Here is a 57671-nt window from a genome sequence, read left to right on the forward strand (position 1 = left end):
GCAGTAGCACAAAACATAAAAAAGATCGCCCGACAGCTTGCGAAGTGCGCAAACAAAAGGGGGATCTTTTTTATTGCATGTAAATATGCGTGGAAAGCAAATTGGAGGGTATTGAAAGTTTCATGAAAGCGCTTTACTCGACAGCCTGACTTTTTCCATCTAGTCATCCAATTTCATGAAATACGTCTATTTCAGCTGTACTTTTTCCATTTAGTTGGCCATGCGGGCTTGCGCTCTTCGCTAAGTTGGGAAGAAGTTAGGTGGAGCAGAAGGCAGAATCATGTGCGTGATGAGAAATAAGCATCACGCTACTTCTCACGCCCCACATCAGCACGCAGCCCCCGTAGATACGTCTGCAACAACCGGCGCAAACTCTCATCCCGATCCAGCCCCATGCGGAAGCCATTCCGATGCTCGAGCGAGGCGAATCCATGCACCATGCTCCGGAAACCGCGCACCACATGCAGCGCATCTTCCTCACTGAGTCCATAGGGCGCAAGGATGCGCAACAAGAAGGTCACAACCCCAGCACCGACTTCTTTCAACTCGGGATCTTCATAATCAGGCAGCGCTGAGATCGCCTCGTACAAACCCGGCTGCTTTCGAGCGAACTCCACATAAGCCACACCCGCAGCCAGCAAGGCTTCATCCTCAGCTTTACCAATTACGGCTTCAACCATCGCCTCTTTCACGAGGACAAGGCCCCGCTTCGATAGCTGCATGCGCAGATCAGGCAAACCTTTAATGTGATTGTAAAGTGAAGGTGTTTTAATATGGAGTTGGCCCGCCAGCGCTGCCAGCGAAAGCTGCTCAACCCCTTGTTGATTAGCAAGTTCTATTGCCGCTTGCAAAACCGTTTCTGCATCTAATCCTTGTCGAATCGCCATCTAGTGCCCCTCTTTCTAAATTGACGCTGATACGCCTTGGAATTTTGCAGTCGCTTCGTCGAGTGCAGCATCCATCACCGCTACCGGTTGCTCAATCATCCGTCCATGTCCGACTGCCAATAAGCTAGGCTCTAGCTGTCTCAATCTACGCGTACTTGCCAAGGAAGCTTCCTTACTCCAAGTCGCCAGCGCTGGGAACGGGAACTTCCACTTCACAACACCTGATACCGCTACTCCGCCTCGCACTTGAAAAGCATCCCCAGCGATCAACGCCCGGCTCCGTACATCAAGGAAAGCCATGGAACCTGGTGTATGACCAGGAGCTGCATAAGCTTGCAAGGACCCGATCCGATCCCCATCAGCCAGTAACACATCGGGCTTCGTCTGAATCCCTTTTGGAATGCCGCCCTTAATCGGGGTTTGCGGCTCACCCGCTTCTAACGCCACATCCCCCGCCAACAGCTTCGCATCTCTTCTGGAGATGTAGACCTGAGCTTGTGGCAGCATTTTTTTCAAACCGTCTAATGCACCAATATGATCCCCATGCGCATGTGTTAGAACGATACGTGTAATCGGCTTCCCAATTTGCTGCGCCGCCTGTAGAATACCTTTCACACTGAATGGTAAGGCCGCATCAATCAGGGTTAATTCGGACTCTTCCTCTACCAAGTAACAATTCACTGGGAAAAACCTAGGCATAAAAGCCAGCTGATACAGATGTCCGATTCGCGTTATTTTCATGTTAAACGCCTCCTGTTAACTATTTATATTAGTATAATAACTAATATCATTAGTTTTGTAAATAGGCATTTTTCGGGTACCAAAAACTTAACCTTCCATATGTGGTAAAATAGTTCTCATATTGTCCTACAATCCACACGAAGTGAGTGAGGTTACCTAATGAATACTGAAACTTTAGCACTTTTTAAAACGTTAACCGAAATGCAAGCTGCACCTGGCTTTGAGCGAGAGATCCGTGCATTTGTACGCGGCGAGTTGGCTAAATATACGGATGAGTTCGTACAAGACGGGCTCGGCAGCCTATTCGGGGTTGTGCGCGGCGATGAGGCAGGACCGCGCATCATGGTGGCGGGCCACTTCGACGAGGTAGGCTTCATCGTCAACGGCATCACCGAGCACGGCACAGTCAAGTTCCAGCCGCTCGGCGGCTGGTTTAGTCAAGTGCTGCCCGCGCAGCGCGTGCAGATCATGACGGCAAACGGACCGATCATCGGTGTGATCGGCTCCGTTCCGGTGCACTTGCTGGACGAGGCTGCGCGCAGCAAGCCTGCAGACATCAAGACGATGTACATTGACATCGGCGCGGAAGACAAAGCCGATGCCATCGCCATCGGCATCAAGCTCGGGCAGCAGATCGTGCCGATCTGCCCGTTCACACCCCTGGCTAATCCGAAGCGGATTATGGCCAAAGCTTGGGACAATCGCTATGGCGTCGGCCTCGCGATTGAGCTCTTGAAGGAGCTTCACGGCGGGCCGAAGCTCCCGAACGTCCTGTACGCGGGAGCCACCGTACAGGAAGAAGTCGGCCTGCGCGGCGCAAGAACGGCCACGAATATGATTCAGCCGGACTTGTTCTACGGGTTGGATGCTAGTGCAGCCGGGGATATGACCGGCGACCGCCAAGCTTTCGGGCAGCTAGGGCGCGGAGCGCTGCTGCGGATCTTCGATCCCACGATGATTACCCACCGTGGGATGGTTGAATTCATCCTGGATATGGCGGAGACGCATAAGATCCCGTATCAGTACTTCATCTCGCAAGGCGGAACGGATGCGGGACAGGTGCACGTACAAGGCAGTGGGATTCCATCCGCTGTGATCGGGGTATGTGCGCGGTATATTCACACTTCTGCGTCGATTCTTCACGTCGATGATTACGCCGCTGCCAAGGAACTGCTGATCAAGTTAGTACAGGCCAGCGATCGCACAACGTTAAACACCATTCTTTCTCAAGCCTAAGTCCCGTTTATAACCAAAAAAAAGCGTATCAAGATGAATTCTTGCTGCGCTTTTTTGCATTTCATTAAACATTGTCCTTATACGTAAAAAATTGACATTTTTTTCATAAATATAGAACTAATGTTCCAATATATGGTACAATTAGCAATATAACTTGTTATTAGAAAGAAGGATACCCATGACTACATGCATTCGTGAAGCAACACCCCAGGATACATCAGCAATTAGTTCACTTGTTTCTCATCTTACTGGCAAACTGATTTCCCCTTTACATATTGAAAATAGGCTGCATAACATGCGCGACAACCCAGACGAATTGCTATATGTCTTTGAAGAAAAGAATCGGATTCTCGGTACATTAAGCTTTCGTATCCGCAGAGATCATGCCGCACACAATGTAACATTTAGTGAAATTTCGGTTATTTCCTTTAAGCAAGATCCCGATAGTAACCAAGCACCTTTGGCACAGTTGAGAAGCTATGCCGAACAGCTGGCAAGTGATCATAACTGCGCTGGCATGATGTGGTTGACGGATGTAGAATCCACTGACATTTCCCGAACCACCCAACCGCCCATCGGCTTTCATGAAACCGGCTATCGTTTCGTCAAACGGTTCCTCTAGCTAGGAGAAAGTCGTTTCACCTATTCTATCAAATCTGCGAAGGAGTGCTTACTTGTGCTAGCTGGGTTAAATGAAGGAGCTTTAAGTACGCTTGTCCTTATCCTCTTCATCCTCATCCTTATTCTCGTGGTTGGCATCTTTCTATCCATTATTATCAAATCTCTTTCGGTCTGGACATCCAATAACAATGCCCCCATTCAAGATCGATTCTGTAAGGTTGTTGCCAAACGGATTCAACTCTCCGGAAACACCAGTAATTTAAATTCGAACACCTCCTACTTTGTTACTTTTGAGTTTGAAGACCGGAGCAGAATGGAATTGTGGATAGGCCGGCAGCAGTTTGGCCATATGGCCGAGGGGGATATAGGGAATTTAACTTTTCAGGGCACTCGTTTCAAAGAATTCGAACGTAAGAAAGCAATGTGAGCAATTCCACGAATACGCAAGCATTTACAAGGAAAAACAAAAAAATAGGCATATTTGTGCCGATTTTTGAATAATCTGAATATTTACAATATTTTAATAATAGGCTATTATAAATCCAAGGCAGACAGAGAGGACAACCCGCACCACACGGTGCAGTAACAACGAAGAGCCTTACAGACTTTCTAAGAGAGGGGATAGTCCATTGGACCATGTTAGCGAAGCATGCTACTCACTTGCGTTCTAAACGACAGGAACCAAGTGCAGGAACGTCCCACTCGTTCATCCAGCATGCAGGAAATCAGATCAGGCAGGTCATCACATTAGGAAAGGAACAGTAGTGAGGGACTTGTCGTATGGTTGATTAAATGGGCAATTAACGAAGAGGAAAGGACACTTTAACTTTGAGGCGAACGTATCGATTGCAGCAACTGACTTGCGAATTTTCGGGGAATGGAGTGTGCGGAAGAACAATTGAATAGGCAAAATGACTCATAGAGACCTCCGGTTATCATGGATAAGCGGGGGCCTCTATTTGCGTTCATACGATTTTAAATGTTGGGTATCTGTGCCTTCTGAACAATCGGTAATCGGACAATGAAAGAAGTCAGTTCCTCCATTCCGCTTTCCACCGTGATCGACCCATGATGCATCTCCACGATTTTCTTCGCAATCGACAAGCCCAGCCCATTGCCTCCTGCCATGCGATTTCTAGATTTATCCGCTTTATAAAAACGTTCAAAAATATGCGTCTGATCCTCTTCTGGAATGTTAGGCCCATTATTCGATATCCGCGTTACAGCCTCTTCCCCATTACTAACCACTCGAACACGAATCGTTCCGCCAACTGGTACAAATTTCACTGCGTTGTGGATGAGGTTTGTCCATACCTGGCTGAGTAGATCCTCATCGGCCTGGGCGGTTACTGGATCCAGCTCGATGTCCATTTCAATATCTTTATCTACCCACTGCGGCTCACAAGCGAGGATATGATTGCGCAACTGTTTATCCAAACGATAGCTTTTCGGTTCAAAAGGATGATGCTGCGACTCCAAGGAAGTCAGTTTCAGCAAATTTTCGCTGAGCTTGGATAAGCGTACACTTTCCGTTTCAATGATAGTCAAATAATGCTTACGCTCCTCCGGCGACAGCTGATCATTCTGCAGTGCGCGGGAGAATCCGCTAATGGACGTTAAAGGCGACTGAATCTCGTGAGAGACGTTGGAAATAAACTCCTGCCTCATTTTCTCTAATTGCCCGAGATCGGTCGCCATTTGATTGATCGACTCCGCTAACTCCACGAAGGGTCCATTTCGAGGATTATCATCCACCAACACATTGAAGTCCCCTCTCGACATGCTTCGGATCGCTTGATTCAAACTTTGGAAGAAAATTAACTGATGCTTCCTCATAAATTGGCCAAGAATGGCCATAGTAATCCCCCAGAAGAACATGCCTCCGATGCAGTTGATCAATTGCACGATGACTTCCGCAGGGCGTTTCCCCAGATGTTCGTAGAGATACTCCGTGCCATAGAAGGCAGCTAACCAATACACGATAATAAGAATAAATATCCCTAAGCCGAAAAAGAAGCCGCCTATTCGTTGGAGAATGGACTGCTTATTATTCTGGCTCATTCTCCGCTTCTTCTGTCTTTCTCTCCGCTCTCTTCTCTCTGCTCTGTGCCGATGATTCATTTCAGCACCTCCAGCCGATAGCCCAAGCCTCGAATTGTAGCGATGCGAAAAGCGTGCCGCTCCTCAGGAAATCGCTCACGCAGCCGATTAATATGCACATCAACGGTTCGCTCGTTGCCTTCATAGTCAAAGCCCCAAATCTGCTCGATCAACTGATCGCGCGAGAAAGTTTTGCCCTGGTAGCTCGCGAGCTTGTAAAGCAGTTCGAACTCCTTGAGTGGCAGCGTGATGCTCTCTGCGCCAATGGTGACTTCATAGGTTTTGCGATTCATGCTTAAATCGCCAGCCTGAATCGTTTGCGAGGAAGCGATTTTATAGCGCTTCAGCAGCGCTCTCACTCGCATCGCCAACTCAAGCGGTTCGAAGGGCTTGGTGAGGTAGTCGTCTGCGCCGAGCTCGAAGCCCTTGACCTTCTGCGCCGTTTCTCCTTTGGCCGTTAGCATGAGTATCGGCACATCATAATGCTCTCTAAGCTCCTTGCACAGCTCCCATCCGTCCATGTTCGGCATCATCACATCAAGAATAACCATATCGACTTGGACGGTTTGCAGCTTCTTGAGCGCTTGGACGCCATCTTCGGCCTCGACGACATCGAAGCCCTCGTTCAGCATGAACACGCGGACAAGCTCACGAATATACGGATCATCATCTACGATCATAATAGGTGCCATTTATGTTCAGCCTCGATTCTTGATGTTATTGTCTGCATATAGAATGTGTTTATGATAGAAATTAGTATAAAGGAGCAATATAAACTCAATTTAAACCAGAAGCTTATTTTATGAAATGAAAGGGCTTTATTTGGAAAATGATTTATGATAAATTTGGGAAAAGGAACAGTTTGGGGGGTTGTGGCCTGTATGACAAATAACACATTGGCGGATTTCAACAAGCTGACTACCGCGGAAGCGGAAGCCCTATTTAGGCGCGAGGTACTCTCGGAAGGATTCGCAGGTTTCAGGCGGTTACTCGACAGTCTCACGGATGCGATCAAAGCCGCGGGGGACACAGAAATGGACATCGTCGAACAGTCCGTTGCGAAAGCAAAGCGACTTTTTCCTGAACCTGTTGATTTCAGTCCATCTTGGGAGAAGATTTGGCCAGAGCTCGAAAGTACCCTAGCTGCCAAGAAACACATTTTCGCAAACATCCCTCAAGCAGAGAGAGCCGGAGAATGGCAGGTTATCATGGATAATCCGCTCGTAGTACAAGAGGTCGTCTGCTACCCTGCATTGACGTTCGAGGATGCGGCCTATCTGTATGCTTATTTCCGACCGCAATTAGAGAAGTCCGAATACATTCGTCTGCAGAAAATCCAAACCGTCATACAGGAAATCGGCAGTTAGGATCACTTGAAAATACTTCAAATCACTTCAATTTCTCCTTCATCCACTCACACCAATATAAATCCGTATCTACTTTCATTGTGGCTTTATGTACCAATACATACATGCCGAATGCATCATCTTCAATCTCTAATTGATCGAGCGGTTTATCACTTCCTTGTTGGAGCTTATCCATCAGGAGGTTGAATCGCTCTTTTTTCTTCTTATAATATACTTCGCGTACCGCGAGCATCTTCCTCGCCTGTTCTTTATCCACTAATCCAATGCAGTACACCTTAAGGGCAAGCTCATCCCTTGTCACAGGTTCATCCGTTGGCTCAGCGATCCAACCCCGTAATGCCTGCTTCCCTTGCTCTGTGATGGAGTACACTTTCTTATCTGGCTTATCGGATTGAGGAACATGTACGAAAGCGACGTGCCCCTTTTGCTCTAATTGTGCTAATAAGGGGTAGATCTGGCTATGTTTGGCTGACCAAAAAGGCTGTATATGTTGCATAAGCTCATACCCCGAACGGGAGTTTTTGGTTAAAAGGCTTAGTAATCCATATGAAAGGGTATTCATTTCCGCTCCTCCTTTATGTCATTATTGACATATAAACATATCGGTAGTATGATGATTTTCATTCAAATTATAGAGAATACTATCGGTAAGATCAATGGATAGAGTGGAGGCATTATTTTGAGTAAGGATGAGTTACAGCAAGTGCGCTTCTGGCCAATAATGATCGCTATCTTCTTCGGATCGTTCGTTTCGATTCTAAGTATGAGTACGATTAATATCGCGATACCGATTCTTAGTGATCATTTCCATACAGATTTGAGCAAAATCCAATGGACAATTACTGGTTTCATGCTCGCAAGCGGTACGATCGCTCCGATTACAGGGTATTTCGGGGAGAAATTCAGCTACAAACGATTATACGCGATTGCGTTGATTGGTTTTACCGTATTTTCACTCCTATGTGCGTTAGCATGGGATGCTTCATCCCTGATTGCTTTCCGTATTATTCAAGGGGCTTTCAGCGGTCTAATTATGCCAGCTACCATGACGATTGTGTATCAAGTTATCCCGCGTGACAAGCAACCGATCGCGATTTCACTTTGGTCCTTGTCTGCTATGATGGCGCCAGCAATCGGGCCTACATTGAGCGGTTGGCTATTGCAAAATTGGAGCTGGCACTGGTTGTTCCTCATGAACGTACCTGTCGGCATTGTTGCTATTATTCTCGTTTTCAAATTAATCCCTTATTACCGTCTTTCTGTTCCAAAAAGGTTCGATTTAATCGGCTTACTCACTGTCGTTGTCAGCAGTCTTGCCTTGCTCGTCGGCTTCTCCCAAGGACATGCTTGGGGATGGTCATCAGGACGTGTTATTGGTCTATTTGCAACAGGTTTCCTAGTCCTTCTGCTATTCATTTGGAGAGAACTTAAGGCTGACTCCCCATTATTGAATATCCGTGTTTTGAAAAACTCGAGATATACGCTATCACTCATTATTTCCAGTATTGTTACGATAAGCTTGTACTCTGGTACCTTCCTGACACCAATTTTCTTGCAAAACATTCAGCATGTTACTCCCTTGGATACAGGATTAATTCTATTACCTGCCTCCCTCGTGATGGCACTTTGTATGCCAATCGTAGGCAAGCTGTATAGCAGTGTTGGGCCTCGTATTCTAATTTTTATCGGTATTTCCTTAATTGCGATTGGTACGCTCACACTCAGTTGGTTAAGTACAGACGTGTCACGCGGCTATATTGTGTTCTGGATGATCGTTCGGAACGTCGGGATTGCCTTCGCTACGATGCCTGCAAGTAATGCAGGGATGGAGCAAATTCCGAGAACTCTTTCTGGCCATGCAACATCGATTAATAACTGGGTTCGTAACGTATTCGGGTCCTTCGCGATTGCCCTATTCACTTCCGTTTTATCGTCCCAAACCGCAACACATAGCAAGGATCTTGCTACCGGCGGGATGACGGACAAAGTGCAAATTGGTACTCACGCCTTCACGATGAGTGTCAATGACGTATACTTGCTTGCCACATTTATTGTTCTGGTCGCTCTGCCGCTCAGCTTGTTCCTTAACAAGCGTTCCTTAGCACCCGACAATCCTTCTGCGTCGGCACCTGCTCCTATTGTAGCAACGCCGAGCCCGAAAGCCTAATGCATGAATAAAGAACCCCAGCCTGATGTCATTCACATTAGGCTGGGGTTTTCGTTTATACTTATGCGCGGTAGAAGTCGCGCAGCAATTCGTCCATCACACGATTCGTACGTGCAGCTGTTATACCCGTACTAGGACTTTGCCCGATGCCTCGGAGATCATCAACAATCTTCTGAATCAGCGGCTGTTGAACGTGTGGAGGGTTGGGAATCGTCAGTTCTTGAACATCCCCATCTGCGGTTTCAATGCGCAGATCACCACTAAACGTAGAGAACGATAGTTTACCAAGGCTACCCACAATCTCATTCAAATCTAGGCGTGTGAACGCATTGAAGCTCCATACCCCTGTACCCATCACACCGGATTCAAATGCGTAGCTCGTTGTTACGATATCTTCGACCTTTTGCTTGCCAGTTTGATTGCTTGCGAATCCTTTGACCTCTCCGATCGGCCCCAATATATAATCAAGGATATCCAGTGCATGGCTCGCCAAGTCCACGAATAGTCCGCCACCGGACAGTTCAGGCTGAATGCGCCACGGTTCTAGTCCTTCTTCATACTCTCTCATCGGTTGCAGGTAGGTGGATTGTACGAAACGGACCTCCCCGATCACCCCACTATCAATCAGACGCTTGATCTCCACGAATTTAGGGAGCCCTCTGCGATAATACGCCACAAATAAAGGCACGCCCGCTTCTTCACAAGCGGAGATCATTTCTTGACACTCTGCGTGATTTCTAGCCATCGGCTTCTCCACGTAGACAGGCTTTCCTGCTTTGGCAGCGAGTAACGTATACTCGTGATGGAATCCTGGCGGCGTTGCGACATAGACCGCATTTACATCTGGGTCGTTGACTAACGCCACGGCGTCATCGTACCATTTTGCCACACCATGCCGCTTCGCATAGTCCTCTGCTAGTGCCCCATTGCGGCGCATTACCGCGACTAGCTCCGAGCCTTCTGCCTTCTGCAGGGCTGGGCCGCTTTTGACCTCCGTCACATCACCGCAGCCAATAATTCCCCAACGAACTTTTTCCATTCTATTGCCTCCTCTTGAATTGCGTAGTTGGTTAGGTATTCGACATTAGGGTTGCGACCTCCTGTACACACTTCGTAAGCAACAATAGTGGTCTACTCAAAATCGAAGAAATTGGCACTTTTTATATACCATAATGGTTGCTATACTATTGCTAAAATGCTAAGACAAAGAAGGTGCAGCCATGTACACACCCTCCCATTTTAAAATAGAAGAGCTGTCGGAGATGTATGACCTCATCGAAGCGTATAGCTTCGCTACGGTCGTTTCGCAACATCAGGAGCGCCCCTTCGCGACTCATATCCCCCTAATGTTGAGTGCTGAGGAGCAGTGCCTATATGGGCACTTCGCTCGTTCTAATCCACAGTGGGTGGATATCGAGGGGCAGGAGGTTTTGGTCATTTTCCAAGGTCCCCACTGCTATATCTCGCCTTCCTGGTATGGAACGGCTGCCGCTGTCCCAACGTGGAATTATATGGCCGTTCATGTGTATGGCAAGGTCGAGCTCATTCACGACGATCAAGACGTGTTACGCGTCTTACGGCAGCTAACCAGCAAGTATGAGAGGGCCGACAGCCCGTATGATTTAGACAGCGTTGATCCTCACTTGATTGCTGGGCTGAGCAAAGGGATACAAGCCTTCCGGCTCTCGATTTCCAGCATCGAAGGCAAGGCCAAGCTCAGCCAGAATCAGCCCGTAGAGCGCCAAGAGCGCATTATTCGAGAATTGGAGCTTAAGGGAGATCAGGAGCAGCAGATTGCTGTGCTAATGAAGGGAAAACTGGGTGGCGTCTAATGCCGCGAACGAACAAAAAGCCTCTACCCCGTCATTTCATGGGTGTAGAGGCTTTTTGTCATTCAAGAATGGATTTGCTCAGTTGGCGCCAATTCAGTTGTCAGCAGTGAATGCTCTGCAATCAATTGCTCTTGTATCTGCAGCTGTTGGGTAGCAAACTCACGATACATCTCATGTGACTCGATAAGCTCTTGGTGCGTGCCGCGGCCTGTAACGACACCTTTGTCGAGAAACACGATCTGATCCGCGTCGACGACCGTAGATAAACGATGGGCAATGACTAAGGTTGTACGTCCTTGCATCAAATTCTGCAGCGCTTGCTGTACGACGACCTCTGATTTGCTATCCAAGCTTGATGTCGCTTCGTCCAGCATGAGAATCTTCGGATCGCGCAGCAGCGCCCGGGCAATAGCAATCCGTTGCCGCTGTCCGCCTGACAGCTTGATTCCGCGCTCTCCGACTTCCGTGTCATACTTCTGCGGAAGCTCTTCAATGAAACCATCCGCATAGGCCATCTCGGAAGCCCGCTTCAGTGCCTCTTCTGTCACTTCGTGCTGCAAGCCATAACAAATATTATCCCGAATTGTCCCCGCAATGAGCGGACTTTCCTGCGATACATAGCCGATCTGGCTGCGCCAGGAGACGAGCGAGTACTGACCAATCCTTGCTTCGCCTAGTGAGATGTTACCCTCTTGCTGCGAGTAAAAACGTTCCAGCAACGAGAACATCGTCGTCTTCCCGCTTCCGCTCGGCCCTACAATCGCGGTAACTTTACCCGATTCCATCGTGAAGCTAACATCTTTGAGAACCGATTCACCCTCTTTATAACCAAACGATACATGCTCGAAATGCAGGGATTGGGAAGCATCTTTAACGGGTAAACCTACGTGCGGATCCTCCTCTTCATGATCCAGCACCTGAAGAATGGTATCTGTTGCGCCCATCGCTTTCTGAGTTTGCGTGAAAAATTGAGTAATCTGCGTAATCGGCATCACAATTTGGAATAAATACAGCATGAAAGCGACCAACTGACCGGCAGATATCGCTCCTGACGCTACGCGTGTGCCACCATACCCGAAGAGGACGACGAACATCATCAACATGACAAACATAATCAGCGGCGACATCAAGGCTTGAATTTTGCCTTCTTTTAGTCCAAATTTGAACAACGTCTGGATCCCTGCGCTACCTTCCTTGTACTCCACAGGCTCTGCATTGGCAGCCTTCACCAAACGAATCTCAGATAATACCCGATTCAACACCGACGTGAAATTAGCCGTTTCGGCTTGCATGCCTTTAGAAATTTTGTACATTTGCATACCTAATGGAAAAAGGATAAGGAAAGCAATCGGGAATATGCTGAACATGATCAGTGTCATTTTCCAATCCATATACAAGAGCACGATAATAGACCCGATAATGGAAATGGTGCCCGTAATAAACCCAGCCATGTGCTCAGCAATAAGGCCTTTAATAATGGCCGTATCATTCGTCATCCGCGAGATCGTGTCCCCCGTTTGATGATTATCATAATACTTAACCGGAAGCACGAGCAGTTTCTTCCACAGGCGATCCCGAATACCCGCCACTACGCGCTGACCTGAAAAATTCAATAAATACGTGGCTACGCCAGAAGCAACAGCCGATGCGATGAAGGCAAGCCCCATCCCGCTAATTTGCCACCAATTCAGTGAGCTAATGGAGAAATTATCGACCACATTTTTCGTGAATAGCGGTATAACCAAGGAGACAAGCGTTGCGATCACACTTAACCCCAGCGCAATACTCAGCAAAAGTTTAGGCGGATTAGCGCTCTTCAGCAAGCGGAGGAAGCCCCGCCAGTCATTTTTTTGTTTCGGTAGATCTCTTTTCGTCTTTGCCATCTATCTCTACTCCTTTACCCGATCGGATGTAATTCCGTGTGAATGAATTTGTTATCTACCACTGGTTATGATCATACTCCCCTATTTTAAACAGAATATAAACGCGTTCGAATCGGTCCTGAGGCGGAATGGGAGATCTGGAGGCGAATTCGAACCCAATCCTCCCTATCGCTCCCGTCTAACGGACACGGATGACGTTATTCGGTCATTTGGCTGGATTCGCCTGTTCTATCGGACAACACGGCCGTTATTCTCCAGATTGAGATGCAATATTACTTCTAAAACCGTAAATAGCGGCTCTAGTGTCCGTTAAATGAGGAATCTGTCTGATTTCGTCGCAATAGCGACTGCTATGTCCATTAGAATTACACCGGTCGCGGGAGGAGCGATACAACGAGAGTTAGCGGAGAGAAGTATCGGAGAGGGCAAGGAAAAAGCTCCCTCACGATAGCCATACGGCTTCTCACAAGGGAGCTCTCTTCGTTCCATTTATAATTCAGTAGCCACCTGCCACATAACTCCGTAACGATCTTGCACACGCCCCAGCATCGTTCCCCAGAACATGCGTTCAAATGGCATGATGACATCGCCATCCATAGCTAAACCATCATAAATCTTGCGCGCCTCCTCCTCATCCTTGAAGGTGAGTGCCAAATCCATACCATTGCCTCGGTCACTGGCCTCTATACCTGCATCAGCCATGAAGAATTGTAGACCCAGCGCCTGCAGTTCCAAATGCATAACCAGGTGCTTCTTCGACTCTTCCATCCCAGGTAGATCGCCATACGACTGGACGTTAATAATTTCTCCGCCTAACACGCTCACATAGAAGTCAGCCTGCTTTCGCGCGTCAGCACTATAAATATAAGGGGATAAGGTTGCCATAGTTTCTACTCCATCCTTTCTGTACGAGCCCATAGCAATTGATTTTTGCCATGTGTTTTCGCTTCATAAAGTAATTCATCAGCCGCGGCGACCAGCTCCGACTTCCCTTGTCCCCGATCACGGAGTGCAGCTCCGAAACTCATCGTAACTTGAAATGCATCATTACCATGCTCAAATACTTTGGCCCGCAGCTTGTCCAGAAATAAGTTGAATAGCTCCGTCGCCTTATGCTGAGAATCTGTATAAAAAATAATCGCAAACTCCTCACCACCATAGCGAAAGGCACAGCCTTGCGTACTTGGGATGGACGCCTCTAATAGGCTGCCAATCTCTCTCAAAACCGTATCACCTGCTTGGTGACCGTAGCGATCATTGATTTGCTTAAAATAGTCAATATCCCCCATCATAAGTGTGAGTGGTCGTCTACTTGCAATAGCCTCTCTCAACTGTTCTTGAAAGCTTCGATGGTTATGGAGCCCTGTTAAATAATCCTGTTTTGCTAAATTTTCAAAAATCCCCTTTTCAATGAAATGCTTCCGCTCCCTTGCTACAATGATGCCACCAATGACGCCAATCATAAGTAGGAAGACAAAATTAAAAAAATGTCGGGGTATGTCGTCTATTAGAAACCCGCCATCCACTAGCTCAACTACGAAGCAATATCCGATGATGATCATCCCCGTCGCCACCATGGATCCTCGGAAGCTCCAATACATCGAAGCGTGAAGAATAACTAAGTAAGCAATTGGGAGAAGTGGGCTATGTGTCCCATCTGTCAATATGATAACAGCAATAAAGGATACATAATCCATGACTACACCTACTCGTGTCACTATGCGATAGAAACCAGAAGCTATAGGAGTAAAGTGCAGAGCCACCTCCGTAGTTGCCATATACAGAATAGCGATTACAAGCATACTCCAAAAAAGAGTTAGACTCTGCGAGGCGCTATAGTAATAGTTCAGATACAAATAGGATGCAGCAGCAAGAAGGAACCAACGTACACAACTGTATGCAATTTCTAAGATATGGTCAGACTTTCTTAATTTCACCATGCTGCAATCACATCCCTACCAGATGACATTCCCCTTATTCATTCTATACCTTGTCCCTATGTCCTTCTTATATGCTCTCGAACCACGAATCCGTCGCCAATTTTGTTTTTAGCAGATCGTTACTATACAATAGTAAGAGGGGCACCAACGCCCCCATATATGTTCAAGGAGGTAAGATCATGAATAATTTCACTTTCCATAATCCAACAACCCTACATTTCGGTCAAGGTCAATTAGACAAACTAACAACTGAAGTACCTAAGTATGGGAAAAATATCTTACTCGTCTATGGTGGTGGCAGCATCAAAGCCAATGGCATCTATGACAAGGTTGTTCATCTCTTACAAGGACTAGAAGCAACCATCGTAGAGCTTAGCGGCGTTGAGCCCAACCCGAGATTAACGACCGTCCACCGCGGTGTAGCCCTGTGCCGCAGCAACAACATCGACCTTATCCTTGCAGTAGGCGGCGGCAGTGTGATTGACTGTGCGAAAGCCATTGCCGTGGGCGCCAAGTTCGATGGCGACTTCTGGGATATCGCTACGCGCAAAGCAGCAGCAACAGGCGCACTCCCGTTAGCAACCGTTCTAACCATTGCTGCGACTGGTTCGGAAATGAACTCTGGTTCCGTCATTACCAATTGGGAAACGAACGATAAACTAGGCTGGGGAAGTCCTTATTCCTTCCCGAAATTTTCTATCCTCGACCCAGCTCATACAACATCATTACCTGAAAATCAAACCGTATACGGCATGGTCGATATTATGTCTCACGTGTTCGAGCAATACTTCCATCATGGGACGAATACGCCTATACAGGATGGGTTCTGCGAAACGATTCTGCGTACGGTTATCGACACGGCTCCTCTATTGCTAGAGGATCTGAACAATCTTGAACATCGCGCAACCATTCTGTACAGCGGTACGATGGCGCTTAACGGCACGTTAAGCATGGGTATCCGTGGGGATTGGGCGACGCACAACCTGGAGCATGCGGTTTCTGCTGTCCATGATATCCCGCACGGCGGCGGTCTAGCCATCCTCTTCCCGAACTGGATGACTCACAACCTCGACGCCAACGTGGGACGGTTCAAGCAGTTCGCGCAGCGCGTCTTTGGCATCGATGCCTCCGGCAAATCCGACAAGCAAGTGGCGGAAGAAGGTATCGCGGCACTGCGCGCGTTCTTCACAAGCATCGGCGCACCTAGCCGATTGGCTGATTACAACATCGACGAATCCACCATCGAGCTCATGGCCGATAAGGCTATGATTTACGGCGATTTCGGCAACTTCCAGAAGCTGACTCGCGCCGATGTCGTGAAAATTTATCAGATGTCGCTATAAATATCATAGCGAACATGAAGAAGCCGCACTCCAAGGTCAACCTTGGGGTGCGGCTTTTTACGTTGAGGTCTTAACGCTGCACAGGCAGCACCTTATAGTCGCGCCATTCCTCCGGCAGCAAGCGCTGATAACGCGGCTGCAGGTAGCGATCGTCGATCAGCAGCAGCACGCCGTGATCCGTTTCGGAGCGAATTAACCTTCCGCCAGCCTGCTGCACCTTGTTCATGCCGGGGTAGACATAGGCGTAATCGTAGCCGTTTTTGCCCGTGCGCTCCATGTAATCCTTGATCAGATTGCGCTCAGGTCCTAGCTGCGGCAATCCAACACCGACAACTACGACGCCCGTTAGACGGTCACCAACAAGATCAATGCCCTCGGAGAAGATACCGCCCATCACCGCAAACCCTACTAACGTCATCTCCGCTCCCGCCTGAAACGCCGATAGGAAGTGCTCTCGCTCCTCCTCCGTCATCTTGGTCTGCTGAACGAGTACATGGAGCTGCGACTCATCCGCCGCCTCACCTACAAGATCCGTAAATGCCTCATACACACTGCTCATATACGCGTACGAAGGGAAAAACACCAAATAATTACCAGCTCGTCCCGTGACCAGCTCATAGATCGAACGAGCAATCTGCGTACGACTGTTTTCCCGGTCCTGATAACGAGTCGAAAGCGGCTGCACGAAAACCTCCAGCTGCTCTTTCGCAAAAGGCGACGGCACCGTCACAGAGTAATCGTCCTCTCCTGCCCCTAACATGTCCATGAAATAGGACAAAGGTGACAACGTCGCCGAGAAAAACACATGCGCCCGATACCCCTTCCCCATTTGCCGCAACAAATGAGATGGATCCAAGCACACGAGCTTCACGCTGACCTCGTTCCGGTCATTCACAGCCAGCGTCACATACCGCTCGTCATACAACTTCGAGATGCGCACGAAATTTTGCGCGGCAAAATACGCATCCAAAAGTACCGCACTCACCGGGTTACCACCGGCCGATCTCGCTAATTCCTTTTCAGCAACCCCTATAAAAGCTTCCACATGCACCAACAACGATTCCGGCAGTCCCGACTCCACCATCATCTCACGATCTCCCACTTGCTTGCGGAGCGCTATGAAATACGCATTTATCGCCTTCGCCGCGTCATGGAGCTCTTTACTAGCACCTTTGAACTCCCGCTGCAGTGTAAGAAAAACCGATTTGTGCAGCTCACTGGCGTACATTTCCCGTGCTCGATCCACCAGATTATGCGACTCATCAATAAGCAGCGCTGTTTTGCGCTTCTGCTCCTCGAACAGCCTTTTCAAATTCACACGCGGGTCAAAGATATAATTGTAATCACAAATCACCGCATCCGCCGCATAAGCCACGTCCAACGAGAACTCAAACGGACACACACGGTGCTTCCGCGCATACGTCTCAATCACAGAACGGGTCATCACCGTTTCCTGCCTGAGCAGATCAAGCACCGCCTCATTCACCCGATCATAGTAGCCATCCGCGAACTCACAGTGTGCCGGCGTACACTTGACCTCGTCTTTCAAACACACTTTATCCTTCGCGGTTAGCGTCACCACCTGTAGCTGCAAGCCCTTGTCCTGCAACAGGTAAAAAGCTTCCTCAGCCGCCGTACGCGTTATCGTCTTTGCCGTCAAATAAAAAAACCGCTGCAGCACGCCCTCCCCCATCGCTTTCACCGACGGAAAAAGCGTAGACATCGTCTTGCCAATGCCTGTTGGTGCCTTAGCGAATAGCTTGTGCCCGTCCTGGATGGTTTTGTATACCGCTCCTACCAGCTTGCGCTGCCCTTCACGATACTGTGGAAAAGGGAACTGCAGCTCCTTGATGCTCTGATTTCTGCGCTGCTCATGGTCAAACTTCATTTGTGCGTATGGATAGTAGTTCTGAATCACCTCTTGCACAAACTGCTCAAGCTCATCGTAAGCTGCTTCCCTTACAAAATGCCGCGTCTCCTCCGTATCCACCTGTGTATACGTCATCTGAACTCGCATATGGCTACGCCCACGATCATGGGCCACCATGTACGCATAACACATCGCCTGTGCCCAGTGCACAGGGTACGAATTCTCTTCAATCAGCGCAATATCTCCGGAAGTCGATTTGATTTCATCTACCGTAAGCATATCTCCGTCATCAGTCCCATTTAGCAGCCCATCACAACGCCCATCTATGACAAATAAAAGCCCCTCATGCGCAATCTCCGCAGACACATACACTTCATGCTGATCGGACTCTCCGTATTGCTTTTGCAATCTCTGATGCGCCTTCGTGCCATCTCTCAATGCCTTGCTCGACCGAAATTCCGCATCAATACTACCACTGCTAAACACATATTCCACAAGCGAACGAACCGATATCTGAACAACAGCTAGCATGCCATGTCTCCATTTTTAGAACATTTGTTCCTTATTATACCATGCGTGTCAGTGAAACACTACTAGCCCCTGTCACTCTAACCTCCCCATGCAAAATAACTGGATTTTGTACAGCTAATTTCATCGCTTTACCCCGATTAGGCGAAATAACTGGAAAATATCCATCTAAAATCGAGCATATACAAGAAAATCATCAAAACCCGTCGAATTAACTACATATTTTCCATCTAAACGCGAATTTCCAAGGAATAGGGGGGAATTAGCTGTATTTTTTCCATTTATTTGAGTGTGGCGGGAGGGAGGTGATTGAGTGTGAGAAGGGTAGCGTGTTGCGGGTGAGGTAGATGAGGGGTAAGAGTGGCGTGTGGTTCGTGTGATAGATGAATGAGTAAAGAGTAGCGTGTGGTTCGTGTGATAGATGAATGAGTAAAGAGTAGCGTGTGGTGGGTGAGGTAGATGAGTGCGTATGTGGCGATGCACAAACCCCTCGCCAAAAACCCCCTCCACGTCGAGCCTAGCTCATACGCAGAAGGGGTGAACAGTCTTATGATTTCCACTTGTCGATCATTTCACATCACGATCATTTCACCCACTGAAACGGGGTTGTATTAAAAAATAAGTCCGGATTGGCCTGAATATTATGCGCCCAGAACGTAAAATGCAGATGCGGCCCGGTGGAAAAGCCCGTCGTGCCGACAAGCCCGATAATGTCGCCCTGCTTAACGCGGTCGCCAGGTTTGACACGCAGCTCGGAGAGATGCGCGTACTGAGAGAACAGCCCCATCCCATGGTCAATGTAGATGGAATTGCCGGTCAAATACAGGAGTTCCGCTAACGCGACAACTCCATCGTTCGTAGCCTTGATCGGCGTGCCTTCTTTGGCGGCCAGATCAAGGGCCATATGCGCGCTGTCGTATTTCCCGTTCACATAACGGGTGTACCCATACGGCGTGGTCAAAATCCCCTCGACCGGCTTCACGAATGGCCCGCTAAACAAGAAACTCGGCTCCGACTTGCTGCGCGCCAGATCGATCTTCTTCTGATCGGCGTTGATGCGCGTCGTATCCTGTTTCATGCTTTCCATTTGCTCAGTAACCTTCAAATACTGCGTCTCGAACTTCTTCGCCTTGATGGTCAGCGTCTGATCACCAATCGGATACGTGCCTGCCTTCACACTCATCGAGATTGGCAAATACGTGAAATATCCCGCTTCATAAGGTTGAAGTGTGTAGGTTTTGCCCTGCCAAGTGATACTGCCCGGCTCCTTATGGCGCACAAGTACAATATCTCCCGGCGATGCCTGCTCCGGTATGAGCTTCCAGTTAGCACCCATGGCTGCTTTGGCGCCAGCTTCATCTTTATAGAGCAACGCCTCTGCTTTGAGCTGAGTCAAATGGGCTTTCACCCCTTGAATGGCCGCCTTCGCGTCCTCCGTCATGCCATCTATCCAACTCTGCCCACCATCCACCGTGAGCACGAGTGGGCTTTTGCTATTCGTTGTGCTTGGTAATAGCGCCCAACCAATCTTCGGCGTCACGAACTGTGACTGCTTCACATCAAACATAGTCCCGTTCAGCGTAACAATATCCACGCTCGGGCTTCCTGAGGTTGCCGTAGCCGTAGCTGAAGCTCCTTCCGCCGCACTCCCAGTCCCGCTCTCCAAGCTCAGCAACTTTGTGATCGCTTCCAATCCATTCGTAGCCGCTTCGCCATCTGTCGGCAGAGCTTCCGTACTTGTGGCTTCCTGCCAATGGGCTCCCCCATCCGTAGTATGAGCCATCCCGTCCGCATACTTCACCCAGCCTCTATCCAGATCAAGCATGCGGAACTCCACAGCTACACGAGGTGTTGGGGTTGGTACTGGTGTTGCCGCTACGATATCAGGTACCTCCTTATTCGAAGAGGTCGATGTTTCAAATGGTGAGTCTCCAATGAAAATGACCGCACCAGCAGCTAGGATGCAAGCACCGACCAGCAGCGGCCATTGGCGCCGTTTTCTAGGTTTCACAGACATGCCTACCTCCTAAAGGTTGACGAGGGTTGTCCTCTTGCTAACACCGTCGTCTCTGATTTCACTCTTCTCATGGTAACACAAAAAACCCGAAGACAGCTATGTCTCCGGGTTCTATAACGCTATATTTGTACGCCCTTTTTGAGCGTTTTCTGATCACTATTCGTGTTATTAACTAATGGAAGTAACTTGACACTTCGAACCATTGTGGACTGACATAAATGACATGTCGGCACGTGATCGAATGCAAAATTATCTCGCATCCAGCCTTTACAGCCTTCATTTTCACAAGACCATACCGTCACATTTTCTAGAGGCATCTCTTCAAGCGACTTTTTTCTGGAATACATGGATAAACCTCCTTAGAGTGTACTAAGCGTCAGATAGCTTTAAATTGAAAAAGACTGCCATTACTTAAGTAAAGGCAGTCTTTTTAATTATATTACAGTTTTACAACGTTTTCTGCTTGTGGTCCGCGGTTACCTTGAACTACGCTGAATTCAACGGATTGACCTTCGTCCAAAGTTTTGAAACCGTCACCTTGGATTGCGGAGAAGTGAACGAATACATCGTTGCCGCCTTCAACTTCGATGAAACCGAAACCTTTTTCTGCGTTAAACCATTTTACTGTACCAGTAGCCATTGTGAAATACCTCCAAAAATTATTAACATGTTTTTTATTCTTCAAAGAGAAAAAATTCACACATTGTATAAGGTTCACTAACAAAAATGAAAACCCTTTACAATATGTGAATTCAGGTTCTATTTGTCGATTGGATTTATCATAACACACCACTTATGAAAACGCAAACTATTTCCAAACTTTTACTAGTGTATTTTTTGAAAAAGCAGCCCCAACTTTAGTCTAGGTTGCCCATTGGTCTCCAGACGGTTTGATGCGCAGGGCAGGGGGACTATACTTGACGTATCGAGTTTAGGAGGGTTTTCATCGTGTATAACGCAAGTATTCAAACTATATTAGCCGTAAGTGTTTTATTCGTCATTTTCACATGGATCGGAAGCGTCAAGGCTTCCCGATTATTGTACAGTGGAAGCTTAGAGAAACTGCACCGTAAGACGCGCAAGCTGCTTTTCTGGGCATGGTTTCCCATCATTCCTGCAGCAGCAATTGTAGCTGCCATTGTCTGGCTGCAGATGAATATGGACCCGATTTTCTGGAAGGACCGCATCTTCCTAGAAGCGCCGCTAGTCGTTATTCCTCTTTTGAGCATATGGTTCGTGGCCGTTCCTAAGTTGCTGAAGCTTCGCTCGCTAACCAAGATAAGCTTAGCCGAAAGTGGTACCACGATTGAGCCTGCTTTGTTCCATAGAGCCGCTAGCCCTGGCCTTATATTTCCTTATCAATTAACCGCGCTTAGCGCAGTAACGTCATTATATTTCACCTTTGTACCGCCAGTTCCTTTCCAATGGTTAGAAATCACCATTCCGCTCTCAGTCTTTATTATCTTAGCCGCTGGACTTTGGTTAAGGCATGATCTGCGTGCCAAGCAGGTACGTAAAGCACCTAACTATCAAGCACCTCGTCTATTGGCGCGCTTTGGTGCCATGACAGGCGTTCTCGTCGTGACTGCTGGTATCGGCTACTATTTCATTACATTCGCAATGGACAAAAGCGTACTGCCAGCCGAGATCGACATGGCCAGCGGAACGCATGATTACGGCGGCGGCGCAGTAAGCGAGCACACTGGTCATGACATGACCGCTATGTCCAATATGCCGGGCATGGTATCAGTGGCCGACCTAACGGGCCCGAAAGAGGGCACGCCAGATCGTCGTTTTACACTCGTAGCGCAGAAAAAAACGGTCACACTCAGCTCGGGCAAAACGGTGGATGCTTGGACCTACAATGGTCAAATCCCTGGACCTGAGCTTCGTATGAAAGAAGGCGAACTCGTTGAAGTCACGCTAACGAACGAAGATATTGATGTTGGCGTTACCGCCCATTGGCACGGTTTAGATGTACCAAACGCCGAAGATGGCGTTGCTGGAGCCACACAGAATGCGGTTATGCCAGGTGAAACCTATACGTACCGTTTTCGCGCTGAACAGGTGGGCAGCTTCTGGTACCATTCCCATCAGGATTCACAAGAAGCGGTAAGTAAAGGGCTTTTCGGAGCGTTAATTGTAGACCCTAAAGAGGTTGCAGATACAACAACATTTACAATTCCGTTCAAAGATATCACAGTTATGACCCATCGTTGGAAGAATACGTTCGCTATTGGCGCCAATGATGAATTGGACCGTCAAATAGTCGCTCCTGGGACGCCTGTCCGTATGCGACTCATTAACACAGATGATTGGGTCAATCAAACCTATACGCTCGTGGGTACTCCTTTTGAAGTGGCGGCTATCGATGGGACAGATCTGAATAAGCCGGATCTCATGACCAATACACGTGTCATTGTGCCAACTGGGGGACGATTTGATCTAACGTTTGTCATGCCGGATCATCCTGTTTATTTACATGTGGGAACGAATAAAAACGGAGGCATTCTTCTGTCAACTGATGGCCAAGGGAACGTTCCTGAGCTGCCGCAAACCGTAGCTTTCGATCCGCTTACCTATGGCAGTCCGAAGGCCACACCTTTTGATGCGAGCAGCAAATATGATCGAGATTTCACATTAATTTTAGATAATAAACTAGGCTTCTATAACAGAAATTTCGATTTCCTCTATACGTTGAATGGAAAAGTGTTCCCAGATGCGCCGATGTTCATGGTGAAGGAAGGGGATCTGGTTAAAACGACGTTCGTCAATCGTGGAAATGTCGAACATCCGATGCATTTGCATGGTCACCATGTGCTCGTCCTTTCCCGCAATGGCAAGCCTTCTACAGGCAGTCCATGGTGGTCGGATACACTAGATGTTCAGCCTGGTGAAACGTATGAGGTCGCTTTCGTTGCTAATAATCCCGGACTATGGATGGATCACTGCCATAACCTTGTGCACGCTGCCGCGGGGATGTCGATGCATTTGATGTATGAGGGGATCACAACGCCATTTTCAGTAGGAAGTGCAACGTTGAACCATCCAGAGTGACGGCATTCACCATTTCGACAAGATTGGAAGCCGTTTTTTCAAAAAAGAGGGAGGGCATGTCACATTAACTCACACATAGTTGACAAAACATACCCTGACAGTTTACTCTAAAAGAGGATGGCACGACAAATTGCATATAACCTCTTTCGTATAACCTTAATAATTGGATTAAGGGTCTCTACTTAGAAACCGTAAATTTCTAGCTACGAAAAATGTGCACTGAGCAACAGGCATATTTTTCATGGCTAGTTTTTTGTGCCTATATGTTCATATATTAGGGGAGTAGGAGGTTTTGATCGATGACAACGATTTTAATTAAAGATGCACAGATCGTAACCATGAATCGTAGCGGAGACATTATAACGGGGGATATTTTGATCGAAAATGACCGCATTGCCGCGATCGGTCCCGATTTGGACCCTACACATGCAGATAAAATCATTAACGCCAAGAATCGCACGATCATTCCAGGCTTTATTCAGACACATATTCACCTGTGCCAGACGTTGTTCCGTGGTAAAGGGGACGACCTCGAGCTTATGGATTGGTTGAAAAAGCGGATTTGGCCGCTTGAAGCCTCCCATGATGAGGAGTCGATCTACTATTCGGCGATGCTCGGTATCGGTGAACTGATTCAAAGCGGCACCACAACGATCGTGGATATGGAGACGGTACACCATACGGATTTTGCCTTCCAGGCGATCGCCGAGAGCGGCATTCGCGCATTGTCAGGCAAGGTGATGATGGACAAAGGGGACGAAGTTCCATTCGCTTTGCAGGAAAATACGACAGAATCACTGCAACAAAGCGTTGATTTGCTAGAAAAATGGAACGGACACGATGATGGGCGTATCCAGTACGCGTTCTCACCGCGTTTCGTCATCTCGTGTACGGAAGAGCTGCTGCGCGAGGTGCGCAATTTGTCGGAACAGTACGACGTGAAGGTCCACACGCACGCTTCTGAAAATCTCGGTGAAATCGAGATCGTCCAAGCCGAAACCGGCATGCGCAACGTGGTCTACCTAGATCATCTCGGTTTAGCGAATGAGCGACTGATCCTCGCGCACTGCATTTGGCTCGATGAGCAAGAGAAACGCATCATCCACGAGCGTGGCGTGCATGTCAGCCACTGCCCGGGCTCTAACCTGAAGCTGGCTTCAGGGATCGCTGAGACGCCGGAGATGCTGAAGCTGGACATCTCTGTCAGCTTAGGGGCAGATGGTGCGCCGTGCAACAACAATCTCGATATGTTCAACGAGATGCGGCTCGCTGCGCTCATCCAGAAGCCCGTGCACGGACCGACGGCGATGAACGCGCAGGCGGTCTTCCGTATGGCGACCATCGGCGGCGCTCGCGCCGTTGGCATGGCAGATGAGATCGGCAGTCTCGAAGTCGGCAAGAAAGCCGACCTCGCAATCCTCGATCTCAACAACTTCCACACGTATCCGTCTTACGACGTGGATCCGATCTCGCGCATCGTCTACTCGGCGACGCGTGCTGATGTCGAAACGACCATTATCAATGGTCGAATCGTAATGGAAAACCGCATCCTGCGGACGGTTGATAAGGACATCGTCCTGCCGGAAGCGAACCGCTCGATTCAGCGGTTGTTGAAGAGAGCGAACCTGCGCTGAGTTTCATACGCAGCTCAAAAACCCCCAACTAATCCTCCTAAAGCGTAGGATTTGTTGGGGGTTCTGCATTTTGGCAGGCAGACTACTCTTCCCACGCACACAACACAAAGGTACCTTAACCACCACAAATTTGCCCTTCCATCCAACAATACATGTAAAATGTACAGCTATTTATCTCATAATCACCTATAAATAGGAAGTAGATGGATAATGTACAGTTAATTTCGGCAGATTCGCGCGAAAGGAGCAGTTCACATGAAATTAGATGGAGGTTTTCCATCTAACTCGCTTTTTAGCTAGTTTTACAAGAAATTGCCTACATGTTTTACAGTTAAATTTGAAGCCTAGTGAATCAAACCCAACCACTTCCAATAAGGCACACACAGAAGCGCAAGCAGCAACACGGCTAATCCGTAAGCAAAGGCAACCTTCTGTCCCTGGCGATGGCTAAAAGCTTTCCCTTCGGAACTATAATAAGCCGTCAAATACGTCGGCGATTGATACGCGAAAAAGAAGGGGTCCGTTGATAATAGCACCACGAATACAAGGATCCATGGATGCACGCCCGCTTGATCGGCCAGCGGCAGGAGTGCCGTGACCAGCAAAATAACAGCGGGATCGTCCCTGACGATCAGCGTGACGATGAACGAGAGCACGATAACGGCGGCTAGAAAGAAGAACGGCGACGTTACGAAGACGCCCATATGCTGACCCAGGAACGAAGACAGGGCTTCGACAAGTCCAAGCTCGTTGGCGGCTGCCGAGAAACTGAAAGCTACGCCGAGGAACAGCAGGAACGTCCAGTCGATACCGGTGGAAATGGTTTTGCGGTCCAACACGCCGCTGATGACGAGTACGGCAAAACCAATAAGCATAATCCAAGCGCTGTCGATGCCATGGAGCGGTTGTAACACTAGCATGATAATGCAGCTCAGGACGGTTACGACGGCAATGCGCTCCTCGCGCGTCAGCGGTCCTAGCAGCCGTAACTGCTCGTCTAGGACGTCGGCAGCGATCGGCTTGGCGGAAGCTGTTTTGCGGAACATGATGAAGATCATGGCAAGCAGCACGCTGCTAAATATAACAAATGCCGGTAAAGCATAGATAAACCATTGAATCCAGTTCACAGGCGAAGCGCTGGTGACCAATCCGAAGGCCAGTACGTTCGTGTACGAGCCTGTGAGCACGAACGGCGCTGTGAAGCCGTAGAACAGCATGGCGGTAAGGCCTAAGCCTGCTGCGCCGTGACTGCGCGCTCCGAAGTCCATGGATTCGGACAGCGTCTGGGCAATCGGCACGCCGAGTGATACCTTCGCTGAGGAGGAAGGGATCATCGGGTTCAGCATGATACCGCCGGCCACGATGCCCCACAGCTGCCCGCGATAGTTAGCGGGGAAGCGCTTGAGGGCATGAAGGGAGAAGCGGTATAAGAAGCCCGACTTCGTAATCACGGCGCTCATCGCCATGATGAAGATCATGTACAGCCAGGTCGGCGAGGCGAAGCCCGACAATGCCACTTCGGGCTCGACGAGTCCGCCGAGCACCCACAGCATGGCCATGCCCAAGGCTACGATGTAGTCGGGCATGATGTTCACGATCCAGAGGATCACGGCGGCTAAGCCGATCCCGATGAAGTCCATGCCGTGGCGGGACAACCCCGCGACGGGCTCGGCGATGTGGAAGCCGAGCACCGAGGCCACGGCCAAGATGATTGCCGCTAGGCCGAGCCAGCGGCTGCGATCACCAAGCCGCCCCGCGCCTGCGGCGAGGCGCTCGCTCTTGCTTCTGGCCAGCATCTGCTTGGCCAGACCGAAGCTCTGGTCGCCGCTGCGCTTGGCTGACCCCGATCCCGACAGCGCGGTTGCCTCCGCGAGCTGCAAATACTCGAGCGCAAGCTGGTTTCGCCCCAGCTTGCGGCACAGATCAGCACCCCACTCGTAGACGGTGGTGAGCTGCTGCGCCGAATAAGCGGCGCCTCGCTGATCCAGCGCCGCCTCAACGATGGCCAAGCCCGCTTCAGGCGCGTGTTCCACGCAGTAGCGGACATAAGTCCACAAGACCGCGTAGCGCGCGACGAGCAGCTCGTCCGGGCAGCGCCGAAGCGCTTGGCCGATCACACCTTGCTGCCGCTCAGACTCGGCCAGGGCAGCTTCTGCTGCTATCTTTGTCTTCTCTGCCCGCTCTCCAACCAGGCGTTCAGCCTTCTCTCCTTCTTCCCGCCTCGCTTTCCCGGTTTGTCCTGCTGCCTTTACTTGCCCCGGCTCCGCCCATTCACCCGCTGCAATAGCCGCCACATCCAGCGCCAGTTCCCACTCGTTGCGCGCAGCATAAACCTCAACCATCGACGACCAATCGCCTTCGGCCTGATAGTAAGCCAAAGCCTGATCCACCCACAGCTGCTGCTGGCGCTCACCATACCGCTGTGGCAGGATGTCGAGCAGGACACGCGCGATTTCGGGCCGCATGTGAACAGAATCACGCTCCACGTCCTGCTGGACGAACCGTCCTAGCGCAGCGTAAGCCTGATTGGCTTCTTCTATGGTCATACCAAATAGATGCTTAAGCAATCCATCACGCACACTTGGCAAGCAAGCACACGCGAAAAAGAAGTCCCGCAATAACGCCGGCAGCAACTCCACCTCATGCAGTACCCATTGCGCTTTCGCTTCTTTGGAGGCTTGCAATCGACCATTGGTTGATACCAATCGCTGCGAAAGCAGTCGAATGAAATAGGAAGAGATCTGCGGCTGCTCGACGACTAACCGATCGAAGGTTTCTCGATCAATATAGTAGAGAACGCTTTCTACAGCTACGATAGCCGTTGCCGATCTGGGCTCGTTCGTTAACAGCGCCATTTCCCCGAGCGTATCCCCATCCTGTAAGCTCACGAGCGACTGGCGTGTACCATCTTGCTTCTGAGAGAACAGTTCGATTCGGCCGCTCTCAATCAGATACATGCTGTCACCAGGATCACCTTGCTCGAAAAGCATGTCTCCCGCTTGTCCTTTCACCATGTCCAATTTGCCCAGAAGCTTGGCTAACTCTATGTTAGAGAAGTCCTTAAACATCTCCATATCTTTAATCGCCACGACTGATCTACTCTCCTTGCGTGATGCTATGAAAACACCCAAGCTACTAACTCCAAGAATACTGTACGCTTGGTATGACATTTTTGTCTACAAAAATTCCTAACAGCCTCCGAACGCAAAAGAAAGACCCTTAACTAAGTTAAGGGTCTTTCTAGAGAATGCTATATTTGCAAGCTGAAGCTTACAGTTTTACAACGTTCTCAGCTTGTGGTCCGCGGTTGCCTTGAACTACGTTGAACTCAACGCGTTGGCCTTCGTCCAAAGATTTGAAACCTTCGCCAGTGATTGCGGAGAAATGTACGAATACATCGTTTCCACCTTCAACTTCGATAAATCCAAATCCTTTTTCTGCGTTAAACCATTTAACTGTTCCTACTGCCATGGGTAATACCTCCAAAGTTTTATTAACATGTCTTTTTTCTTGTTTCGAACAAAAAAATTACACATTGGAAAAGGTTTCATTTACTTAAATGATAACCCTTTGCAATACGCAATTCAGGTTTTCCCTTTAAGACTATTAATACTGTACCACACTATATTAGGTATTGCAATTATACCTGAGAGGGATTTATTACTAAAGCAACGAAGGCTTCCCTATCGTCAATTTTAAGTGCTATAGCTAGTGCTAATGCGACATCTTTCGACGGGATGATTCGACCATTTTCGATTGAATTTAGGATGGAATAGCTGACCCCTGCTTTCTCGCCAAGCTTACGCAATGTGAGATTTTGTTGTTGTCGCAGCTCTTTGAGCCGATTGTGGAAGGCCATGCTGGCCTCACCTCAACTTTCCTTATTTTTTTGTTTTTGAATTTCAGTTCTAATTTTGTCGAATGGGTCTTCCCAGTGCGGCGGTTTGATGGTTTTGCCCATTTCATTCTTATGAACCTTCCCATCGGGCCAAACCTTGGACATATTTGCGTGCTGAACAATATCAAAAATCGGTCCAGGTTCTACACCCATTTCAACAAGTGTCCCTAGCACAAAATACAACTCATCAATCATAGCATCTACTTCATCTTCTAACGTAGCTGCTTCTTCAAATTCATTAAGCTCTTCTTGCATCCATGCCAGACGCGCGGCTTTACGCTGAGCAGATAGGCGCTGTGGTGATGCGCCCACTGGGTGCTCGAACGTTTCATGGAATTTCTTAACAGCTTCAAAGGCTAGCTTTAATGTCATAGTATCTGATCTCCCTTAACATGGTTATAGTTTTCTACTATATACCACCCGAAGGGATTGTGGTCAATATCTCTGATGTTTATTTAAAATGGCGTCCCATAATAAAACGGTCTTTCCAATAACCAGAGTTCATTTCACGTACAACAACGCCAGAACTGGTCGTATTGCTAATGAACTGCCCGTTACCGATATAAATACCCACATGATTAATAACGCCAGGCTTCGATGTACTAAACATCACTAAATCGCCTTTGCTAAGGCTTGTCTTTTTCGAGACCAAGGTTCCTAATTTCGCTTGCGCTTTGGAGCCCCAAGGGATTGTAATCCCATTTTTACTAAAAACGAGCTGCGTATAGGCGGAGCAATCCAGAATAAGACGGCTCGTGTTTCTCGTACCAAATCGGTAAGTAACCTTTCCGATGTACGACTTCGCAGTGCGCAGGATACTGTCTACACGGGATGTGCTCGTCGCTGTAGCTGACGCGGCAGCTACAGCCCCATTCGTCGTTGTCGTGGCAGCAGAGGCTGCTTGCGGGCTTAGCAACGCAGTACCTGCGACTAACATGGACAGACTTAAGCCTACGACCGAATGAGTAAGGCGGTTCTTCTTCACAAAAATCATGATTGATTTCCTCCTTTGGTATATAAATATAAGTTTGTTGGACCTGCTACTACCATAGCACATGCCAAATACCCTAATATTTAACAGAAAAGGAGGAAAGTCGCGCCACACCTAATTGTAGGCATTATTCTGAGAATTGTCTGAGAATTTCATGAGAGTCAATCTCTTGACAGAAATGAATCCGCTTTATCACCTGTATGCTCCTGACGGAACTCCGATGGTGTAGCTCCATATTTCTTCTTAAACACTTGAGAGAAGTGTCTCATATCTTGATAGCCGATGCGCTCAGCAACGTCCGCCAGCTTCATCTTGGGATTCAACAGCAGCTGTTTGGCCTGCTCCAACCGCAGGTTAATCACGAAATCCTTGAAGCCTTGACCCGTCTTCTGTTTAAACAGCTGGCTAAAGTAAACAGGGTTCAAATACACAATCGACGCCACTTTCTCTAGTGAAAGATCCTCTTGATAGTGCGTGCGCATATATTGGAGAGCAACCTCAACAGAACGGTCGCTGCCGCTGGCATGATGCTCATAGACCTGTGTCGTTGAGGCTTGCCGCATGCGTTGAACCTCCGCAGGCACCGACTGGAACTGCTCGATTCGTTCTGTACTCATGATTTGGAAAGGTACCTTCAAATATTTAATAAGGTGACTGCGCAGATCCTCCACGAGCTGGCCGATGCTCGTGCCTTCTGGAGGCGTGACAAGCCCTAGCAGGCTCTTGCTATCATGCACGGTTACAAAACCCTTACCGTAACGGTCAATCAGCTCTTGCAGAACGTTCTCGATAATGAAATTCTCGAGGAACACTGCTTTATCGGTCTCCATTTTAACCATAATTAAGTGGAAATTGGGATGTTGCTCCACGAAAGGGCCCATATCAATACGCCCTGTATCTAGACCCTGCACCCAGCGTTGGAAGACCGCTTCTTGCAAATATTTACGATTCGTCTTCAGCAGCTCCGCTTCCTCAATCAGTTCCGTATCATGAGCAATTTCCTCGCTCAGTTTCCTGATCATTTCGCTCAATACCTCTTTGCCTATCGGCTTCAGCAAATAATCTTTCGCCCCTAGACGCACAGCCTCTTGGGCATAGGAGAATTCCGAGTACGCCGAGATTACGACCCATTTGACATGGGGATGACGGCTTCGTGACATATTCATGAGCTCTAAGCCGGTCATCCCTGGCATGAGAATGTCTGTTAACACGATGTGTATGGATTGACTCCGCAGTATCGTGATGGCTTGCTCCGCGTTAGAGGCCAAATGTATGGTGTGCTCAGGAAAGCGATTCTGCAGCGTACGTTGAATGCCTTCTCGAATAATCGTCTCGTCATCCACAATTAGAATATCCATGGCTGTTATACCCCCTTGCGAGGTAGCGGCATCGCGATGATCACCGTGGTTCCTACCTCTTGTTTGCTTTCGATTCGAAGCCCATACGCGTCTCCGAACATTAATGCAATACGCCGATGGACATTGGTGAGTCCGATACCCCGTCGTGTCTTGCCGTCTTGTACGAGTTGGGATTTGTTGGCCGTATCATCTTTGTACGAGAATCGATCGCCAATCATGCGAGCATCCTCCTCGAGCTTTTCCTGCATCTGACGCAGAAGATCTTGCTCAATCCCCACACCATTATCGGAAATGATTATATGAAGCTCTTGCTCTTGCACCTGCGTGAACACCCGCAGCAGACCTGGCTCCCGCTTCGGTTCAAGACCGTATTTAACGGCATTCTCGATTATGGGCTGCAGGGTCATCTTCGGTAAGGTCACATCCAGCCACTCGGTATCTATCTGCATCTCGGTTCGGACTCTGCCCTCCAGCCGATTCTCAATAATCGTCATATAATGACGCATCTGATCCAGCTCTTGCTGCAGCGTCGTTTTCGAAGCTTCTTGCCAATCACTGCTGTACCGGAACATATGCGACAGCGCTAAGATAACTTTCCCCAGCCGATCGTTCTCCCGTTCATCCAGCATCCAATAAATCATATCTAGTGTGTTGTAGAGAAAATGCGGATTTACCTGAGACTGTAGGGCGTGCAACTCTGCATTTTTCTCACTCATCGAAGACAGTGTAATCCGTTCAATTAACTCATCCATCCGGTTCACCATTCGATTAAAGGAGGATACAAGGGAATTAATCTCCTCGAACGACCTAACCGTTACGGAGCCCTTGAAATTCCCCATCTCGACCTGCTTCATCTCTCGGATAAGCAGTTTCAGAGGGGAAGCAATGTTCTGCGAGATCAAACTTGCCAAAGCGGTAGAAAGAATAATGAGGACGATAATCACGACATATAAGTATTCCCGCGTTTTAACAATTTCAGCATTGATATCACCCTTAGGGGTTAAACCAAAAACGGTCCAATTCGACATTTTCGCATTGGCAGCTACAATCAATTGATCCGTCTGATCATCGACGATGATTTCATTCTTATAAGGACGCGGCAGTCCACTAAAAGAGGGAGAGTTCTTCTTATCTTCCGCTGTCGTTGCGATTAAGCGATTATCCTGATCTACGATGTATACACGGCTGTTCGGGCTAATCGTAACGTTGGACAGAGCAGCTAGAATCGGCTGCGGATTCGTTTCGATCAGCATGACGCCGATGACGCGGTGGTCGGTCAGATCGAACAGCTTTCTGCCAAAGACAAACATCGGATCACGCTGAAACTGATTGATAACAGAGCCTTGTACGAGACCTAACCAAACCATCTCCCCCGTGGAGTCCTGCAGCTTCTTATACCACTCCGCAGAGGAATAATTCGCATCGATTACGCTATCAAAGCCGCGTTCGTAATTATAATTTTTGCCAGCATTCGTAACGACATGGATGCCGACAATATCATCCCGCGAGTAATAAATGGCCCCTAGAATATTCGTAATCGTACGCTCATTGAAAATGCTTGTTGTCACATCAGGATTGCTATCCCGTTCTTCAATTAAGCGAATCATTTCATTGTTACTATTCAGGGATTTTGTAATACTGTCATACCCTTGCAGAAGCAAATCAAATAAACCTACAGTTTGTGAAATGTTTTTCTGAGCTAAATCGTTAATCTTGTTATGTATGATTTGCGTCGTTTTCTGATAGTACAAAAAACTAACAATCAACACCAGCACAAGCATCGAGGAGATGAATAGCATAAATAGCCGATTATGAATGGAATTAAGGCCCCGTTTCACACTAATCGCGATCCCCTTTCCTAAGGCAGTATTTGCTATTTTACCATAGTCCTATCAGAAATAGAAAAAGCGAGGGGTGAAGTTAACCCTTCACCGCTCCCGCTACCATACCTTTTGTAATTTTGTCCGCTAATAAGAAGTACACGATAATCACTGGCAACGCACCTAGTACAAGGAATGCCCCGATCGCGCCATAGTTAACGGAATATTGACTGACGAAGCTGTTCACCCCGAAAGGAAGCGTCTTAAGCCGCTCGGACGAGATAAATGTCGCTGCTAAGATGTACTCGTTCCAGATGTTAATGAAGGTAAGGATACACACCGTCATCATCGGAGGAACGGAAATCGGAAGAATGATCCCCGTGAAGATTTTGAAGATCCCCGCGCCATCCACGACAGCCGACTCCTCAATCTCTGCCGGAATGGATTTCATAAAGCCGCTGAGGATAAAGACCGCAACTGGCGTTTGAAACGCGATATAGGGCAGAATGATCGAAAGATGCGTGTTCAGGATGTGCATGTTTTTGAAAATAATCATAAGCGGCAATAAGGTTGCCTGCATGGGAACCATCATCCCGATCAGGAAGATGACCATGACGAGCTGCCCGTACTTCCATTTGAACCGCGTAATGGCAAAAGCCGTTAAGGAACTCAAGAAGAGAACACATACCATTGTAATTAAGGTAACGAAGAGGCTGTTCTTCAAGTACTGGAAGTAATGCCCCGACTTGATCGCATTCGTGAAGTTGCTCCATTGGAGCACATGCGGCAGTGAGAAGAACCGCCCAGACAGGATTTCTTCATTCGTTTTGAGGGAATAAATGAACAGCCAAAGCAATGGATATACCTGTGTGACCACAAGTAAGGATAGAAATATAACAACAAGAACCTTTAGGATAGAGAAGCTTTTGCGTCTCCGGATGATGGCAGGTTTAGCCGAAGCTACATCCCTGGCGTTTAACATGGTGACACTCCCCTTCCTACGTATATTTTTTCTCTAGTTGGTTGAATATCGAGTTAATAATGACGGTTGCCACGAGACATACCACTACCAAGAAGGCTGCAATCGCGCTTCCGTAACCATATTTCAGGGATAGGAAGGAATTGTTGTACATCAAGGTGGAGATGACATCTGTCGCATGTGCAGGTCCGCCGCCTGTCATGACCATAATCATGTCAAACGCTTGTAAGGAACCGATGAAGGCTAGGACGATCGATATTTTGAAAATCGGAATATTCATAGGGAAAGTGATATACCAGTCGGCTTTCAGCCCTTCTGCTCCATCCAGACGCGCAGCTTCATAGATATCAGCTGGAATGTTCTGGATACCAGTAAACTGGATTAATGTGTGATAACCCAAGTACTGCCATAGGGCTACGAAATAAAGGGAGTACATAGCAATTTTCGGATCTGTTAACCATGATCTCGTCCAGCTATGTAAGTTTAGTAAATCAAGGACTTGATTGAGCATACCGCCCATGGACGCTGGATTGTAAATTGTTTTCCATAATTGTCCAATGATAACAACTGATAAAATTACCGGTAAGAAGTAAGCAGAAACAAGGAAATTCGGTTTTTTGATGAAACGATTTAGTAAAATGGCTACGCCCAATGCAATCGGGATTTCACACATGGAAAATACAGCAAACATTAATGTGCGTTTGACAGATGGCCAGAATACAGGATCATGCAAAAGCATCGTGCGGAAGTTCTCTAAACCAATGAACTTCGATGTGCCAATCCCATTCCATTCCAGCAATCCACTGTACATGGACACGAGAATAGGTACAAACACAAGACCGACATAAATGATCAAACAGGGCAGTACAAACATGGCAATCGTCCACTTGGAGACTCTTAACACATTCACTTGGCTCGCCTCCTTCATGGGGTTAGATATACCCATGGGGAACTTACCTTAGCACCTCCGAGGCGCTCCAGGTAAATTCCCTATTGGGCTACTACATCACTTTATTTATTTCTTTTTGTTTGTGTCGTAAGCTGTTTGGTGCTCTTTCGCTACAGTTGCAGGATCAACTTTTTGTACGAAAAGGTTTTGAATGCTAGTTAAGTGACCTTGTGCCGTTCCTGGGTTCATCGTGTTATCGAACGCTAGGTCGCCGCCTTTAACTTTCTTGAATAAGCCAAGAACATCCATCGCCATATCGGAGTATCCAGCAGCTTTGAAGTCGCCGTCAACTTTTTGACCTACACCAACAGCACCTTTAACTTTGAATGCTTCTTTCGGGTAGTTCAACATGAAGTAGTTCAAGAAATCTTTGGTTTCTTTCAAGTGTTTGCTGTTTGCAGAGATAGCGAATGCGGATCCTGGAGCCAACATGAATTCATCAGGGTTACCTTTACCTTTAACAGTAGGGAATTGGAACACGCCAACTTTACCGTTAACGGAAGAAGTTTCGATACCGCCAGTTGCCCAGCTACCCATGTAGTACATAGCCGCTTTACCTGTTTTGAACAAGTTCTCGCCTGCGTTGTAATCAAATGAAGTTGCGCCTTCTTGGAACGCGCCAGCTTGGATCAAGTCTTCGAAAGAACTAACTGCATCTGTGAATGCTGGATCAGCGAATGTTTTCTTACCGTCAACAACAGCTTGCAAGAATCCAGGGCCGCCGTTGGTACGAAGCAATACGTTCATGAACAAGAAGGAACCTGTCCAGGAATCTTTTTCACCGATCGCCATTGGCTGAATGCCTTTGGATTTCAAGATTTTTACGTCCTCAACCATTTCTTCAAAGGTTTTTGGAACATCTGCAATACCAGCTTGTTTGAACAAATCTTTGTTGTAGTAGATAACACCGATGTTATTACCATCTGGCAACGCGTAAATGTTCTTGTTGAAGCTGTAGAAGTCAAGAATTCCACTTTGGAACGTATCTTTAAGTCCGTTTTGCTCAACCATGTCATTCAATGGTGCGAATAGGCCCGCATCTACGAAAGGTTGCATTTGTGCAGCTGGGTTAACGATTGTGATATCAGGCACTTCTTTGGAAGCTGCTTGAGTTTTCAATTTAAGCTTTTGTTGATCCGTGTTCAGGGAATCAAGCTCAATTTTGATGTTAGGGTTTTTAGTTTGGTAGTCAGCAACGATTTTTTTCAACATGCCGTTTTTCGGATCTGTCGGATCTGGATATATATTTTGGAATGTGATCGTAATGTTTTCAGCTTTTGCTGTAGCAGCTGGAGCTGTTGATGCGCCTGCAGCAGGTGAAGCCGTGCTTTTGCTATCTCCGTTTGTACCACATGCTGTTAAACTGATGGCTAGCATGCTTGCCCCTATCACTTGTAGTGCTTTATACTTTTTCACCAATGTAAATCCCCCTCGTTCGTTTTGAGTGAATGTCTTTATGTCCTTATTATGCCGTGAAATTGGTACCCCTTACAATGTGTGAACTTCAGGTATGATGTTTGATTTCTATAGATTTATCTCTGCACCTTAACTTTCCCCCTAGGGTGGTTATTTATGAGAAAGATGGCATTTAGCGCTGAAAATCGGGGGATAAAAACAAAGAAAAAACGACCTCCTATAGCTTGCGCTGATAGATAGGTCGCTGATTTGCGGGATACTTTAATAAGCCTTTGGAACTTCTACACGGTGCGTGATGCCATCTTCCGTGAAGTAAATATGAACGTCGAAACCTTGGTCATCCATGAAATAGGAAACATATTTCGGCTCGCCATGCTTGATTGGTACAAGCAATGTTGCGATACGGTGGCTACGGGAGGATGTCGTCGTTGCCTTCAAATGATAGTGCGGCGGTAAACCTTCAATCTCCGATTGATCGATGTCGGTAAAGCTCTGATGCTGGGACAATTGGAGTTCCCCAGAGGAACAATAGACGAAACGGCCGTCCATATCGGCCTTACGACCTTGGACTTTGAATGTTTGTCCGTTCAACTTCATCTCATACAGCGTCTGGAACAGCCAATCTACGGTACCCGCCTGTGTGAGATCGATATGATCGACAACTACTACGTAAGTGCCGAAGAAGTAAAGTTCACGTACATACCGCTCTAGGTAGGGAACGTATTCTTGGTAGGCTGCGGTTGCGTTAGCGCGGGAATAACCATAGCCTTTGCGCTGCTCGGCAATTTCTACAAAACCATTAGCCGCCATATTTAGCACTTTGTTTTTTTCGGCGTATTGACCGAGACCGTCGATCAAAATATTGTTCGTTGAGCGCGTCTGTCTGCGCCAATTCATATGCATCGTTGAGCTGAATGCCACGTAGTAGCCGCTCTCAATGGCCAGCGGCTCGCCGTAGGCATGCAGCAAGAAGCCATTTTGATCGCCATGACTGTGGCTGACAGATCCGTATTTGCTGCTCTTCGTGAGGAGCATAATGTGACGCTCCGGATCCGCCATATTGGAGTGAAAGGCAACCCAGTCAATGTCACGGAACCATTTGACCGACTGAATATTCGCATCGGTAGGTGCGATCGCTTCAATCTGCGGATAGTCGTGACGATATACCATTTCATCAAATCGGAAGTCCCACCAACCATAGTTGTAAAACTTCATTTCTGAATCTGTATCTGTCTCGCGAACACGTTCATAATACCATTGGTACAAACCGTTTCCTGTCACACCTGCAAATTGACGAATGTTGAAGCCCGTTTTCAAGCTGACGGGATCCCCCAATGTCGACTGATCGCCGAAGCTTGCACGCAAGGTGTCTGGGCTGAACGCATACAGCGGGAAATCACCTGTTTTTGCGAAAAATGGTCGTTTGTAAAAGTTAATGCCTGTATATTTCTTCAGCAAATTCATCGCTTCCGTAACAAAAGCCATGCCCGTCGTCCAATACATCGGACCTTCGGCCCAGCCCCCGTCCGGCCCGCCCCACGGCGAGTAGAGACAAGCATAATATTCAAGGGTATAGTCCAACCATTCTTGAACCTCTGGCTCTTCCTGCAAAAGCACAATACAGCAAGGCACAAGCACACTGGATAAAGAGCGTACGGCGTGACTGTCGAACGGTACATGATGAATTTTGGAATGTTCGATAACATGTTGCGCGATTTGGCGTGTACGTTCGAGCAGAACGTGACGAATATGCTTTCGTTCATCTTCGGATAGTTGATCATAGAGCCAGTCATAGCCCCAGGCGATGGCGCCAGCCATTCGGAAGGACGCCTCATCGTTATAGTCACGGCTCGTCGTCCCTTTAACGTCCCAAGTACTGATGTGAAGCAGCCAGGTTTTGGCACGATCTAATAGCGTAGCATCGTTGAGCAACTGGCCTGCTACTGCCAAATGACGCACCGCATACAAGGCTTCTTGTGTATCCATATACATTTGCCGCCACAATTTGGCTACTCGCTTATTTCCTGGGTAATGAAGCGGCTCCGCAATCAGATCTCGTTCGATCCATGGTTTGACAGACTTCTCATAGAAAACATCCCATTCGCAATAGCTTGGATCCGTCGCTAAAGCGGTGCGGAAGGCTTCTACTTCGGAAGCTTGCAGCCATAATCGTGGATGCTGCGTCGAGACCTCTGCATAGCGCTTAGCTCTGCTTGGCAGCGGTGTTTCAGGCAAATCTGTCGGTACTTCGAAGCGGCGAATGCAGCTCCATGCCGTTTGTTCGCCATTTTCTTCGAGCAATGCATAGCGCCAGTAGTATGTGCCTGCGTTGAGTGCAGCATCAGGTGTGTATAAATTATATGGAATCGGTTGAACAGTCTGCGTTTCGGCAGGTTCGAAAGCCTCTGATTGTGAGATTTGAAGTACATAGCGATCGTGCTCCAGTTGTGCGGGAATCCACGTGAAGCGAGGTGGATTTTCCAGCAACACCGTCTTCTCATTCGGCTCGTATTGTACGGTTAACACACCGCTCTGCGGTTCGTAAAGTGGCGATAATGACATGGATTGTTCCCCTCCAGGTTTGGTTCTGTAAGGCTTATGATGATAAGGATTTAGGTGAAGCATGATGGAATATGAAATATGAATGCGACTTATATAGAATTTAATAGTGATTTTGCGAATTTTGGCGTTGCGTTTGTCTTTCGAGCAAAAGCCCGAATGACAAATTACAGAATTTGTAATCCCTTATCTGTCATTAATCGTAAGCGGACTGAACCACTTGCTTGACCAAGAACGGTTATGCTGATTTCATTGCCCGTCTGCTGCGTTAGCTGTACTGCACTGCCTGCGCGATAGACATGAATGAAATCCGCCCTACGGTCATTACGGCGATGAAGCATCGCTGTAAGTGAGCGACAAGGATCCACGGCATCGCCGGGTGTCTGAACAGCCACAATCTCATCACCCGGTTGAACGAGTGCGGAGTGGAAGATGACAGCGTCTGAGTTCGTGAGGTTGTAAGAAGCTTGCAGTTCACCCACGCCATTACCGGCAATCCCTTCAGTGGGTACAAATCTGCTAGTAATCGGCAGTTGCTGCTCCTTGAGCGTCGTTACGTCCCCTACTTTCTCAGCGACAAGCAATGGATAACTAGCCTCAGGTTTAAGTGGTTGTTGCAAAGCTTCTACCGCTACGACAGGGTGCATCCACCATTCAATCGCTTGCGGTTGATCACCAGAAAGCTCAACTTGGAACCAGTCCAACATCCAATCCTCCGTAAGCAAAAGATGTCGATTCATCGTACAGCCTTCATAGCCTTCCGTCGATTGCAACCAGGCGTAAACCGAAGTTTCTGTCGCTTCATAGTACTTAAGGCGCCCTTCATGCGGCGCTTGCGATTGACCTGCCAGCGAAACCGTGTTGTGGCTGGCTGTCTCTGCGAACCACGATCTGCGCATGGACGAGCCGTAAGGCACCATCCCCAGATCGGGTGTCAGGGTTTGATCTCGGTGCATCAACGTCAGATGCAGCTTGTCGTAGTGGCCGTGGGAACCGCCGTGCTCACCGAAATCGGCGAGGAACGACAGCGGGTTCCCCGCGATGCGGCCGATGACGAAGCCAGCGTCCGGCCAGAGCCGCGATCTGCGCGGCTCTGAAGCTGCGGCGCGGTCAGCGCCTCCGCCGTAGAGCAGCGCCTCGAGCTGCTCGTTCCCGGCAGCGCCTAGCTGCCGGTACGCTTCGCGCAGTACCGGCGCGAGGCCGGCAATGCCGTAGATCGCGAGCCCCTGCTCAGCGATCTCGGCGATTTCGCGAGCGTAAGGGCCGCGCTCCAGCGGCCCGTCATGCAGGGCCGGCAAAGCGCCCTGGTCGTCGGCCAAGTCGGCCAACGCTTCGAGCATGCCGCGCATGGACTGCCCCTCTGCGCCAGTCGTGGCGTAGAGATCAATGCCGAAGCGCTGTGCCATTTCGGCAGCGATGAGATAGGCACGAAGCACGAACACATGGTAATACGTGCTTCCTTCGAATTCGAATTGATCGGCTTTCACACCGATGGATAAATGATGTATGAAGCCGCCTTGGCCTTCAATAAGTGCTTCAAGTAGCGCTTGCTCGCCTCGAGCCGCGTACACACAAGATAAGGACGCATTCAGCCAAGCGGTATAGTTGTTCTCCGCATTGTTTCGCTCATGGATCAGAATATGACGGTACTCCTCCATACTCTCCGCTAACAAACCTAAGAACACGTCGATCGCTACCTGTTCCTTCGCATCAAAGGTAATACCCTCATCGCGAAGCAGTAAATAGGCTCGTATCAGCGTTGTAGACCAAATCGCCTCCGTCAGTGCTTGGTGGAAGGCACGTCCCTTTAACATCCAGCTCTGTGCTTCCGGATGCACCGGGTAGTGGGGGAATTGCTCCGCGTACTCGACAAGCAAACGTTTACTAATCTGTGCATAGGAAACGTCACCCAGCGCTGCGTAAATAGCAGCCGATTGCAACGCCACTCGTGCCAAGGACTGGTGCTTAAACACGAGCCAAGCACCCCGGTAGGCATCTCCTGTAATCACACACCCGTGTGGGCACAGAAATTCTAAAGCATCTACAAAGCTTTCATCGAACGTCAGTTCGGTGTGATGGTGTGGACAAACATACTGGTGCCACCAACCACCAGGTTCTTTAGGAACGACCAGGCTGCCTGCTTGCTGCAGCCTGTCGATGTCTTCTTGGAGTTTGCGGGCGGTTTGACTCGCCCACGTCAATGCCTCTACTTTAGCGGCCAAAGGGATCGCGCTACTCATCGCATCATCATCCCGCCGTTGATTTCAATCGTTTCACCTGTTACATATGCAGCTAAATTGGAAGCCAGATAAAGAACTGCGCCAGCTACATCATCTGGCGTTCCTTCACGTTGCAGTGGAATGCCATTAATCGTTGCTTGGCGCGCAGCATCCGTTGTGAATGTCGCGTGGAACATCGTATTGCCGATGAAACCTGGTGAAACGTTGTTCACGGTGATGCCACTTGCTGCAACTTCTTTCGCCAAACCTTTAGAGAAAGTAAGCACCGCTGCTTTACTTGCCGCATACACACTTCCACCAGGTCCGCCACCATTATGTGCAGCAACAGATGTCATATTAATGATTCGACCGCAGCCTTTTTCTTTCATACCTGCAAGAACGCGTTTAGATACGAAAACTGTGCTTTTCAAGTTTACATCCATGATGCGGTCATACATCTCTTCGGACATATCAGCATTAGGTACGCGCTGTACCAAGTGGCCTGCGTTATTGACAAGAATATCGATCGATCCGCCCAACGCTTGCTCAACTTCACTCACAAGCCTATCGATTTGTTCCACGTTCGTTACATCCGCTTGTACAAGAACTGCTTCCCCACCTAAAGCTTGAATCTCCGCTACAACTTCCTGTCCTTGTGCCACATTGTTCAAACAATTCACGCCTACTTTCGCACCGTTGTTTGCCAATGCTAGTGCAATCGCCCGCCCAATCCCTGCATTCGATCCTGTTACAAGTGCTATTTTCCCCGTTAAGTTGATGTTCATTGTGGTATCCTCCCATGGATATAAATCTATATTTTATTTGAATCGCTGCTTATGCAGCGTAACTACCTGTAATTGTAATGGACACGAGCGACGCTATTTCTATTAAAGCAGACAGTTTCCTCGTGTAACGGACGCGAGAGACGCTATCTACTGTTTGGGAGGCAAAATTGTGCCCCAAACAAGAGAATAACGGCCATGTTGTCCGTTAAAACATATGAATCCCGCTAAAAGACCGATTAACGTCATCTGTGTCCGTTAGACGAGGCGGCGGGGTACGGGGGCGAGGGGCATCAGTCGAGCAGAGTCGTGAGAAGGGTTCAGTTTGCTCCCAGGCGCCGCTCCACTTACCCGCGCAGCCGAGGCCGCGCCGTCTCCGGCATCGTCATCGTGATGCAGGTGCCGCGTCCCCACTCGCTGTCAACCGACAGCCCGTAGGCTTCGCCGAACACCATTTGAATCCGTCGATGAACGTTCATCAGACCGATGCCTCCACCCCTCTTCGTCCCGGTGGTCGCTTCTTCCGGCTCCGCCAGACGGTTCTCCTCTAGTTTCCTACGTAACTCAGCAAGTCTTTCCGGCATCATGCCAGTGCCATTGTCCTCGATGAAAACTTGGAACAAGCCGCCCTCTTTGCGAGCATCGATGCGAATGGTATGCCGCTCTTCCACACCCTCTGGAAAAGCATGTTGAAAAATATTTTCAATCAACGGCTGCAACGTCAAACGGACCATCTTTTCTAGCAGCAGGCTTGGAGGGATCGCTACATCAATCTCGAATTCCCGCTCCGTCCGATGCTGCAAAATAATCATATAGTTCCGCACATGATTCAACTCATTCGCAACCGTGATTTCCTCTAGATTGGTCTGAACGGAGTAGCGGAGCATGAAAGCCATGGCCTCAACCATCTCTGTGATTTCTCCTGAATCCTGAACAATGGCGTAACAGTTGATCGTTTCCAACGTGTTGTATAAGAAGTGCGGGTTAATTTGCAGCTGCAGGGACTGAAACTCGGCCCTCTGACGTTCCAGCTTGGTCTCGCCAAGCTCGAGTGCGTTTTTCTGCTGCTCCAGCTCGGCCTCATACACACGCTCGATCATATCCGATAGACGCGTTACCATCAGGTTGTAGCTGTGAATGAGTCCACCCATCTCATCCGTTCTCCCCGCGTCCTCGATATACTGCCAGTTCCCTTTCTCCGTCTCCCGCATGCTGTCTTTGAGATCCCGAATCGGCCTAATAATGGAGCGACCAAAGCGAGAAGCAAGCACAAGTGCAGCAGCCAATGTAACCAGACCTACAATGATCGTCGTTGTTCGAATCGTGTTGGCAGGTCGGCGCAGCTCCTGTACTGGCATTGAGGCAACAAGGTTCCAATCGGAATATCCTGATTTCCTCGACACAAACATACGTTCTTCGCCATTATATTTGGACAAAAATGTTTGATTTCCACTTGTCAGCACTTGCGAAGCTAACTCATCCTGCGATTTGCGTTCACTCATCGTACGTGGATAAATGTAGTTGCCCGTGTCATCCACAATGAAGAAAAAGCCCTCTTTCCCCAAGCTAACACGGTCCCACGTCTTCGCAAGTTCATCTAGCTTAATTTCAATGGCGACAACTCCGCGGTTGGCATCCCCATAGGATGGCCCCCTCACTTTGCGAGCCATCGTTACAACGGACCCTTCATCAACAGGACGGATACTCATATTGAGCAGCGCAATTTTGCCATCTCCAGGCGTTGATTTCATCAAGTAGTCGAACTTTTCACGGACAAGCACTGGATCGAAATTCAGCAGGTTCTGATTCTCGTAAATAACAGATCGACCGTGCTGACCCACGACGTAGCTCATGTTCAGCTGTTTATACAGGGTAATGACGGAAGTGACCGAAATTCGGGCGAATTCCTTGATTTTTTCCGAATACACATAGTATTCATAACCATCATCCGGCTTGATTTCCATGAATGCTCGCACATCCGAATTCGACGAAAAGGCATTGCTGAGCAGCTCATACGCCTGTAAATAGCTATCCGTTTGATAGTTCGCACTATCGATCATCTGCTCCATATATTGCTTAACTTGATCATCCAGCGCCCGTGAAGACTGCACATAGGACACAGCCCCAACGGACACCAACGATAGGACGATAACGATGAGAAAATACGCATAAATTTGACGTGAAAGCGACTTTCTCTTCATTATCGGATCCCCATACGCTGACGGTATTCCGAGGGTAGACAGCCTTCATACTTTTTGAATGTTTTGGTAAAATGCGGATGATCCGCATACCCAACCTCACCAGAAATATCGGTAATGCGCCAATGCGGCTGCTGTAAAAGTTTCTTCGCCTTCTCCATGCGGCGACGCGTTCGATACTGAACGAAGGTTTCTTGCGTATTTTGCTTAAATAATTGGCTAAAGTAGGAGGGATTCAATCCAATGAATTCAGCTACCTCTTCTAAGGAAACTTCCTCCGCCAAATGCTTCTCCATATACTGTTTCGCTTCTTCGACAGGGTCCTTCTGCTTGCCTTTGCGCTTATTCTTGAGCTCTTGCAGCAACCCTCTCACAGAGGCCGTAAACCACAGCCACACATCTTCCTCGCTGAGCGAAGGAGAAATCTGGGACTCTTCCTGAATCATATACACATCCCGAACGATAAGCCGCCCATGTACAAGTGTGTAAATCTCCTGCACAATATCACTCATGCGATTGAGCTTTAATTTATAAGTACCTAGCTCCGCCTTGATCTCCTCGAGATCTCGGTCAAGCTCCTCTTGCTGCAGCATCCATACCGCTTGCTCCAAACGCGTAGCCCAACTCTCCAGCTTCGTGACGGCGACGAAAGACTCCGAGCTCACCTTGCTTTTGTTCAGAATGAGCTTCTCTAACACCTGCTGAAATCCCTTAATGTTGACTGGCTTCAACAAATATTCCTTGACCCCGTAAGACACACATTTCTGCGCGTATTCGAAATCCCCATAACCGGAGATCACAACCACTTGAATGTCAGCATCCATCTCGGCAATTTGTGCACATAGCTCCAGACCATCCATCTTCGGCATACGTATATCTGTAAAAAGAAAATCAGGTCGTTCCTCTTGAATCCGCTGCATTGCGACAACACCATTCTCAGCCGTTCGCAAGCTTTCAATGGGCAGCCCCGATTGTTCCACAAGCTTCTGTAATCCTCTGCGTATCATCGGTTCGTCATCGACAATGAGTATGCGGTACATGAGAAACTCTCCTTTCAAAATGGGATGAAATGCACGCTCCCCACGTACCGTTGGGCACGTGAGGAGGCGGCATGCTCAGGAACTGAGCTTATTTACGCGGCATCGACACAGTCGTACCGGAATCTTTACTATTAAATTTCTCTGTTGCTTCCTTGATAACTTCGTTTCCACCTTTGGACTTCCACTCTTCCAATACTTTCGGCCAGTCGGAAATTGGTTCTTTACCATAAACCATTTTCACCATGTGGGAAAGAATAACTGGAGGTGCTTGGTCAGAAAGTGGTGAAATATCAGGGTTTTTCATCAAAGATTCTAGACGAGGCTCGAAGTTGATACCGTCGCGTCCTTCATTCTTCAACGTCGTGTCATACACGTTCATCAATTTCTTGCCATCTTCTGTCAAGCTAAGTGTACCCTTATTATAAGTTGTATCTTGGACAAGCCACAAGAAAGATTGACGGTAACGCTCTTCATCGACTGCAGCTGGATCTGTTGGTGCTTTGTAGTCGATTTTACCATTAGCTTCTGTATACGTGTCGCCTTGGATACCGAATGTGAAGAATTTCTCAGCCTCATCGGACATCATCCAGTCGAAGAACTTAATGATTTGCTCGGCATTTTTCACGTTCTTGTTGATGAAGTAAGCACGCGGCGCTGGTCCATACAAGTAGTGACCACCTTTACCGTCGGGTCCAGTTGGAGAACTGATAATTTCGATATCGCCCGTTGGCACTGTTGCTTTCAGTTGTGTCTCCCATTGCAGCATTTCATTGGCGTTCATGGACCACATACCTGCTTTACCTGCAAGAATCGTGTTTTTGAACACAGTCGCATTGATAGTTGCGAATTCTTTGTTGATCAAGCCTTCGTCAAACATCGTTTTGTACGTTTGCAGGGCTTTCATCATGTTCTCTGAATCAAAGAATTTCGGCAGGATTTGATCCCCAGACTTCTCGAACATCGACAGGTACGGATACACATCATAAGCACCGAAGAAGGAATCGGCATACTTGAAGTTTTCACGGCCCATGTAGGGGTTCTCAACACCCATTTCTTTGAACTTACGCAGAACAGCCATGTACTCATCAACCGTTTTCGGCACGCCTAAACCTGTTTTGTCTAGCAAATCTTTACGGATAAAGATCGAACGACGGGATGGATTGGACAAGTACTCCGGAATCGCATAGATTTTACCGTTGTACGTTACGTTATCCCAAGCGTCTTTCGGAACTTTTTTCAGCAAATTCTGACCATACTTCTTCAGCAGCTCATCTAGCGGTTGGAATACGCCGGCTTTTACAGATCCCGCCATTTCCTTCCCGTTCACACCACCACTGCCCTGTACGACGTCAGGGATGTCATTTGTTGCAAACATTTGGATCATTTTTTGTTCATATTCTTTGTGTGGAACAAGCACGATATTCATATCGGAGTTTGTTAGTTCTTCGAGCTTTTTCACCCATTTGTCTTGATTAATATCAGGCGATTTCTCAACATGTCCGAAAGCAAGTGTACGCAGGGAGATGGAGAACTTCGTTTTCTCTGCCGGCTTTGCACTAGCAGTTGTAGTCGCACCAGCACTTGATGCCGGTTTATCCTCAGTCTTGGAAGAAGAACAAGCAGCCATCACACTGGCCATTAATACGACAGCCATCGTCGTGGGAATCCATTTTTTCATTTCTACCCCTCTTTTCATATCGACTAGGTAACTAACACTTTCATAACCCCATTGTAAAAGCGTTTACAATTAGCGACTATGGACTGTCTTTAGTTCGAATTGTCTTTTTTTTAGAATTGTGTAAAAAGAGTTAAATAGTAGGTTTTTTGTATATATCTGTCGACAGCAACTAGGATTTAACCGATCCCACCATCATACCTTTTACGAAATGGCGTTGTAAGAACGGGTAAATAATAATGATCGGAAGCGTTGCGATAATAATCGTCGCCATTTTGATACCCTCCGGGTCCATGTGAGCAAGCCCGCTGAACTGGGAAGCGTTCGGATCAATACTGATATCCTCGGAAACAATCAATTGACGAAGCTTAACTTGAAGCGGCCAAAGTGCAGGCTTATTTACATAGTACAAGGCAGCTTGAAACGTATTCCAATGGCTTACAGCGTAGAAAATCCCCAAGGAAGCCATAACCGGTTTGGATAGCGGTAAAACAATATTCCAAATCATTCTGAGCTCGGAACAACCGTCGATTCGACCAGAATCAATTAACTCACTCGGAATTTGCATGAAAAACGAACGCATAATGAAGAAGTTAAAAGCACTGATCGCACCAGGAATCATTAAGGCCCAAAGCGAGTTCGTCAGGTGTAAATTTTTCATCAAAATAAAGTTAGGAATGAGCGGCGCTGTGAAAACCATCGTAATTAGAACCATAATAACGATTGCTTTACGGCCGGCATACTCAGGACGCGACACCGGATAAGCCAGTGAGGCGGTCGCGATCAGATTAATGAGTGTTCCCACTACAGTAATATACACAGTTACTCCGAAGGAACGCCAGATTGCCGCATCACTAAATACATATTGATAATTAATTGATGTAAACTGAACAGGCCAGAACAATACCTTCCCATTCACAATAGATTCCGAAGAACTGAACGATTGAGCCAGCACGTTTAAGAACGGCAGGAGCATCGCTAACGATAGGAGTGATAGAAATAATATATTAAAGCCATTAAACACTTGCCAGCCGGCTGTCGGCTTGCGATTCATATAGCGTTCACCTCCGTCTTAGTACAAGCTTTCACCCGTTGTTTTTTTGCTTAAAATATTACCAGTTACAATAAAGATCACGCCTACAACGGCTTTGAAAAGTCCAATAGCTGTCGTATAACTAAATTGCTGACCTTGTAAACCTTGCGCATAAATATACGTATCTAGAATTTCGCCACTTTCTTTGTTAAGCGGATTCAAGAATACATAAACACGCTCGAAGCCAAAGTCAAGGAATTTACCAATGTGTAATAGGAACAAAATCATAATTGTCGGCAATAATGAAGGTAGTGTAATGGATATCGTTTGTCTCCATCGATTGGCACCATCTACCTCAGAAGCTTCATACAAATCTGGATTAATCCCAGCTAGAGCTGCTAGATAAATGATCGTGCCGTAACCGGAATCACGCCAAATACCTGAGGAAATTAACACGGTACGAATCCACGATTCTTCACCCATAAAATAAATGGGTTCAAAGCCTAACCAAGTAATAAAGTGGTTAACAGCTCCTGTTGAAGGAGAAAGAATACCGATTGCAATCCCACTTACGATAACCCAAGACAGGAAATGCGGCATGTACACGACGGTTTGGAGCACACGCTTGTACATCACGATGCGTAGTTCATTCAATAGTAAGGCGAGAATGATTGGCGCCGGAAACCCTAGCAGCAAATCATAGACACCGATGAGTACCGTGTTTTTCAAAATATTGAGGAAATCATAGTGTGCAAACATGCGGGTAAAATGTTCAAGACCTACCCACTTACTGCCTGTGAAGCCGTCGAAAATGTTGTAATCCTGAAAAGCAATAACAGATCCTAGCAAAGGTACATATTTGAAAACAATAAAATAAATAATGCCCGGCAGTGATATCAGATATAACGCCTTATACTTCCAAAACGCGCGCAGCAAGGACTTGCCTTTGCTCATCTGCTTACGTCCACTCATCTGCTTTACCGCTTGTGCGTTGACCGCCATCCTCTGGCCCCCCTCACTTATCTTCGTCGATGTTATAGGTCTATCGTAACCTGATACAGCGCTTTCAACTATGGAATGGCTTTTCACTCACTTGTGTTTTTTTTAGGTTTTGGGGCATGGAAAAAGAGGGATGAACATGCTAATCCGTGCATCATACGTCCCTCTTTGTATGTCTAATTAAGAATGCTCAGCTTTCACCCAAGGCGAATAGAGCGTTCTTGACGTTCTGCGAAGCTTGGAGATGACCTGTACGTCCAGTTCGGCCTCTGGTAATATCTCCTTCTCCCATTGATCTTTAATTTGCTTCCATAGTTTAGGATTTCGATCTTCTAATCTGTTGCCGAAAGCAAAAATGTCTGATTTATAGTCAATGGCAACTTTGCGAAAAGCCATATGCACTTCGTTACGAATTGTATTGGACAATTGTTCTTCCAAATAAGAAATCGTTTTGGCATCTACCTTGAACTTACTGCTAGCTTTATCTCCAATATTAAATTCCACACTAATAAGGAGTTGAATCACCGCTTTACCATCCGTGTAATAAACCTTGCTCTTACTTTTCTTTTCACCTGCAATTTCCAAGGATATTTGACAATTCGACTCATTCGGGCAAGGGACGGTGACAATCGCTGTTTTCAGCTTTCCCGTGACCCACATAAAACCTCTAGACTCTGTGCCGTTCAAAGTCCCTACCAGCATCCCATTGGAAAACACGCCTGTACCCGACGTATAAAATAAACTCGATTGTTTGGCCCCCCCTCCTTGATAGGGCTTCACACCGACCGTATTTTTGACATAATCCGCTTGTTCAACTAACTGAAGCATAGAGGTGTAAGGTTGTCCGCCTGTTGGTTCTGCCAGCTTGCGAGCAAATTCAGTAAAATGCACCTTGACGGATTTGCCATCTAAGTCCGTATTTTTAATACTATCTTTCAAGTAATTAGAGGATATGGCTGTAATGTCTGGCGTTGACTCTAGCATATCGAGCGCGCGTCCTTTTACCAGGGCTATGTATGCCGTGCCCCGCAGCTCGGGATCCGATGAGAAAAAGTCCAAGTAATGTCGAACATCTGTTCTTGCCGCTTTTTCTCCAATTACTAACACCTGCAGATGGGACCAATACAGCTTTCTTCCCACGATTTGCAGATAACTCCGCGCTGCTTCGAATGTTGTATCTCCGACTACACTCAATGTTTTCTTTTGCTCTCCCTTTAAGCCGCTCGTTGGTTTCATAGCTTCCAATACAGGCGTTAGAACCGTAAGAACGATTTGTCCCTTATCGTTAAGATCGACGCCCGCGGCAAGGACATATTCGATTTTATCGGCTTCCTGTCTGTTCCAACACCCTGTGGTTAAGATGAGAATCCCGCTCAGCAACAGCAAATTGACGCTTCTACGCAGGTTTCTCATTCGCGGTTCTCCTTGCTTTCATCTTACCTGCTAACCATAGAATCGTGAGAAGAACGAACGCATACAGCCAGAACGTAACCCCTTTGGCTATTTCGAAACTAACGATGCTAGCGTTAATGTTGTCAGGGATCATAGATAAGTAAAAGATAATTATAGAAATTGGAATCATTAGATTACCAATGTCAATCGTACCGAACCAGTCCCGAGAACCAACGCAGCAAGCGTAAAACAACAATGAATTTTTGGTAATATTTATAAATATCCACACGGCCAAGAAGGGACTCTCCAAATGCTCAATAAATTCAAATATGGCAATATCTTTTACTAATTCAATGACAGGAAACATAAGTCTTTGAGTAAATGCACTGCCATAGGTTCCCATCGTAATCAGGAAAGTTACCTCAAACAAGCACAAGACGATGAACATAGACCACAGTAACGCAGGCAATACTTGGGCTTTCTTCTTGATTTGTGGATAGATATATAGGAGCACGATCATTTCAGAGAATGTACTGCAAATGCCCAATGAACCTTTCCATACTTCCATCAATGAAGCACTAAAAAAAGGCTCTATGCGTTCAAGATCCACATTTTCCATCGAAAGGGCAAACATCGTGACGAACATTAAAACGATCACGGGAGCAATGATCTCGCCCCAGCGAGCAATTGACAGCATCCCGCCTTGCGCCAAATAATAACGCAGAACGAGCAGCATAATGATAACCAGCTCCAAGGGAGTTTCCGGGAGAACCAGTGAAACGATAATTTCCGCAAGGATCCGTATAATAATTGCAGCAAAAAACAATAACGGCAGCAGGAAGAGAAGTGCGTAAACACGCCCGAAGACAGGTCCAAACAGGCTTAAGCAATACGCAATAATGCTCATCTCTTGCATAGCTGAACCAATTTGTGTAATTAACCAGAAAGTTGGAATGACCATAAGACTGCCTAGGAGGATCGACAGCCATCCACTATGCCCCGAAGCTTGCGCTAACGTGCGCGGAAGTGTAAAAAAAATCGTACCAAAAGATATAAAGCATACTAGAATCATCATTTGCTTGGTCGTTAGATGTGCAGATTTCAACGATATGCCTCCACTCGCTTACGGTTTTCGCCTCTTAAAGCCAAGAAAAGATGGGCGGTATTTTAAAGAAAACGCTGGCTTTTTGAGCACGATGGAATCATCCACATCTTTTAAGGATTGGGGGGTCAGAGCAGCCAGATAGTTGACGCCGAAGGAGCGTAGATGAATCATGTGGATGAGAATCATGCTGGTTCCAAACACGATACCAAAAATGCCCAAAACGGCAGCTAGCATCATAATAGGAAAGCGCAGCAGCCGAATGGTTAAAGAGGCATTGTAATTCGGTATGGCGAAAGCACCAATGGCCGTAAAAGAAACGATTATCGTCAGTACAGGGCCGACGATATTCGCCTGAACAGCCGCTTGTCCAATGACAAGTGCGCCAACGATACCGACCGTTTGGCCCATTGTGCCAGGGAGGCGAAGACTTGCTTCCCGCAGCAGCTCTAAGCTGATTTCCATAATCAACGCTTCTGAAAAAGCTGGAAATGGAATCCCGCTGCGATTGCTTGCAATAGCAAGCATGAGCTCCGTCGGGAGCATTTCCTGATGAAACGTCGTAATTGCAATATAGATGGAGGGCAGCGTAAGCGCCATAAGCATCGCCAAGAATCGCACCCAGCGCAGCATCGTTGCTGCCCAATAATTCGTGTAATAATCCTCGGTAGCCAGTAGAAATTCAGTAAAAGTGATCGGCATCGTTAGTGCAAATGGCGTGCCATCAACGAGCACGACAACTTTACCCTCCAAGATMGCTGCAGATGCCTTATCCACTCTTTCCGTCGAGTTGAGCTGCGGAAATGGCGAGTACGGAGAATCTTTTAGATAATCCTCAAGCTGGCCGCTATCCAGAATACCCTCGGTTTCAATTTTGGCGAGCCTTCGTTTGACCTCATTCACGATGCTTGGATTCGCTACGTCCTGTAAATAAGCGATAGCACCATCGGTCAATGTTCGCGTACCAATTTGAATAGGAAAGAGCACTAATTGCGGATCTTTAATCTTTCTTCTTATTAAGGCTGTATTGGTTCGAAGCACCTCATTAAAGGCATCCTGAGGGCCTCGAATAATCGGCTCGCTAGTCGGATTGGAAACGAACCGATGCTCCCAGCCCTCGGAGGTGATGAGTAAGGTTTCAGCAACCCCGTCAAGCAAAACAAGCGTGCTTGAGTATAACAGTCCTTTGATACTTTCGTTTAGCGTGCTTACTCGCTTTATACCGCTAGCTGTTATGACAAATTTTTCGATATGTGTTAATGTAACCTGCACGTTATGGTCCATTTGCATCAGAGGGAGAATGACACATTGGTGTACAATATCTTTTTCTGCAAGTCCATCAATATATAGAACAGCGGCTCGAATTTTCAAGCCATCCTCGTTCTGCAATAGAAGTTCACGAACAATGAGATCGGAAGGATTCTGCGTAGCGTCTTTAATCAAGCTCAAGTTGCTCTCTAAACTGCCACTCAATTGTTCTGACGATTGCTCTTGTAATTCGACGGCTGCTGTCAACAGATCGGGCGATGCGCTCGATGCTGATTTCTTAAGAAGCTTTCCCAATAGAGACACACTATCCGCCCCCCTTTTCAACAATACTGTTCAGCGTGTTTTGTAACATGTTCGTTAGGACATAGGTTGTTTCCGTTGCATGAAAAACAGCCAGAGCCAGGCCGATCATGGCCAGGGAAACATAGGCAACAACGATTCTGCTATCGTTTTGGCGAGTACTTTTTCGGGGATAACCAATGATAAACAGAAAAAGAGAAACAAGTAACGATAGCATAAGTATCACCTAATCTTATTTTGACATTAGGTTCTGCATTTACTTGTATTTATATCCATTCTTATCTACACAGCAAAGAGGCTCCCCTCCAGGTGCAATCACCCTGGAAGGAAGCCCTATACAAATCTCTGTACCTACGCCGTGCGACTCTCCGTCGACACCTTGTGCGCGCTGACGCCGCGCTTTGCCCGTAGTGCTTCTGGCATAGCCAGCAGCGCAGGCAATAGCATCGGCAGCAAGACGAAGCAGAGCACGATGAGGCCGACGATCACGGCCACCGCTAGCTCGATCAACAGAACGAGGCCGGATGGTACGAGCGTGGCGAAGGTTCCGCCAAGGATGACCATCGCCGAGATCACCACGCCGCCGATGTGCTTAGCGGCTTGCACGATCGCTTTCGAGGGCGATAGATCGCCAAGCTCTTTGTAACGCATCATCAGGAAGATGCTGTAGTCGACACCGACAGCAATAATAATGATGAAAGAGAAGAACGGTACGAAGGAGGAAACCCCATCAGCGCCGATGATTTTGTCCGTTACGACATTCGTCGCCGTCATCGCTACATAGTAAGATATCACTAAGCTCAATATGATATAAACGGCTGGCCAGAAGGCCCGAATGACGAACAGCAAGACGATGAACACACCGATAATGACGATAATCGCAGTGCTATTGAACGACTTCAGCTGCGCCTTGTTCGTGTCATATGTCGTCGAGCTCGGTCCTGCCGCGCCGACCTTCGCATTCTCCAGCACGGTGCCTTTCACGCTCGCAGCGAGCTCCGCATTAATGCCTTCAATCGTATCCATCGCCGCCGATGAATACGGGTCATCCTTCAAGATGACGATCATCTTCGTCATCTTCCGATCCTTGGACATGAAGCTGTCCAAGGACTTCCCGAAATCTGCGCTCGACAGCGCTTCTTTCGGGATGAAGAACGTTTTGGAGCCGTTCAGCTGCGTCAGGAACTGGCTCGTCATGCCAAGTCCCTCGGACACGTCACCGAGTCCGTTGCCGCTCTGCCCAAGGCCGTCCTTCAGCTGGCCCATGCCGCTGCCAAGACCTGACAGGCCTTCGCTCAGCTTCTGCTGACCGTCTTTGACGCTGCCTAGCGCAGCGTTCAGCTTCGCCATGTTCGCAGCGATCTCGCGGCTGCCCGCGCTGCCTTGCTTCAGCCCTTTGGCGAGCTCATCCGCTCCGCTCTCCAGCTGCGTAAGTCCCGCCGCTAGCTGCGCCTGCGCGCCGTTCACTTGCGCCAAGCCTTGCTTCGCTTCGGCGAAAGCACTGTTCAGCTTGGCTGCGTTCTTGCCAAGCTCGCTTAGTCCGCCGCTCAGCTGCGTTAGACCGGAGGCAAGACCTTCGCCCGTTTGCTTCAGCTTGATGTAATCTTCATCAGTGTTCAATTGGTTGTACTTGCTGCCAAGCCCGCCAATCAGACCATTCATCCCGACAAGTCCTTGCTGAATCCCCGTAAGCTGCCCCTCAATTTGGCCGTAACCTTCCGTCATAGCGTTATATCCTTGCCCTAGCTGTGTCAGCCCGTCAGTGATCTTAACGCTATTGACACTCACTTGGTCCATGCCATCTTTCAATGCAGCAATTCCCGTACTTAGCTCATCTGCACCGCCAGCACCTTGCGCGATACCGCTAGCTACTTGATCCAGAGCAGTAGTCAGTTTGCTATAGCCATCCTGCACTTGACTTGTGCCATCTACAAGTTGGCCAACGCTTGATGTATCAGGCACTTCCAGCTTGCTTTGCATCAAAGTAAGGCCATCCCGAATTTGATTTACCCCTTTTTGCGAAGCTGTAATGCCATCGGCAACCGTCTTCGTTTGCGTAGAAATATAGAAGTCATCAATCGGCTTCGATTGCGGCTGTGTCACGCTGGAAACCATATCGACACCTGGAATGGTTTTCAGCTTCTCCGTCACTTTATCAATTGCCGCTAAACCATCATTCGTGTTAAGTGGTTTGTCATTCTCAATAACGACCATCGTTGGGAGTGCCTGACCTCGGCTGAAATGGTCCGCAACGAGGCTGAAGCCTTTGGTGGATTGGTGATCATTTCCAAGTTCCTTCAACTGATCAAACGACAGTTTCTGATGATTCGCAAGCGCAAGCGGAATTGTAATAATTAGAATGATTACTGTCGTTATAATCGGTCTTTTCACCGCAATTTTCGTCAAGCCTGCCCAGAATTTACTCTCCTTATGACCCCCCATGCCTTTGGAAGGCCAGAAGAGCTTATTGCCCAGCATTTTCATGAAAAACGGCGTCACCGTTACGATTTGGAGCAAGAGAATCGCCGTACCAATCGCAACTACGTTACCTGATTGATAAATACCGAAATCCGATAACGTTAAGGCAGCAAACGCAATAAACACGGTCAAAATGCTATAGAAAATCGTTTTACCCGCCGTGCGGTAGGTCACAATGATCGCTTCATCCACGGATAAGCCATGGGATAATTCCTCTTTGAATCGATTAAATAAGAGAATGTTATAATCGGTCCCAATCCCGAAGAGAATCAAGATTAACAGCATTTGCGTAACACTCGTCACCGGGAAATTGAATTTATCGATGAGCTGTGCGGCAATCCCCATGGACACCAGGTACGAAATACCGACCGCCAGCAAGGATACTACCGGAATAATGACGGAACGGAACATAATCACAAGGACAGCTAGGATGAAAATGACCGTTAGCGCGGCACTTTTTTCAACACCGGACTCGGAAGCTTTAATATAATCATCCTGAATGAAATCCTCCCCAGAAAGGTAATACTCCACCTTCATGTCCTTCAGAACATCTTCAAACTCCAGCTTAATGTCCTCGACGTGACGCCCTCTTTTATCCAAAGAAAAGCTCGCCATCAGGGTCGTGCCATCCTCAGAAATCAGTGATGACTTCGCCTCCGGCATGGTAAATGGATCAATCAACTGATTGAAGCCGAGCTGGTCTTGATGGCTTTTCATATTCGTAATACCGGCCTCGATCGCTTTCATATCGGCATCTGACAGCTTATTCGGGTTATGGAAAACCACAATATCACTCGTGCCCTCGACCCCATTGATTTTGTTCAGAATCGCTGAGGCAACCTTGGATGGCGCGTCACTACGCAACGGATCCTGCCCTCTAAGTCCAAGAATCGCATTCACATTGGGTTGGAAAACCGTCAACAACACGGTCGCCACCAACCACGCGGCTAGAATCGCCCAACGCCATTTAATAATGGATTTCATCTCTCTCTTCTCCTCCACTCACTAGTAAACAAGCGTTCATTATTGAGCTAAAAAAATTTACGCCTGTGCTAGCTTTATTTTTTCTGAAATACCTGTGCAATACAGGTACAACAGTTCATCAACGAGCATTTTAATCGTATCGCCATCCTCATGGTCGCGCAAAATCAGACAAATACTCTCGATCATCGTGGTCGAAATCATTTGAGCAGATAACTGATCTTTCTGGGACAGCGTGCCTGAAGGCGCCAATTCTGCTGTAAATACTTCGGAAATAATCTGATGCACCAATGTAATCATGTCTTGTTTCGCCGAAGCAAATCGAGAACCTTCACTTAGATTCAGCAGAATCGTAAGCTCGGTGCTGGACTCCTTGAAAAGCAGCATCAGGGAGGCATCAATTCGGCGTAAAATTACTAAATGATCAGACAATGCCGTGCAAAGGGTGTCATCCACTTCTTGCTTGCAAACGCGCAAAACCTCAGCTAATTGCTCCTGAATGGGCTGTATCAGTTCATCGAACAGATCATCCTTGCTCTTGAAGTAACGATAGATGTTACCTGGTGTTATGCCTGCGGAATCTGCAATTTGCCGAATGGAGGCTTTCAAATATCCATGCTTCTTGAACTCGGCCAATGCCGATTGGCGGATACTTTGTTTGACTTCATCTTTTAAAATTTGCATTAATAAACACCTGTTCACTTTTTGACGTCATAGTTGGATTATACAGTGCCCACTTAGGCATTTCAACGCTATTTCGATAAAAAAAGCGCCTAACCTGCAGATAATCACAGGTCAGACACAAGTTAATTATTCCACATCTACAGCTTTTATAATGCGTGGTTTCACTTTCACGCGGAACTGCTTCAAATCCTTGAACTGAATGAACTTCTTGGATTCCTCATTCCAAATACGGAATTTCAATGATTCCAGACTCGTCTTCAGTGTGATCGTTTGCACATTGCGAAGTGCTTCGTTCTTATTGTGTACCTTTTGCAAATGATAGTTAG

47 protein-coding genes and 1 riboswitch (1 of these 48 running past the window's edge) are annotated in these 57671 nt (G+C 47.7%); of the genes, 9 read left to right on the forward strand and 38 right to left on the reverse strand.

What is annotated here, in order from left to right:
• Positions 1-308 precede the first annotated feature (308 nt).
• Both AB4114_RS26475 and AB4114_RS26480 read right to left on the reverse strand, forming a co-directional pair.
• Entirely contained in the window at positions 309-887 is a 579-nt protein-coding gene (locus AB4114_RS26475) for a TetR/AcrR family transcriptional regulator (RefSeq protein WP_441991148.1), read from the reverse strand.
• 15 nt (positions 888-902) lie between these two features.
• Complete coding sequence (locus AB4114_RS26480) at positions 903-1628, reverse strand: MBL fold metallo-hydrolase (RefSeq protein WP_441991149.1); 726 nt, start codon at positions 1626-1628, stop codon at positions 903-905.
• 159 nt (positions 1629-1787) lie between these two features.
• Between AB4114_RS26480 and AB4114_RS26485 the strand changes: the two genes are divergently transcribed.
• From AB4114_RS26485 to AB4114_RS26495, 3 genes are all read left to right on the forward strand, one after another.
• Positions 1788-2864, forward strand: a complete 1077-nt coding sequence (locus AB4114_RS26485; RefSeq protein ID WP_441991150.1) for a M42 family metallopeptidase — start codon at positions 1788-1790, stop codon at positions 2862-2864.
• Between the two features lie 178 nt (positions 2865-3042).
• Positions 3043-3486, forward strand: a complete 444-nt coding sequence (locus AB4114_RS26490; RefSeq protein ID WP_441991151.1) for a GNAT family N-acetyltransferase — start codon at positions 3043-3045, stop codon at positions 3484-3486.
• A gap of 54 nt (positions 3487-3540) precedes the next feature.
• Positions 3541-3912, forward strand: a complete 372-nt coding sequence (locus AB4114_RS26495; protein WP_441991152.1) for a DUF2500 domain-containing protein — start codon at positions 3541-3543, stop codon at positions 3910-3912.
• A 548-nt stretch (positions 3913-4460) separates the two neighbouring features.
• Here the strand turns inward: AB4114_RS26495 and AB4114_RS26500 are convergent.
• Positions 4461-5606 carry a HAMP domain-containing sensor histidine kinase gene (locus tag AB4114_RS26500; protein ID WP_441991153.1) on the reverse strand — a complete coding sequence of 382 codons (1146 nt, stop codon included), beginning with the start codon at positions 5604-5606 and terminating at the stop codon, positions 4461-4463.
• Entirely contained in the window at positions 5603-6277 is a 675-nt protein-coding gene (locus AB4114_RS26505; RefSeq protein WP_441991154.1) for a response regulator transcription factor, read from the reverse strand. The genes AB4114_RS26500 and AB4114_RS26505 overlap by 4 nt, the downstream gene beginning before the upstream one ends.
• A gap of 189 nt (positions 6278-6466) precedes the next feature.
• On the opposite strand from AB4114_RS26505, the gene AB4114_RS26510 reads away from it, so the two are divergent.
• Positions 6467-6952, forward strand: a complete 486-nt coding sequence (locus AB4114_RS26510; RefSeq protein WP_441991155.1) for a hypothetical protein — start codon at positions 6467-6469, stop codon at positions 6950-6952.
• 22 nt (positions 6953-6974) lie between these two features.
• Here the strand turns inward: AB4114_RS26510 and AB4114_RS26515 are convergent, their stop codons facing one another.
• Positions 6975-7514, reverse strand: a complete 540-nt coding sequence (locus AB4114_RS26515) for a PadR family transcriptional regulator (RefSeq protein WP_441991156.1) — start codon at positions 7512-7514, stop codon at positions 6975-6977.
• A gap of 117 nt (positions 7515-7631) precedes the next feature.
• Here AB4114_RS26515 and AB4114_RS26520 point away from each other — a divergent pair, with 117 nt between their 5' ends.
• On the forward strand, positions 7632-9119 hold the full coding sequence (locus AB4114_RS26520; protein WP_236292559.1) for an MDR family MFS transporter: 1488 nt from the start codon (positions 7632-7634) through the stop codon (positions 9117-9119).
• A 61-nt stretch (positions 9120-9180) separates the two neighbouring features.
• Here the strand turns inward: AB4114_RS26520 and AB4114_RS26525 are convergent, their stop codons facing one another.
• Positions 9181-10158 carry a Gfo/Idh/MocA family protein gene (locus AB4114_RS26525; RefSeq protein ID WP_441991157.1) on the reverse strand — a complete coding sequence of 326 codons (978 nt, stop codon included), beginning with the start codon at positions 10156-10158 and terminating at the stop codon, positions 9181-9183.
• Between the two features lie 181 nt (positions 10159-10339).
• Between AB4114_RS26525 and AB4114_RS26530 the strand changes: the two genes are divergently transcribed.
• Positions 10340-10951, forward strand: coding sequence for an FMN-binding negative transcriptional regulator (locus AB4114_RS26530; RefSeq protein WP_441991158.1), 612 nt, complete (start codon positions 10340-10342; stop codon positions 10949-10951).
• 62 nt (positions 10952-11013) lie between these two features.
• Here AB4114_RS26530 and AB4114_RS26535 read toward each other — a convergent pair whose 3' ends face one another.
• From AB4114_RS26535 to AB4114_RS26545, 3 genes are all read right to left on the reverse strand, one after another.
• A complete protein-coding gene (locus AB4114_RS26535) occupies positions 11014-12834 on the reverse strand; it encodes an ABC transporter ATP-binding protein (protein WP_441991159.1) in 1821 nt (606 codons plus the stop codon).
• A 489-nt stretch (positions 12835-13323) separates the two neighbouring features.
• A complete protein-coding gene (locus AB4114_RS26540) occupies positions 13324-13719 on the reverse strand; it encodes a VOC family protein (protein WP_441991160.1) in 396 nt (131 codons plus the stop codon).
• Between the two features lie 5 nt (positions 13720-13724).
• Complete coding sequence (locus AB4114_RS26545) at positions 13725-14774, reverse strand: diguanylate cyclase (protein ID WP_441991161.1); 1050 nt, start codon at positions 14772-14774, stop codon at positions 13725-13727.
• A gap of 179 nt (positions 14775-14953) precedes the next feature.
• Here AB4114_RS26545 and AB4114_RS26550 point away from each other — a divergent pair, with 179 nt between their 5' ends.
• A complete protein-coding gene (locus AB4114_RS26550; RefSeq protein ID WP_441991162.1) occupies positions 14954-16117 on the forward strand; it encodes an iron-containing alcohol dehydrogenase in 1164 nt (387 codons plus the stop codon).
• 70 nt (positions 16118-16187) lie between these two features.
• Here the strand turns inward: AB4114_RS26550 and AB4114_RS26555 are convergent, their stop codons facing one another.
• From AB4114_RS26555 to AB4114_RS26570, 4 genes are all read right to left on the reverse strand, one after another.
• Positions 16188-18518 (reverse strand): ATP-dependent DNA helicase, encoded by a 2331-nt coding sequence (locus AB4114_RS26555; protein ID WP_441991163.1) that lies wholly within the window; start codon positions 18516-18518, stop codon positions 16188-16190.
• A 580-nt stretch (positions 18519-19098) separates the two neighbouring features.
• Entirely contained in the window at positions 19099-20532 is a 1434-nt protein-coding gene (locus AB4114_RS26560) for a M23 family metallopeptidase (RefSeq protein WP_441991164.1), read from the reverse strand.
• A gap of 119 nt (positions 20533-20651) precedes the next feature.
• Positions 20652-20879 (reverse strand): cold-shock protein, encoded by a 228-nt coding sequence (locus AB4114_RS26565; RefSeq protein WP_056622331.1) that lies wholly within the window; start codon positions 20877-20879, stop codon positions 20652-20654.
• A gap of 92 nt (positions 20880-20971) precedes the next feature.
• Positions 20972-21172, reverse strand: coding sequence for a cold-shock protein (locus AB4114_RS26570; protein ID WP_047679716.1), 201 nt, complete (start codon positions 21170-21172; stop codon positions 20972-20974).
• Between the two features lie 308 nt (positions 21173-21480).
• On the opposite strand from AB4114_RS26570, the gene AB4114_RS26575 reads away from it, so the two are divergent.
• Both AB4114_RS26575 and AB4114_RS26580 read left to right on the forward strand, forming a co-directional pair.
• The gene (locus tag AB4114_RS26575) at positions 21481-23589 is read left to right on the forward strand and encodes a multicopper oxidase family protein (RefSeq protein WP_441991165.1); all 2109 of its coding nucleotides are present in this window, start codon (positions 21481-21483) and stop codon (positions 23587-23589) included.
• A gap of 126 nt (positions 23590-23715) precedes the next feature.
• Positions 23716-23815: riboswitch (purine riboswitch) on the forward strand.
• Between the two features lie 73 nt (positions 23816-23888).
• Positions 23889-25223, forward strand: coding sequence for a 5'-deoxyadenosine deaminase (locus AB4114_RS26580; RefSeq protein WP_441991166.1), 1335 nt, complete (start codon positions 23889-23891; stop codon positions 25221-25223).
• 344 nt (positions 25224-25567) lie between these two features.
• Here AB4114_RS26580 and AB4114_RS26585 read toward each other — a convergent pair whose 3' ends face one another.
• The 25 genes from AB4114_RS26585 to AB4114_RS26705 form a co-directional block, all read right to left on the reverse strand.
• Positions 25568-28312: an SLC13 family permease gene (locus tag AB4114_RS26585; RefSeq protein WP_441991167.1), complete on the reverse strand. Its 2745-nt coding sequence runs from the start codon at positions 28310-28312 to the stop codon at positions 25568-25570.
• Between the two features lie 181 nt (positions 28313-28493).
• Positions 28494-28694 carry a cold-shock protein gene (locus AB4114_RS26590; RefSeq protein WP_028555213.1) on the reverse strand — a complete coding sequence of 67 codons (201 nt, stop codon included), beginning with the start codon at positions 28692-28694 and terminating at the stop codon, positions 28494-28496.
• A gap of 169 nt (positions 28695-28863) precedes the next feature.
• Positions 28864-29082, reverse strand: a complete 219-nt coding sequence (locus AB4114_RS26595; RefSeq protein WP_441991168.1) for a helix-turn-helix domain-containing protein — start codon at positions 29080-29082, stop codon at positions 28864-28866.
• Positions 29083-29094: 12 nt separating this feature from the next.
• Positions 29095-29493, reverse strand: coding sequence for an HAD family hydrolase (locus AB4114_RS26600; protein ID WP_056622355.1), 399 nt, complete (start codon positions 29491-29493; stop codon positions 29095-29097).
• A 79-nt stretch (positions 29494-29572) separates the two neighbouring features.
• The gene (locus tag AB4114_RS26605) at positions 29573-30115 is read right to left on the reverse strand and encodes a C40 family peptidase (RefSeq protein ID WP_441991169.1); all 543 of its coding nucleotides are present in this window, start codon (positions 30113-30115) and stop codon (positions 29573-29575) included.
• Positions 30116-30273: 158 nt separating this feature from the next.
• The gene (locus AB4114_RS26610) at positions 30274-31470 is read right to left on the reverse strand and encodes a response regulator transcription factor (RefSeq protein ID WP_441991170.1); all 1197 of its coding nucleotides are present in this window, start codon (positions 31468-31470) and stop codon (positions 30274-30276) included.
• A gap of 5 nt (positions 31471-31475) precedes the next feature.
• Positions 31476-33308 (reverse strand): sensor histidine kinase, encoded by a 1833-nt coding sequence (locus tag AB4114_RS26615; RefSeq protein WP_441991171.1) that lies wholly within the window; start codon positions 33306-33308, stop codon positions 31476-31478.
• Positions 33309-33390: 82 nt separating this feature from the next.
• A complete protein-coding gene (locus AB4114_RS26620) occupies positions 33391-34272 on the reverse strand; it encodes a carbohydrate ABC transporter permease (RefSeq protein WP_171633585.1) in 882 nt (293 codons plus the stop codon).
• Between the two features lie 16 nt (positions 34273-34288).
• Positions 34289-35179 (reverse strand): carbohydrate ABC transporter permease, encoded by an 891-nt coding sequence (locus AB4114_RS26625; protein WP_441991172.1) that lies wholly within the window; start codon positions 35177-35179, stop codon positions 34289-34291.
• A 105-nt stretch (positions 35180-35284) separates the two neighbouring features.
• Positions 35285-36595 (reverse strand): extracellular solute-binding protein, encoded by a 1311-nt coding sequence (locus AB4114_RS26630; protein ID WP_441991210.1) that lies wholly within the window; start codon positions 36593-36595, stop codon positions 35285-35287.
• A 300-nt stretch (positions 36596-36895) separates the two neighbouring features.
• Entirely contained in the window at positions 36896-39196 is a 2301-nt protein-coding gene (locus tag AB4114_RS26635; RefSeq protein ID WP_441991173.1) for a DUF4962 domain-containing protein, read from the reverse strand.
• Between the two features lie 164 nt (positions 39197-39360).
• Complete coding sequence (locus AB4114_RS26640) at positions 39361-41433, reverse strand: heparinase II/III domain-containing protein (protein ID WP_441991174.1); 2073 nt, start codon at positions 41431-41433, stop codon at positions 39361-39363.
• Positions 41430-42197, reverse strand: coding sequence for an SDR family NAD(P)-dependent oxidoreductase (locus AB4114_RS26645; RefSeq protein WP_441991175.1), 768 nt, complete (start codon positions 42195-42197; stop codon positions 41430-41432). Before AB4114_RS26645 ends, AB4114_RS26640 begins: the two co-directional genes overlap by 4 nt.
• 344 nt (positions 42198-42541) lie before the next feature.
• Positions 42542-44395 carry a cache domain-containing sensor histidine kinase gene (locus tag AB4114_RS26650; protein WP_441991176.1) on the reverse strand — a complete coding sequence of 618 codons (1854 nt, stop codon included), beginning with the start codon at positions 44393-44395 and terminating at the stop codon, positions 42542-42544.
• Positions 44395-45432 (reverse strand): response regulator transcription factor, encoded by a 1038-nt coding sequence (locus AB4114_RS26655; RefSeq protein ID WP_441991177.1) that lies wholly within the window; start codon positions 45430-45432, stop codon positions 44395-44397. Before AB4114_RS26655 ends, AB4114_RS26650 begins: the two co-directional genes overlap by 1 nt.
• Positions 45433-45520: 88 nt before the next feature.
• Complete coding sequence (locus AB4114_RS26660) at positions 45521-47110, reverse strand: extracellular solute-binding protein (RefSeq protein WP_441991178.1); 1590 nt, start codon at positions 47108-47110, stop codon at positions 45521-45523.
• 169 nt (positions 47111-47279) lie between these two features.
• Positions 47280-48161 carry a carbohydrate ABC transporter permease gene (locus tag AB4114_RS26665; RefSeq protein WP_173119739.1) on the reverse strand — a complete coding sequence of 294 codons (882 nt, stop codon included), beginning with the start codon at positions 48159-48161 and terminating at the stop codon, positions 47280-47282.
• 18 nt (positions 48162-48179) lie between these two features.
• Complete coding sequence (locus tag AB4114_RS26670) at positions 48180-49112, reverse strand: ABC transporter permease (protein WP_441991211.1); 933 nt, start codon at positions 49110-49112, stop codon at positions 48180-48182.
• A gap of 207 nt (positions 49113-49319) precedes the next feature.
• The gene (locus tag AB4114_RS26675; protein WP_441991179.1) at positions 49320-50552 is read right to left on the reverse strand and encodes a Ger(x)C family spore germination protein; all 1233 of its coding nucleotides are present in this window, start codon (positions 50550-50552) and stop codon (positions 49320-49322) included.
• A complete protein-coding gene (locus AB4114_RS26680; RefSeq protein WP_441991180.1) occupies positions 50536-51636 on the reverse strand; it encodes a GerAB/ArcD/ProY family transporter in 1101 nt (366 codons plus the stop codon). Before AB4114_RS26680 ends, AB4114_RS26675 begins: the two co-directional genes overlap by 17 nt.
• An 18-nt stretch (positions 51637-51654) precedes the next feature.
• Entirely contained in the window at positions 51655-53205 is a 1551-nt protein-coding gene (locus AB4114_RS26685) for a spore germination protein (RefSeq protein WP_441991181.1), read from the reverse strand.
• Between the two features lies 1 nt (position 53206).
• Positions 53207-53419 (reverse strand): hypothetical protein, encoded by a 213-nt coding sequence (locus AB4114_RS26690; RefSeq protein ID WP_441991182.1) that lies wholly within the window; start codon positions 53417-53419, stop codon positions 53207-53209.
• A gap of 134 nt (positions 53420-53553) precedes the next feature.
• Positions 53554-56664: an MMPL family transporter gene (locus AB4114_RS26695; protein ID WP_441991183.1), complete on the reverse strand. Its 3111-nt coding sequence runs from the start codon at positions 56662-56664 to the stop codon at positions 53554-53556.
• A gap of 57 nt (positions 56665-56721) precedes the next feature.
• Positions 56722-57345, reverse strand: a complete 624-nt coding sequence (locus AB4114_RS26700) for a TetR/AcrR family transcriptional regulator (protein ID WP_441991184.1) — start codon at positions 57343-57345, stop codon at positions 56722-56724.
• Positions 57346-57471: 126 nt separating this feature from the next.
• Positions 57472-57671, reverse strand: partial view of a fatty acid desaturase gene (locus AB4114_RS26705; RefSeq protein WP_441991185.1) — the 3' portion only. The gene runs 838 nt beyond the window's last position; 200 of the gene's 1038 nt are visible here — the last part of the coding sequence; its start codon lies beyond the right edge, outside the window; the stop codon is at positions 57472-57474.

Origin of the sequence: Paenibacillus sp. 2RAB27 (assembly GCF_052115445.1) — a bacterium.
Taxonomy (GTDB): Bacteria; Bacillota; Bacilli; order Paenibacillales; family NBRC-103111; genus Paenibacillus_E.

What these genes read in the sequence shown, in the direction of transcription:
- AB4114_RS26700 (WP_441991184.1), bottom strand. Translation starts at nt 57,345, where the DNA reads ATGCAAATTTTAAAAGATGAAGTCAAACAAAGTATCCGCCAATCGGCA.
- AB4114_RS26485 (WP_441991150.1), top strand. Translation starts at nt 1,788, where the DNA reads ATGAATACTGAAACTTTAGCACTTTTTAAAACGTTAACCGAAATGCAA.
- AB4114_RS26490 (WP_441991151.1), top strand. Translation starts at nt 3,043, where the DNA reads ATGACTACATGCATTCGTGAAGCAACACCCCAGGATACATCAGCAATT.
- AB4114_RS26655 (WP_441991177.1), bottom strand. Translation starts at nt 45,432, where the DNA reads ATGTACCGCATACTCATTGTCGATGACGAACCGATGATACGCAGAGGA.
- AB4114_RS26690 (WP_441991182.1), bottom strand. Translation starts at nt 53,419, where the DNA reads ATGCTATCGTTACTTGTTTCTCTTTTTCTGTTTATCATTGGTTATCCC.
- AB4114_RS26620 (WP_171633585.1), bottom strand. Translation starts at nt 34,272, where the DNA reads ATGTTAAACGCCAGGGATGTAGCTTCGGCTAAACCTGCCATCATCCGG.
- AB4114_RS26640 (WP_441991174.1), bottom strand. Translation starts at nt 41,433, where the DNA reads ATGAGTAGCGCGATCCCTTTGGCCGCTAAAGTAGAGGCATTGACGTGG.
- AB4114_RS26670 (WP_441991211.1), bottom strand. Translation starts at nt 49,112, where the DNA reads ATGAGTGGACGTAAGCAGATGAGCAAAGGCAAGTCCTTGCTGCGCGCG.
- AB4114_RS26515 (WP_441991156.1), bottom strand. Translation starts at nt 7,514, where the DNA reads ATGAATACCCTTTCATATGGATTACTAAGCCTTTTAACCAAAAACTCC.
- AB4114_RS26665 (WP_173119739.1), bottom strand. Translation starts at nt 48,161, where the DNA reads ATGAATCGCAAGCCGACAGCCGGCTGGCAAGTGTTTAATGGCTTTAAT.
- AB4114_RS26630 (WP_441991210.1), bottom strand. Translation starts at nt 36,595, where the DNA reads ATGCTAGCCATCAGTTTAACAGCATGTGGTACAAACGGAGATAGCAAA.
- AB4114_RS26550 (WP_441991162.1), top strand. Translation starts at nt 14,954, where the DNA reads ATGAATAATTTCACTTTCCATAATCCAACAACCCTACATTTCGGTCAA.
- AB4114_RS26525 (WP_441991157.1), bottom strand. Translation starts at nt 10,158, where the DNA reads ATGGAAAAAGTTCGTTGGGGAATTATTGGCTGCGGTGATGTGACGGAG.
- AB4114_RS26610 (WP_441991170.1), bottom strand. Translation starts at nt 31,470, where the DNA reads ATGGATATTCTAATTGTGGATGACGAGACGATTATTCGAGAAGGCATT.
- AB4114_RS26675 (WP_441991179.1), bottom strand. Translation starts at nt 50,552, where the DNA reads ATGAGAAACCTGCGTAGAAGCGTCAATTTGCTGTTGCTGAGCGGGATT.
- AB4114_RS26660 (WP_441991178.1), bottom strand. Translation starts at nt 47,110, where the DNA reads ATGAAAAAATGGATTCCCACGACGATGGCTGTCGTATTAATGGCCAGT.
- AB4114_RS26480 (WP_441991149.1), bottom strand. Translation starts at nt 1,628, where the DNA reads ATGAAAATAACGCGAATCGGACATCTGTATCAGCTGGCTTTTATGCCT.
- AB4114_RS26510 (WP_441991155.1), top strand. Translation starts at nt 6,467, where the DNA reads ATGACAAATAACACATTGGCGGATTTCAACAAGCTGACTACCGCGGAA.
- AB4114_RS26635 (WP_441991173.1), bottom strand. Translation starts at nt 39,196, where the DNA reads ATGTCATTATCGCCACTTTACGAACCGCAGAGCGGTGTGTTAACCGTA.
- AB4114_RS26500 (WP_441991153.1), bottom strand. Translation starts at nt 5,606, where the DNA reads ATGAATCATCGGCACAGAGCAGAGAGAAGAGAGCGGAGAGAAAGACAG.
- AB4114_RS26600 (WP_056622355.1), bottom strand. Translation starts at nt 29,493, where the DNA reads ATGACATTAAAGCTAGCCTTTGAAGCTGTTAAGAAATTCCATGAAACG.
- AB4114_RS26560 (WP_441991164.1), bottom strand. Translation starts at nt 20,532, where the DNA reads ATGTCTGTGAAACCTAGAAAACGGCGCCAATGGCCGCTGCTGGTCGGT.
- AB4114_RS26580 (WP_441991166.1), top strand. Translation starts at nt 23,889, where the DNA reads ATGACAACGATTTTAATTAAAGATGCACAGATCGTAACCATGAATCGT.
- AB4114_RS26570 (WP_047679716.1), bottom strand. Translation starts at nt 21,172, where the DNA reads ATGGCTACTGGTACAGTAAAATGGTTTAACGCAGAAAAAGGTTTCGGT.
- AB4114_RS26650 (WP_441991176.1), bottom strand. Translation starts at nt 44,395, where the DNA reads ATGAAGAGAAAGTCGCTTTCACGTCAAATTTATGCGTATTTTCTCATC.
- AB4114_RS26645 (WP_441991175.1), bottom strand. Translation starts at nt 42,197, where the DNA reads ATGAACATCAACTTAACGGGGAAAATAGCACTTGTAACAGGATCGAAT.
- AB4114_RS26475 (WP_441991148.1), bottom strand. Translation starts at nt 887, where the DNA reads ATGGCGATTCGACAAGGATTAGATGCAGAAACGGTTTTGCAAGCGGCA.
- AB4114_RS26505 (WP_441991154.1), bottom strand. Translation starts at nt 6,277, where the DNA reads ATGGCACCTATTATGATCGTAGATGATGATCCGTATATTCGTGAGCTT.
- AB4114_RS26605 (WP_441991169.1), bottom strand. Translation starts at nt 30,115, where the DNA reads ATGATTTTTGTGAAGAAGAACCGCCTTACTCATTCGGTCGTAGGCTTA.
- AB4114_RS26590 (WP_028555213.1), bottom strand. Translation starts at nt 28,694, where the DNA reads ATGGCAGTAGGAACAGTTAAATGGTTTAACGCAGAAAAAGGATTTGGA.
- AB4114_RS26555 (WP_441991163.1), bottom strand. Translation starts at nt 18,518, where the DNA reads ATGCTAGCTGTTGTTCAGATATCGGTTCGTTCGCTTGTGGAATATGTG.
- AB4114_RS26530 (WP_441991158.1), top strand. Translation starts at nt 10,340, where the DNA reads ATGTACACACCCTCCCATTTTAAAATAGAAGAGCTGTCGGAGATGTAT.
- AB4114_RS26695 (WP_441991183.1), bottom strand. Translation starts at nt 56,664, where the DNA reads ATGAAATCCATTATTAAATGGCGTTGGGCGATTCTAGCCGCGTGGTTG.
- AB4114_RS26595 (WP_441991168.1), bottom strand. Translation starts at nt 29,082, where the DNA reads ATGGCCTTCCACAATCGGCTCAAAGAGCTGCGACAACAACAAAATCTC.
- AB4114_RS26565 (WP_056622331.1), bottom strand. Translation starts at nt 20,879, where the DNA reads ATGTATTCCAGAAAAAAGTCGCTTGAAGAGATGCCTCTAGAAAATGTG.
- AB4114_RS26540 (WP_441991160.1), bottom strand. Translation starts at nt 13,719, where the DNA reads ATGGCAACCTTATCCCCTTATATTTATAGTGCTGACGCGCGAAAGCAG.
- AB4114_RS26535 (WP_441991159.1), bottom strand. Translation starts at nt 12,834, where the DNA reads ATGGCAAAGACGAAAAGAGATCTACCGAAACAAAAAAATGACTGGCGG.
- AB4114_RS26545 (WP_441991161.1), bottom strand. Translation starts at nt 14,774, where the DNA reads ATGGTGAAATTAAGAAAGTCTGACCATATCTTAGAAATTGCATACAGT.